Origin of the sequence: Streptomyces luteireticuli (assembly GCF_041519305.1) — a bacterium.
GTDB classification, from domain to species: Bacteria; Actinomycetota; Actinomycetes; order Streptomycetales; family Streptomycetaceae; genus Streptomyces; species Streptomyces luteireticuli.
The window spans coordinates 2288464-2346134 of the sequence record NZ_CP167927.1; the positions used below are offsets into that span (position 1 = coordinate 2288464).

A 57671-nucleotide genomic window follows, 5' to 3' on the forward strand; every position below is an offset into this window, starting at 1 on the left:
ACCGCGAAGCGGTAGTCCTCGACCGCGATGATCGCCTCGGGCGCGTTGACGACCTTGAAGTAGACGACCGCGTCCACGCGCACGGTGACGTTGTCGCGGGTTATGCCCTCCTGGGCCGGCACCGGCATGGTGACGATCTGCATGTTCACCTTGCGGAGCCGGTCGACACCCGGAATGATCATGGTGAATCCCGGCTGGCGCACCTCGGGACGCAGCCGTCCCAGTCGCAGCACCACACCGCGCTCGTACTGCTTGACCACCCGGGCCGCCGCCATCAGGTACATCGCACCGGCGGACGCCGCGGCCACGGCCGCCACCACGAGGTCTTCGACCATCACGGCCCCCTGTGTCCCACGACAGGTGATATGTCCACGGTATGCCTCCGCGGGCACGGGGTCGAGCCCTCTGCCGGGCCCTACGGGAGGGCGGCGCGTCCTAGAAGACGTTGACGCCGTACGCCTTGAGCGCCGGGACGACGGGCTGGAAGAAGGTCGTCCCGCCCGTACGGCAGTTGCCGCTGCCGCCGGAGGTCAGGCCGAGGGCCGTGGAACCGGAGAAAAGCGCTCCGCCGCTGTCACCGGGCTCGGCGCAGACGTTGGTCTGGATCAGTCCGCGGACGATCTGGCCGCTGCCGTAGTTGACCGTGGCGTTGAGGCCCGTGACCTTGCCGCCGTGCAGCCCGGTCGTCGAGCCGCTGCGCTGGACGCTCTGCCCGACGGAGGGCGTGCCCGCGGAGGTGATGCGCTGGGAGCCGCCGTTGTAGAGGTTGACGGCGCTGGGGTGGGGCAGCGAGCCGTTGGTGTACTGGACGATGCCGTAGTCGGAGCCGGGGAAGTTGGTGCCCGTGGTGGGGCCGATGGACGTGGTGTGGCCGGAGTTGGCGTAATAGGGCGGCTTGCCCTGGGTGCAGTGGCCGGCGGTCACGAAGTAGTAGGTGTTGCCCTTGCGGACGTTGAACCCTGCCGAGCAGCGCCAGTTGGGCGCGTAGATCGCGTCGCCGCCGGAGATCAGCGGGCGGAGGGTGCCGGAGGTGCGCTCGATGCGTATCGCATCCGCGTCGTTCCCCGCGGCGCGTCTGATCTTCTCGATGCCGGCGGCGCCGACGGTCCGGTCGGCGGTGACGACGAGGGTGTGGGTGGACTCGTCCACGACCCAGGCGGTGCCGGCGACGTCGGCGTTCTGCACGGCGGCGCCGGCCCGTTGCGCGGCGGCGTCCGCCGCCGGGGCGGCATCGGCGGCCGACCCGGTGCCGAGGGCGGCGGTGGCGGCGAGGAGGGTGGAGACGAGGGCGGCGAGGGAGGTGCGTCGCTTGATCCTCACGCGAGGTCCTCTCGGGTGGTGGTGGTGGGGGGAAGGGGTGGTGCGCGTTCCGTTTTGGGCGTGCTCCTGACAAAGGCTTGTCCGGTGTTCCGGGAGTATTCGGGGGTGGGTGACGGGGGCGCAAGGGGCGTTTTCGGACGGGGAGTTGGGGTGGCGGCGGGGGAGTCTCGGGGGGTGTTGTGCCCCGGTCCCGCCCTTTCACCGTTTCCTCCGGGGCTGCGCCCCGGGCCCGTAACGCGGCTGCGCCGCGTTGACCGGGGGCTTCGCCCCCTGACCCCCGCTTGGGGCTGCGCCCCTGGCCCCGAAGCGCCCTGCGGGCGCTGTCCTCAAACGCCGGACGGGCTGGAGTGCGCGCCCGGGCCGGATTTCAAGCGCGAGATTTCAGGCGCGGGCGCGCCGATCCAGCCCGTCCGGCGTTTGAGGACGAGCGGCGGAGCCGCGACAAGGGGGCCAGGGGCGGAGCCCCGGAAGCAGGGGCGCAGGGGCGGAGCCCCGCCCCACCGCGCGGCAGCGCGGTGCCGGGCCGAGGGGGCGGAGCCCCCGGAAGAAACGGTGAAAGGGCGGGCCAGGGGCAAACACCCCCTCACCGCGTCAACGCAAACCGCTCCCCCGCCTCCACCCCCACCGGCAACCCATTCCCCGCCGGCGGGAACGGACAGATGAAGTGGTCCGCGAACGCGCACGGCGGCAGCAGCGCCCGGTTGAAGTCCACCACCACCCTCCCCTCCCCGTCCGGCGCCGACGGATACAGAAAGCGGAACCGATAGCTCGACACCCCGCTCGTCGCGTCCGCGAAGACGACCCACAACGACCCGTCCCCCTCCGCCCCCGCCTGCAGCACATGCGACTCCCCGCCCAGCGTGAAGGAGAGTTCACCGGCGACGCTCAACCCCCGTTCCTTCCCGTCCGCGTTCTCGACGGCCACCGTCCGCGTCCCCCGGTCGTACGGGCGGAACCGCCCCTCCCGCACCCACCGCGCGTCGTAGCCGAAGGCGTCGATCCCGGCGAACGCCCGCCGCCCCGCCGAGCGGGGGTCGAAGTCGCGGACCGCCCAGAGCCCTTCGCGCCGCATGACGAGCAGCCGCCGGTCGCCGAGCGCGACCCGGGCCGTCGCGGGGGTGCCGTCCGCACCGAGGAGGGCCTGCCCGGCCAGGGGGCGGGGCTCGCCGTCCAGGCGGAGGCCGTCCTCCTCGGCGGCGGTGAGGAGGACGGCCCCGCCGGAGGGGGCGGGGGTCCAGTGCCCGGGGATCCCGGGCAGCCGTCCGTCGGGGTGGTCGGCCAGCCAGTGCGTGGCGGTGAGGGCGAGCGGGCCGTAGGGGGCGGAAACCTTCTCGTGGCGCCGCTCGCGCCACTCCTTCCACGCCTGCCGTGCGTCATCGGTGGTGCTCATGGCGGTCACCCTAGATCCCCGGGCGGTCACGGACGGTCCGACCCGGTGCGGTCCGGTGCGGTCCGTACGGAACGTGCCGCGTGCGGCCGGTCATGCGGTCGCCCCCTTCGCGGGTGCGCGGCGGTCGGCCGGGCGGGCCAGGTCCAGGTGCTCCCGGAGGGTGGCGCCCGGGTAGAAGCGGCGCAGCAGGCCGCGGTGCTGGAGGACGGCGGCGGTGCCGTCGGTCAGCCGGGGCAGGTCCCGGTCGGGGTCGTCGGGCCGGAGGTGGAAGCCGTCGGCGGCGCCGGTGGCGTACCAGTGGGCGACCTGGTCGGCGAGGGCGACGGCGTCCGCGGTGGTGTGCAGGGCGACGGGAACGGAGGCCAGGACGACGGGCCGGTGCCCGCCCGGGCCGTGGCCGTGGATGCGGACCGCCTCGCGCAGGTCGTCGGCCCGCGCCCGGAACACGGCCGGGTCGTGGGCGCGTTCGGCCCGCAGCAGGACGACGTCGGCGTGCCGGGCGGCGGTGTCGCGGGAGGCCGGTGCGGTGGCGTCGACGACGGTGACCGGGCGGCCCTGCGGGGACCGGTCGCGGATCCCGGCACCGTCGTCCTCCCGGCCGTCCCAGAGCCGGGCGACGGCCTCGGCGACGGCGTCCGCCTCGTGCCACGCCCCCTCGGCGGTGGAGATCGCCCAGCCGGCCCGGCCACGGCTCGCCCGGTCCAGGGCGGCGACGGCGCGGGAGACACGGAACGGCTCGGTACGCGTGGTGATGACGGTGGGCACGAGGCCGATGCGTTCGGTGGCGGGGGCGATACGGGAGAGCACGGCGAGGGCGCCGCCGTCGTCGAGGGTGCCGTCGCCGAGGGTGACGAAGTCGAATCTGCCGCGCTCGGCGAGACGGGCGGCGTGGACGTACGGCTCCTCCTCGTGGGTGCCGGGCCGGTCGAGGGCGACGGCCAGGTGGAGCGGTCGGATGGGTGCGGGCATGGGACCCCCGGGGGGCGAGTCGGGCGGTGGGGTGGGGCGGCATCGTCCCGGCATCGGCACGGCGGCCAGTCAACTCGGCGGCTCCGTCGGCCGCTTCAGGATCGGAGAGCACGACGGACGGAGGCATGCTCCGGGCTCCATGGATGCGGGATCGGACACGGGACTCCGCAATGCCTTCACGTCCGGACCGCGCCCCTCAGCACGGTCGGACGTCGAGGCTAAGCCGGGTTCACGGCACACTGTCAAGCCTGTCCGCAGTGTGGGAGGGGCGTCTCACCGCGTGCCGGACGGAAGTTGACGCCGTACCGGATGGCTGTTCCACTTGCCCCATGCATCTGAGGCAGCGGTTGGTCGCACGGGGCCACATCGACCTGTGCCGGGTCTGGTCGGCGTCCTGTCCGGGCTGACCCCGCCCGTCCTCCCGCGCACCTTCACTCCTGCCGCACCGCTCCCCTCAGCAGTCGCATCCGCAACCACAGTCGCCGTCGCAGCAGTTACTGCAACAGTTGCAGCAGTCACAACAGCCGTCACAGCCACTGCAATCACAGTCGCTACCGCAGTCGCACCTGTGACACCACCCCTGCTTGGGCTCCCCGCTCCACGGATCGTGGAAGGGATCACGACAGCACAACTGGCAGGTGCACAGGAGCCCCGTCCACACCGCACACCCCAGCAGCGGTCCGCGCCGCCTGCCCCGCCGCGGCGGGGTGGGCGGCGCGGGCGGCGGCATGACCGGCGGCGGCCCGAACGCGCCCTGCCTCCCATGGTCATGGCGCACGGCGCAGCCGCCGGTCGCGAAGGCGCGGTCGACGGCGCGCGGCAGTTCGTGAACGAGCAGCAGATGCGCCAGGCGCCCCTGGGCCCGGTCCGCGAACACGACGTCGTCCAGCGCCAGGCGCACCCCGTGCACCGCGTCGTCGCACAGCCGCCGGACCTCCGCGAGGTCCGCGCCCGTCGCGGCGACCGGGTTCCACGCGCCGGACGCCGCGTCGTCCGCCAGGTCCTCGACGGCGTCCAGCAGATGCGCGAGCCGTCCGAAGAGCCGGCCCGCCTCCTCCAAGGGCGCCCGGTTCTCCGGCCGTCCGGCCAGGACGGCGGTGTGGCCGAAGGCCGCGGCCGTCGCCGTCCCGGTCGGTTCGGTGAGCGCGGTCAGCGGGGTGCCGGGGCCGGCCAGGGCCTCCAGGCCCGGCTGCCGCTCCACGGCGTCGAGCAGCAGCGCGGTGTCGAAGCCCAGGTCCGCCCCGGTCCGGGCACCGGCCCGGTCCCAGACACCGGCCATCCTTCGGGCGGCGGCGGCCACCGGACGCCGGGCCAGCACGCCGTCGCCGTCGGCCACATGGTCGCGCAGCTTGGCGGAGGCGAGGACGAGCGAGACGGACGCGGCCAGCCGTGCGCCCTCCCCCGTCGCCACCGGCGCGGTGCGCATCCCGCGCAACGGACACGGACCGGCCGTGCGGCGGCCGTTCTTCTCGGCGCGGGAAGGCCTCTGCGCCTCGACAAGGACGGATATCACCAACCCATCATAGTTCGTTGCAATTCGCGCGAATTGTCCGTAATCCGCCCTCAACGCCAGGCAGAGACCGCACAGATGAGCCAGCCATTCCGTACGCATGCTCGTGGACAAGCGGTGCTGACATGGCCTGATGATTCCGAACAATTCCGCCCCCGTGTGGTGCCGAGCAACTGGCGCATCCTAGCCATAGGCTCGGTCCCGGCCGTCCGCGGCCGAGCGCGGGGGGCTCGCATCGGGCAACTGACGCACCGCCACCTGCTTTGCACCAGATGCGTCACGAAATCCTCGCTTGGCCCCTATCCGTTTGGCACACCATCCGCATCATGGACGACCATAGAGGGGCGGGCGGAACACACCGCGTGTGAGAGGAGGCGTCCATGGGTTCGGTGCGTAAGGCGAGTGCCTGGCTTGGCCTCGTCGACGACAGCGACGACGAGCGCTACTACGACGACGAGTACGCCGAGGGGCCCGAGCCCGGTGACTCCTGGGTGACCAACCCGAGGGTGCGCGTCGCCGACGAGGTCGCGCAGGAGCAGGGCACCCGTATCGCCACGGTCACCCCGGACGGTTTCCGGGACGCCCGCGGGATCGGTGAACTCTTCCGCGAGGGCGTCCCGGTGATCGTCAACCTCACCGCGATGGAGCCCAGCGACGCCAAGCGGGTCGTGGACTTCGCGGCCGGCCTCACCTTCGGGCTGCGCGGCTCGATCGAGCGCGTGGCCAACCGCGTCTTCCTCCTCACGCCCGCCGACTACAAGGTGGTCAGCGGGGAGGCGGGGCGGGTGAACGGGGGCTTCTTCAACCAGAGCTGACGGCTCCTCACGGAGTGCGCCGGGAAGCGCTCACCGGAACGCGTCGATACCGGTGAGCGCCTTCCCCAGCACCAACTGGTGCATCTCCACGGTGCCTTCGTAGGTGAGCACCGACTCCAGGTTCGTCGCATGCCGCATGACCGGGTACTCCAGCGAGATCCCGTTGGCGCCGAGGATCGTCCGGGCGGTGCGGCAGATCTCGATCGCCTCCCGCACGTTGTTGAGCTTGCCGAAGCTCACCTGTTCCGGCCTCAGCCGCCCCGCGTCCATCCGCCGCCCCAGATGGTGGGCGAGCAGGATGCCCTTGTGCAGTTCCACGGCCATGTCGGCCAGTTTGGCCTGGGTGAGCTGGAAGCCACCGATGGGCCGGCCGAACTGCTCGCGGGTGCGCGCGTAGTCGAGGGCCGCCTCGAAGCTGGCGCGGGCGGCGCCCATCGCGCCCCAGACGATCCCGTACCGGGCGTGGCTCAGACAGCCGAGCGGGCCGCGCAGCCCGATGGCCTCCGGCAGGACAGCGTCGGCGGGCAGCCGCACCTCGTCCATCACCAGTTCGCTGGTGACCGAGGCGCGCAGCGACCACTTGTGCTTGATCTCCGGGGCCGAGAAGCCGGGGCTGTCGGTGGGGACGACGAAGCCCCGGATGCCCTCGTCGGTGCCCGCCCAGACGACGGCGACGCCGGCCACGGACCCATTGGTGATCCACATCTTGCGGCCGGTGAGCAGCCAGTCGCCGCCGGCGTCGCGCTTGGCGTACGTCCGCATGCCGGCCGGGTCCGAGCCGTGGTCGGGCTCGGTCAGCGCGAAGCAGCCGATGGTCTCGCCCTTGGCCATGGACGGCAGCCAGCGCTGCTTCTGCTCCTCCGAACCGAAGCGGTGGATGGCGTACATGGCGAGGGAACCCTGCACGGAGACCAGCGACCTGATGCCGGAGTCGGCGGCCTCCAACTCCAGGCAGGCCAGGCCGTACTGGACGGCGGTGGCGCCCGCGCAGCCGTATCCGTCGAGCGACATGCCGAGCGCGCCCAGGGCGCCGAGCTCGCGCGCGAGCTCCCGGATCCCCGGCAGCTCGCCGCGCTCGTACCAGTCGGCGACGTACGGCAGGACGCGGTCGGCCGCCCACTGGCGGACGGTGTCGCGGATGGCGCGGTCCTCGGGGCCGAGGAGCTCGTCGAGGGAGAGGGGGTCGTGGGGGTCGAACGGGGCGGGCGCCATGGGGGTTCCTCCGGGGAGCGGGGCTCGGCTCGGGGTGCACCCCGACGTTACGGCTCGGTAACCGTGACCGTCCAGGGGCCGGGGATCTTGCCCCTCAATCCATCGACCGAGGCAGCCGCAACGCCGCCCCCGCCCCTACCACCAGCAACCCCGCACTCACCACCAGCGTCACCTGCAACCCATGCACAAACGCATCCCGCGCCGCCACCCGCAACGCCTCCCCCGCCGGCCCCCCGAGCCGCTCCGCCACCTCGTACGCCTCGCCCAGCGAGTGCCCGGCCGCGGCCGACGCCGCGCTCGGCACGCCGGGCGTGCCGGTGACCCCGGGCGCGTAGGCGGCGTTCATGACGCTGCCCAGCAGGGCGATGCCGATGCCCGCCCCGAGCTGGTAGGACGTCTCACCGATCGCCGCCGCACCGCCCGCCTCCCGCTCGGGTGCCTCGCTGAGCATCGACTCGTACGCCCCGAAGAGCGTGGTCTCCAGCCCGAGGCCGAGGAGGACGAAGCCGCAGAAGAGCGTGACCGGCCGGTCCTCCCGGCCCATCACCGTCAGGGAGAGGACCGCGAGGGCCGTGAGCGCGAAGCCCGAGCAGACCATGGCGCGCGGCCCGAAGCGGGCGAGGACGCGGGAGCCCATGAGGCCCGCGGCCATCGCGGCGAGGGTGAGCGGCAGCAGCCGCAGCCCGGTCTGCAGCGGGCTCAGCCCCAGCACGAGCTGGAGGTACTGCGCGGCGACCAGCTCCAGCCCGACGAGCGCGAGCATCGCCAGCACGATGCACCCGACGGAGACCCCGAAGGCGGGCCGGGCGAACAGCGCGAGGTCGACGAGCGGATGCGCGCGCCGCCGCTGCCGCCGGACGAACAGGACGAGCAGGACGATCCCGAGCGCGGTCGGCACCAGGGTGAGCAGGGACAGCGGCTCGGCCCCGCCGATCCGCTTGACCCCCAGCACCACGCCGAACAGCCCGAACGCGGCCATGAGCGCGCCGAGCACGTCCCACGGCCCGTCCTTGTCGCCGGTCGACTCGGGCAGCAGCCAGCGGCCGACGGGCAGGCTGACGGCCATCAGCGGGAGGTTGATGAGGAAGACCGAGCCCCACCAGAAGTGTTCGAGGAGGAGCCCGCCGAGCAGCGGCCCGGCCGCCGCGCCGACCGCGGCCACCGCGCTCCAGAGGCCGATGGCCAGGGCCCGTTCCCGCCGGTCGGGGAAGACCTGCCGGAGGATGGAGAGCGTCGCGGGCATGATCATCGCGCCGCCGGCGCCGAGCAGGGCCCTGGCCGCGATCAGCACCTCCGGCTCCGTGGCGAGCGAGGCGAGCAGCGAGGCGAGCCCGAAGAGCCCGTAGCCGAGGAGCAGCACGCGCCGCCGGCCCACCCGGTCGCCGAGCGTCCCGAAGAGGATCAGCAGGGAGGCGCAGACGAGCGGGTAGACGTCCACGATCCACAGCAGCTGGATCGCGGAGGGCCGCAGGTCCTCGGTGACGGCCGGGACGGCCACGTGCAGGACGGTGGCGTCGACGGCGACGAGGAGCAGGCTGGTGCAGAGGACGACGAGCACCGTCCAGCGGTTCGCCTCCGCGGGCCGCGGCGGCACGGACCGCCGTCGCTGCCGGGGAAGACCGACGGAACGGCCGGGGCGGGCGGTCGCCGTTCCTGACATTCCCACCTCCGGGTCGGGCCCCGGCCGAACGGTGCCGGGGGACGAGTGAGACGCCAGGTTACGCGAATCCCGGCAGGTCACAGCCCGGCAGGTCACAGCCGTCGGCACGGGCCGTTGGCGGCCGGGGTGGCGGATGTCGGACAATCGGCCGGTGACCGATCTCGCCTCCCCCTCCGGCATACGCACCGGCATACGCCCGGACCGGGCCGCCCCCGTACCCGGGGCGCTGCGGCACGCCGCCCCGGCCCTGCTGGCCTACGCGGCGGTGCGGGCGCTGGGGATCACGGTGCTCGCGCTGTGGGGTCTGGCGACGGGCAAGGACGCGCACCATCTGCTGGCGGGGCGCTGGGACTCGGTCTGGTACGCACGGATAGCGGAGGACGGCTACGGCTACACGCTGACGCTGGGAGGCGGCAAGGTCCACTCCGACCTCGCCTTCTTCCCGTTGCTGCCCTGGCTGGAGCGGTCGCTGTCGTCCGTGCTGCCGCTGTCGGCGGCCGATGCCGGGCTGCTGGTGAGCGCGGTCTCCTCGCTGTTCGCGGCGGCGGGGATCTTCGCGATCGGCGACCGGCTGCACGGCCGGCGGGCCGGGGTGGCGCTGGTGGTGCTGTGGGCGGCCCTGCCGGTGGGCGTGGTCCAGTCGATGGCGTACTCGGAGTCGCTGTTCACGGCGCTGGCGGCGTGGTCCCTGTACGCGGTGCTGACCGGCCGCTGGCCGGCGGCGGGCGTCCTGGCGGCACTGGCCGGGCTGACCCGCCCGGTGGGGGCGGCCGTGGTGGCGGCCGTATGGATATCGGCGGCGGCGGTCCTGCTGCGCCGCCGGCCGGAGCGCGGTGCGCGGCGGCGGATGCTGCTGGGCGCGGCGCTGGCCCCGCTGGGCTGGCTGGCATACGTGGTGTGGGTCGGGGTGCGGACCGGGAGCCCGGCCGGATATCTGGACGTCCAGGGCGGCTGGGGCAACGGCTTCGACGGCGGGCTGGCGTTCGGGGCGTTCGTGGGGAAGCTGCTGGCGGGACCGGCGTTCCCGGCGGGGCTGGCGCTGCTGGTGGGAGTGGCGCTGGTGGTGTGGCTGTATGTGCGGGGGGCGCGGCGGGGGCAGCCGCTGCCGCTGCTCGTCTACTCGGGGACGGTGCTGCTGCTGGCCCTGACGGCGAAGGGCTACTTCGGCTCGAAACCGCGGTTGATGCTGCCGGCCTTCCCGCTGCTGCTGCCGCTCGCCATGGCGCTGGCGCGGCTGCGCACGTCACGGGCGGTGCTGGTGGCGAGTGCGGTGGCGCTGGGGGCGGCCGGTTACGGAGCGTTCTGGCTGAACGGCTCCGGCCCACCATGATCATTTTCTCCGGGCGCCCCGGCCCGCCCTCCCCCGGGCGGCGGGAAACACTCCGGAGCACCCCGCCCAATCCCCGATAAACATCCTCGCAAAAAAGCGGAAAAGAGCGCGCCGACGGCTCGACTGCCGCCCGGCAGGCCGCCCTTTAGGTGTTTCTTATTTACCCGGTCCCACCTTACGGGCCCGCCGGATCAAACGCGCCGAAAGTCGTGTTTGAGACGCATTCCACATCACATCGTCATCACAAATCGGCGCGATCGGCCGGACCCTCCCATCACGCAATGTAACGTCGATTGAGTGCGTACCAACGACGAGCTCGTTCCCGCCGAGGAGCGCCCGAGCGACCCCCCGCGACCACGGATGACCCGGACCCGCATGGGGATCTTCGTGGCAACCTCCGTGGTCTACGCGGCAATCGTGGTCGGTGTGCTGACCACGTCCTGGCCGGTGCGTTTCGACTGGCAGGTCATGCTCTTCCGGCCGTACAAGCAGTGGCCCGGGATCCACACCTTCCTCGACTACTTCGTCGTGCTGGGCCAGCGCGGCCCGACGGCCGTCGCGGTCGCCGCCTGGCTGGGCTGGTGCGCGTACAGGCGGCGGACGCTGCGGCCCCTGCTGGTGCTGGGCACCTCGCTGCTGCTCCTCAACGCCACCGTGGGCGCCGCGAAGATAGGGATGGGCCGGCTCGGGCCGCACTACGCGACCGAGATCGGCTCCAACGAGATGTTCGCCGGGGGCGACATATTCCCCTCCGGCCACACCGCCAACGCGGTGGTCACCTGGGGCGTCCTCGCCTATCTGGCCACCACCCCGCGGGCCCGCCGGATCGCCTCGGTGATCGCGGCGATGCTGGCGCTGGGCGTCGGCATGACGACGGTCTACCTCGGTACGCACTGGATGAGCGACGTCACGCTGGGCTGGACCGCCGGTCTGCTGGTGCTGCTGGCCCTGCCCTGGTTCGAGCCGCTGATGGACCGGGCCGAGTCCTGGCTGCTGGCCGCCTGGGCCCGGCTGCGCGAGCGGCGCGCCCTGGCACCGGCGGTGGCGACGGCCCCGATCGGGCTGTGGGGCCCGCGCGCCCCGGCCGACGACGCCTCCCCGGCCCGCGAACCGGTGGGCGCCGCCTCACGGACCGGACGGACGGACGCGAGCCGGACCCGCTCCGCGGCCCGGCCGCACACGCCCCGCTCGGAGCGGACGCCGGTCACCCCCGGCGGCAGCCGCCGCCCGCCGCAGCGCACCGCGCCGCCGGTCCCGGCGACGGGCCGCGGACGCGCCATCGGCTGAGCACCGCGGAAAGGGCCGCCCCCGTCGGGGGCGGCCCTTTCCGCATGCCGGGCGTCAGCCCTTCCAGCAGCGCCGCACGACGCCGTCCGCCACCTCGAGGTTCAGCCGCCCGGCCACATACTCCAGGGTGATCACCGTGTCCGGCGGCAGCGCGCGGACGGTCGTCCAGCCCCGGGCACGCGCCCGGGCGGCCGCGCCCTCGGCGTCGAGGCCCACGTACTCCCCGGGGTCGTCGTCGGGGTCCGCCGGCAGGCCGGGCAGGTTCGGCAGAGGCACCATGGCAGCCACCGTAGACCCTGGGAAGCGCCTCCGGCAGCCTGCCGCGGACCGCGCACCGGCCGCCTCCGGCCCACCATGGGTCACACTTCTGTCACAGAAATCCATGGCCGCGTTTACGGGAGGGCGCATCACTCCCACGGGTCTTTTTTCGCCCCCGCTATACGGCCCCATGAACTCCGTTTGGGAATGCGCCCGGCCGGCTGTCCCGCTCCCGAAAACCCTTCGGTATTTCCATCGGAATTCGATGCCGGGGCTGCCTCGTCCCCTCGCCGGAAAGAATGCCGTGAACCCTCCGGATGTTCCCCGCAGGCTGCGGAATATTTAATTCCGGAAGGCGGCGGACAGGGCCGGGCGCCCGGGCCGGCCCCGGCGGACGGGGGCACGGACGCGGCCGGTCCGCCGAGCGGGCCCGGAGAAGTCCGGTGCGGTCCGGTGCGGTCCGGCAGCGCCCCGAAGGGGCGCGGGGCTGTTGCGACGTGCGGCTCCGCCGCGTGGGCGCGACCGGCCACGACGCACTCGCGGATGACGTGCCCGACCTCCGGCGGAGCGCCTAGCGGACGGGCGGCCGCTCGTCGACGCGGATCGCCAGGTCGTTGTCGGCGGTGTAGTACGGGCCGGCCTGGGCGGGCGCGTACGGGGCGTCCACCGGCTGGGCCGGGTAGACGAAGACCTGGCCCTTCTCCGCCACGTCGTCCAGCAGCCGGGCCACCCGGGCCGCGGCCGAACCGTCCGCGGGACGCAGCCACAGGTCCCAGGCGTCCGGGCCGCCCTCCCAGGACTCGCACAGCTCCGCCAGGGCGAAGGAGAAGGAGAAGTCGGGGCCGCTCGCGGTGACCGGCGCCGTACGGACCAGCTCGGTGTCGCGGCGGCAGCGCGCCTCGGCGACAGCACCGGCGAGCCACTCCTCCGGGTTCTCCACCCGGTGCAACGTGCCGGCCACGGTGATGCCCTTGGCGTCGATCCCCAGGTCGCCGGCCTCGGCGTGCGGGGCCCGCTGCCAGGTGCGCAGCGAGAGGTTGCCGTGCTTGGTGGCGTAGGGGATGCGCACCGCGAGCGGCGAGGTGCTGGGGCCGGGCCGCCGGTCCACCAGGGAGCGCAGGTCGGCCAGGCCCGGCAGCAGCCGCACCGGATCCGCCTCCCCGACGCCCAGGTGGACGTCCCAGCGGCCCTCCGGCAGCGGGACGGTGCTGGGCAGGACGGCGCGCAGCCGGCCGTCGCCGTTGGGGGTGAGCGGCAGGCGGACCTCATCGTCGGGATTCTCGACAACGTTGCCGCCCCTGCGGAGCAGCACCAGCGCCGCCGACCAGTGGCCGGAGACGTCGGCCCCCTCGGGGGCGTCGAGGTCGAAGGTGAGTCCGCCCGCGGAATCCGCGATGCAGTCGGCGCGCGGCGGGGCAGACACGATGGTGAACTCCTCGGGAACGGTGGAGCCCGCGTCGGCGGGCCCGGCGGGGATCGGGGAAGAGGTCATGCGGCACGCACCCGGCGCAGCGCGGACCGGCCGGCGTCCTTCGTCCTCAGGGCACCGCTGAGCAGGGCCCCGCGGGTGCGGTGCAGGGAACCGCGCAGGGCGCCGCGGCCGGTGAGGTCGTCGAAGAGCCGCTCGTAGCGCCCGGCGATCTCGGCGGGGTCGAAGCGGGCCGAACTCTCCAGCGCCGCCCGGCCCATGCGCCGGCGCAGCTCGTCGTCCTCGATCAGCTTCAGCAGGCCCGCGGCGATGGCGTCGGTCTTGCCGACCGGCACGAGCAGGCCGTCGGTGCCGTCGTGGATGATCTCGCGGGGGCCGTGCGGACAGTCCGTGGAGACCACGGGCAGGCCGCAGCGCATCGCCTCGACGATCGTCATGCCGAACGACTCCAGGCTGGAGGTGACGGCGCCGATCGAGCCCTTGACCCACTCCGCCTCCAGCGGATTGGCGGGGCCCATGAGGAAGACGTGGTTGTAGAGGCCGAGCTTGTCGACGAGGGCGCGCAGCTTGGCCTTCTCGGTGCCGGCGCCGTAGATCCGCAGCCGCCAGTCCGGGCGCCGCTCCACGACCTTGGCGAAGGCCTTGACGAGCACGTCGTAGCGCTTGGCGGGGGCGAGCCGGCCGGCGGCGATCACCCACTTCCCGGAGGAGTCGGCGGGGGCGAGGGCCGGCGCGGGCACGCTGTTGGGCACGGCCTCGATGCGCACCCCGGGCAGCCGCATCACCTTGCGGTAGGTGCGCGCGTCCGCCTCGGTCACGGTGGTGACGGCGTCGAGCCGGGGGTAGTGGGTGCGCAGCGCCAGCTTCAGGGGGGCGGAGTGGGTGCTGAGGGTGAGGTGCTCCTGGCCGACCCGGGTGACGCCGCGCCGGGCCTGCTGGGCGATGTGCACATTGAGTCCGGGCCGGGTGCCCACGACCACGTCGCACTCCAGGCTCCGCAGGTGGTCGGCGATGCGCCGGTCGGTGAGCGCGCTGTACTGCTTGTAGCGGCCCTCGGCTGCGGGGAAGACGGTGGCGGGGCGCTCGTACTCCGGGTCGTCGCCCTCGTAGCCCGGGCTGCCCTTGCGCAGATCCACCAGGTGCCTCAGCCGCACCTTGGCGGACGGGGCGAGGACGGGCTCGTCCCGATGCCGGAAGACGGAGACGACCTCCACGTCGTGGTGCTCGGCGAGGGTGCTCGCCAAGTTGTACGTGGTGCGGATGGTGCCGCCGATGCCGTAGGCATTGTGAATCAGGAATGAGATGTGCATTCGTCCCCACAGCCGGTGTGCGTGCCCGGTGGCGCGCCTCCTGAAGATTAGACCGTACTGACGATCAGGAGGTTGGCCCCGGTCCTCGACTCGATCACGGAACGATGAGCATTCCATGACGTCCGGGCGGCGGGTTCCCGCCAGGTTCGGGATGCCGCGAAGCGCCGCCGCGCGAGGGCGTGACCCCGGCCCCGGGTCCTCCGTTGTCTTCGTTACGAGCCGGGAACCGCCCGGCGCCACCGCCCACGCACCGGAAGTACGAGGAGCCCCCGTGCCTCGCATGCTCGACGTCAGCGAAGAAGTACGCGCCGAGATCGGCGACGAAGAAGCGGACCGCCTGCTCGGGGGCGACAACGCCCCGGGAACCTACGACTGCACCTCGTGCCGCACCCCCGGCAACAGCGAGCGGGAGCGCACCAGCACCGTGCTGTTCGTCGGCGAGGAGACGGCGGTGCTCGCCTTCGCGCATGCCTCCTGCATCCCCTCGCAGGTGGTCCCGGTCTCCGAGGAGCAGCTCCAGGGCGCGGTGCGGTCCATCACCGGCGGCGACGGGCAGCAGCCGCAGCCCGATTCCGACCTCCCGCTCCAGGCGGAGCTGGGCGTCACCAGCGGGCTGCTGCTGGTGGGCGGCGAGGTGCAGCCCTCGCTGGTCGTCGAGCCGCTGGTGCCGATCGCCCGCCCGGGCACGACCGGCCCGGTGGACGTCTTCCTGGAGCTCCTCTCCGAGCAGGGCTTCTCCACCATCACCGCGCTCGACCAGGTGCCCGAGAGGCTCCCGGGCTGGTCGGTGCTGCTGGTGATGGGCAAGCTGCACGCGGTACTCCAGCCCAACGCCAACGGGGGCGCGCCGGTGGCCTGGTGGCAGGCGCACCAGCCGATGCAGGTGGCCGACGAGTGGCGGTCGGCCGTCAACAAGTCGGGGCGGGTGCTGGTCTTCGCCGCCCCCGTCGGCACGATCGGCCAGCAGCCGCGCGAGGACCTGCTGCGGGAGGCGATGGACCGGGCGGCGGCCGCGGGGAAGCTGGTGGGCGCGGCGATGCCGCTCGCGGGCACATGATCGAGGGCGTGCGCCCCGGGGTGAACCGGCGCACCCCTGTTTCCCCCTGCCCCGGGGAAGGATTCGCGGGCCGGGCCGCATCCGATGGCCCCCGGGGTCGTTGGCTGGGATGTGTACTCTTACGAACCCGCTTCCCGGACCTCGTACCAGAACTACATCCCCGGCATGCGCCCACCCCGCGACGCCGCCCAGAGCCGCCCCGCCTCGGTGACCCCGATCTTCGACGCCCTCTGCTCCGAGTACCGCCGCTCCTTCCGCACGCTGCCCGGCGACCGGGCGGGCGAGGAGGAGCTGGGCTTCAAGGGATTCGGCCTCCCGCAGCAGGGCGCGGGCCAGGGCCAGGGGTACTACGGCCAGCTCACCGGGCACGCGCCGTACCCGGGGCACACGGGCTGGTCGGGGAACTGGGACACGTACCAGTCGCACGGGCGGCAGCGCGGGCAATTGCCCGCGCTGCCGCCCGGCTCGCGTGACGGGCGGATGCGCGGCTTCTAGCCGCGCGCCCGCCCGCCGCTCTCACTGCTTCACTTCTTACGGCTGCGCTTCTCCCGGCTGCGACCTCCCGGGGGCAACCCCCGTACCCCCGGCCGCACCCGGACCGCCCGCCGTCTACTTCTTACGGCTGCGCTTCTCCCGCACCCGCACCGAGATGTGGATCGGCGTCCCCTCGAAACCGAACTCCTCGCGCAGCCGCCGCTCGACGAAGCGGCGGTAACCGGCCTCCAGGAAGCCGGAGGCGAAGAGGACGAACCGCGGCGGCTTGGTGCCCGCCTGGGTGCCGAAGAGGATGCGCGGCTGCTTGCCGCCCCGGATGGGGTGCGGGTGGGCCGCGACGAGCTCACCGAGGAAGGCGTTGAGCCGGCCGGTGGGCACGCGGGTCTCCCAGCCGGCGAGGGCGGTCTCGATCGCCGGGACGAGCTTCTCCATGTGCCGGCCCGTCCGCGCGGACACGTTCACCCGCGGCGCCCAGGCGATCTGGCCGAGCTCGGTCTCGAGCTCGCGCTCCAGGTAGAAGCGGCGCTCCTCGTCGAGGGTGTCCCACTTGTTGATCGCGAGCACCAGCGCGCGGCCGGCCTCGACGGCCATGGTGATGATCCGCTGGTCCTGGACGCTGATGGACTCGGCGGCGTCGATGAGGATGACGGCCACCTCGGCCTTCTCGACGGCGGCGGCGGTGCGCAGCGAGGCGTAGTAGTCGGCGCCCTCCTGGAGGTGGACGCGGCGGCGGATGCCGGCGGTGTCCACGAACTTCCAGGTCTTGCCGCCCAGTTCGATCAGCTCGTCGACCGGGTCCCGGGTGGTGCCGGCCAGCTCGTTGACGACCACGCGCTCCTCGCCCGCGAGCCGGTTGAGCAGCGAGGACTTGCCGACGTTCGGGCGGCCGACGAGGGCGATGCGGCGGGGGCCGCCGATGGCGTTCCCGAAGGTCTGGGCCGGGGCGTCGGGCAGCGCCTCCAGGACCGCGTCCAGCATGTCGCCGGTGCCGCGGCCGTGCAGGGCGGAGACCGGGTGGGGCTCGCCCAGGCCCAGCGACCAGAGCATGGCGGCGTCGGCCTCGGCGGAGGGGCCGTCCACCTTGTTGGCGCACAGGACGACGGGCTTGCCGGCCCGGCGCAGCAGCTTGACGACGGCCTCGTCGGTGTCGGTGGCGCCGACGGAGGAGTCCACGACGAAGACGACCGCGTCGGCGGCCTCGATGGCGAACTCGGCCTGGGCGGCGACGGAGGCGTCGATGCCGAGGACGTCCTGCTCCCAGCCGCCGGTGTCGACGACCTTGAAGCGGCGGCCGGCCCACTCGGCCTCGTAGGTGACGCGGTCCCGGGTGACGCCCGGCTTGTCCTCGACGACCGCCTCGCGGCGGCCGATGATGCGGTTCACCAGGGTGGACTTGCCGACGTTCGGGCGGCCGACGACGGCGAGCACCGGCAGCGGGCCGTGGCCGGCCGCGGCGATCTCGCTCTCGACCTCGTCGGCGTCGAAGCCCTCCAGCGCCGCGAGCTCCATGAACTCCGCGTACTCGGCGTCGCCAAGCGCACCGTGCTCGTCGCCGGTGGGGATCTGGTCGTTCATGGAGTCCGTTCCTCGTTCGTATGGTCGGCGGACCAGGCGGTCCGCTACTCAGTGTCGTTCAGCGCCCGGTGAGGCGCTTGGCTTCCGCCAGGTGCGCGCCCAGCCGCCGCTGGATGCGCACGGTCGCCTCGTCCAGCGCCGCGCGCGTGCGCCGCCCGCTGCCGTCCCCGGCGTCGAAGGGGTCGCCGAAGACGACGTCGACCCGGCCGCGCAGCGGGGGCAGGGAAGGGACGAGGCGTCCCTTGCGCTCGGTGCTGCCCAGCACGGCGACGGGGACGACGGGCGCCCCCGAGCGCAGGGCGAAGTAGGCCAGGCCCGCCCGCAGCGAGGCGAAGTCGCCCTCGCCCCGGGTGCCCTCGGGGAAGATCCCCAGGACGCCGCCCTGCTCCAGGACCTCCAGCGCGCCGGTGACCGCGGCGCGGTCGGCGCCCTTGCGGTCCACCTCCAGCTGGCCGATGCCGCGCAGGAAGGGGCCGAGCGGGCCGGTGAACGCCTCCTTCTTGATCAGGAAGTGCACGGGCCGGGGCGCGGTGCCCATCAGCATCGGGCCGTCGATGTTGTGGGAGTGGTTGACGGCCAGGATGGCCGGCCCCGCGGCGGGCACCCGCCAGGCGCCCAGCACGCGGGGCTTCCACAGCCCGTGCATCAGGCCGATGCCGATCCGTCTGCCGACGGCCGCACCGGAGGCGGAGGCGGTCACGCGGAGCGCTTCTCTGTGCCTTCGGTCGCGCTCCGCCTCGACTCCGCTCCGGCCGAGTGCTCCGCCCTCGTTCCTCGGTCAGAGCCCTCAACCTGCGCTGCGTCTCGGCTGCGCCGCTCCTCCACCAGGGTCACCACGCACTCGATGACCTGCTCCAGGGTGAGCTCGGTGGTGTCCACCTCGACCGCGTCCGCGGCCTTGGCCAGCGGGGAGGTCTTGCGGCCGGAGTCGGCGGCGTCGCGCTTGACCAGGGCGGCCTGCGTGGCGGCCAGGTCGGCGGCGTCCTTGCCCTTGAGCTCGCCGTTGCGGCGGGCCGCGCGGGCCTCGGCGGAGGCGGTCAGGAAGATCTTGAGGTCGGCGTCCGGCAGGACGGTCGTGCCGATGTCCCGGCCCTCGACGACGATGCCGTGCGGGGCCGCGGCGGCGATCGAGCGCTGGAGCTCGGTCAGCCGGGTGCGGATCTCGGGGACGGCGCTGACGGCGCTGACCGCGGAGGTGACCTCCTGGGTGCGGATCGGGCCCGCGGCGTCGGCGCCGTCGACCGTGATCGTGGGCGCCGACGGGTCCGTACCGGAGACGATCTCGGGCTTGCCGGCCGCGGCGGCGACGGCCGCGGCGTCGTCGACGTCGATGCCGTTGCTCAGCATCCACCAGGTGATCGCCCGGTACTGCGCGCCCGTGTCCAGGTAGCGCAGTCCGAGCTTGGCGGCCACGGCCTTGGACGTGCTGGACTTGCCCGTGCCGGAGGGGCCGTCGATGCCGACGATGACTGCTGCCGGCGCGGTCCTGGCGGCGGTTTCCACGGTGTCGGACACCTTCCTCGTGCACGTTTGTCGAAATAGCCCTACGTATTCAGGCTCCCCCAAGGTTACTGGCTCGCCGGAGCGGATCGCGCCGCCGCGATCCGCACCGCCGCAGCGCCCGGCCCTTACTGCCGCAGCGCCCAGCCCCGGTCGCGCAGGGTCGCGGTGAGCGCCGCGACGGCCTGCGGCTCGACCATCAGCTGGATCAGGCCGCTCTGCTGGCCGGTCGCGTGTTCGATGCGGACGTCCTCGATGTTGACGCCCGCGCGGTCGGCGTCCGCGAAGATCCGGGCCAGCTCGCCCGGCTGGTCGCCGATGAGGACGGTGACCGTCTCGTACGCCGCGGGGGCCGCGCCGTGCTTGCCGGGGACGCGGGCGCGGCCCGCGTTGCCGCGGCGCAGCACCGTCTCCAGGCCGGTGATCGCCTCCCCGGCGGGTTCGGCACCGTCCAGGGCGCGCAGGGACCGCACGGTGGCGGCGAGATCGGCGGCGAGGCCGTCGAGGACGTCGGCGACCGGGCCGGGGTTGGCGGACAGGATGTCGAGCCACATCCGCGGGTCGGACGCGGCGATCCGGGTCACGTCGCGGATGCCCTGGCCGCACAGGCGCACGGCCGTCTCGTCGGCCTCCTCCAGCCGGGCGGCGACCATGCTGGAGACCAGCTGCGGGGTGTGCGAGACGAGGGCGACGGCCCGGTCGTGGGCGTCGGCGTCCATCACCACGGGCACCGCCCGGCACAGGGCGACCAGTTCGAGGGCGAGGTTGAGGACCTCGGTGTCGGTGTCCCGGGTCGGGGTCAGCACCCAGGGGCGCCCCTCGAACAGGTCGGCGGAGGCCGCCAGGGGTCCGGAGCGCTCCCGTCCGGCCATCGGGTGGGTGCCCAGGTAGCCGGAGAGGTCGCAGCCGAGGGCCTCCAGCTCGCGGCGGGGCCCGCCCTTGACGCTGGCCACGTCGAGGTAGGCGCGGCCGCGCCCGGCGCCGATCGCCTCCGCGAGGGTGGCCGCGACATGGGCCGGCGGCACGGCGACGATCACCAGGTCGCAGCGGCCCTCGGGCTCCTTGTCGGTGCCGGCGCCGCGCGCGGCGGCGGTCCGGGCCTGCGCGGGGTCGTGGTCGCTGAGGTGCACCTGCACACCGCGGCCCGCGAGCGCGAGGGCTGCGGAGGTGCCGATCAGGCCGGTGCCGATGACGAGGGCGGTTCTCACGGAGGCGATGGTCCTTGCGGTCTCGACCTGGGCGGGGGACGGGTGCTGCGCGTCCCACCCTAGCCAGGCCCGAGTCGGGTACAACCGAGGGCATGATCTTTCACGTGGTGCCCCTCGACGACTGGCTGTCCGTCCCCGACCGCCCGTACGCCCCCGCCTCCCTCAACGACGAGGGCTTCGTGCACTGCTCCCCCGACGAGGAGACGACGCTCGCCGTGGCCTCCGCCTTCTACCGGGACACCCGGGGGCCGCTGATGGCACTGCTGATCGACGAGCACCGGCTCGGCGTCCTCGTCCGCTGGGAGGCCGCCGACCCCGAGCCCCCGCCCGGCGTGGCCCCGGGCGTCCTCTTCCCGCACGTCTTCGGCCGCATCAACCGCGACGCGGTCGAGGGGATGATGGAGATCCAGCGGGACGAGGAGGGGCGGGCGACGGGCCTGGCGGTCTGGTCGTAGCCCGGGCGAGAATGCGGGCCATGCACGCCCTGGTGACCGACCACACGATCTACTCCTGCGTCATGGGCTCGCGCGCCTTCGGGCTGGCCACCGAGGCGAGCGACACCGACCGGCGCGGGGTGTACGCGGCGCCGACCCGGCTCTTCTGGGGCTTCGCCAAGCCGCCGACGCATGTGGAGGGCCCGGCGGAGGAGCAGTTCTCCTGGGAGCTGGAGCGCTTCTGCGAGCTGGCGCTGCGGGCCAACCCCGGGATCCTGGAGGTCCTCCACTCCCCGCTCGTCGAGCACGCGGACGCCACGGGCCGTGAACTGGTGTCGCTGCGCGGGGCGTTCCTCTCCCTGCGGGCGCACCAGTCCTTCGCCGGGTACGCGGACGCCCAGCGCGCCAGGTCCGACGCGGCCGTACGCCGACACGGGGCGCCCAACTGGAAGCATGTGATGCACCTGCTCCGCCTCCTGGGCAGCGCCCGCGACCTGCTGCGCACCGGCACCCTCACGGTCGACGTCGGCGACCGGCGGGAGCGACTGCTCGCCGTCCGCCGCGGCGAGGTGCCGTGGCCGGAGGCGGAGCGCTGGATGACCGCCCTGCGCGAGGAGGCGGACGCGGCGGTGGCGCGCTCCCCGCTCCCGGCGGAGCCGGACCGGGCGCGCGTGGAGGACTTCCTGATACGGGTGCGCCGGGCGTCGGCACTGGCGGGGTGAGGGGGCCGGTACCCGTGGCCCGCGCGCGGCGGCTACGCCACGCGCGCCCGGACGACCAGCTCGTGCAGGGCGTCGTACACGCCCGCTCCGGTCTCCTCCGGCAGCCGGGAGGCCGCCTGCGCCGCGTCCAGCTCCCCGTGCAGCGCCTCGACGTCCGCCCGCAGCCGCTCCGCGTCGACGAGCCCGTCGAGCGCCCCGTGCTCCGCCACCGCCTTCGCCGCGATCAGCTCGGGTACGTAGCCGGGCGCGGGCACCAGGTCGAGCAGGGTCGGCAGATGGGCCTCGACCTCGCCGCTGCGCATCAGATGGATGCCGGTGAGCAGCACCCGCAGGGTGTAGAGCAGCGGCTTGAGCTCGGGCCGGCCGCCGAACAGCCGCCACTGGGTGCTCGCGAATCCCCGGTAGTGGTGCGCGTGATGGCGGGTGACCACGCCGGGGGCCAGGGCCGCCAGCTCGGCATGGGTGTCCGAGGTGCCGACGACGAGCGGCGACAGCAGCTGCTCCAGCACATAGCCGTTGCGGCGGAGCATGAGCCGGGCGAACTTGCGCAGATCGTGTGTGACGAGGTCCATCTCGATCCCGTCGCGGTCCCCCATGACCGAGCGGGTCTCGTCGCCCTCGCGGAGGCCGATCAGATCGGCCACGGGGAGCAGGTGGGCGCCGCGCAGGTCCACGTCGGAGTCGGCCGACGGGAAGCCGTAGAGGTGGGCTCCGGAGACGGTGGCGAAGACCAGGGGGTGCCCCTGTTCGGCCAGCACGGGCGACAGGTCGGCGGTCGGCAGGCCGGCGGCCCGCAGCCGGGCCGCCCGTACATCGTCGGTCTCGCTCATCGGCCAAGGATCCCAGGTGCCCCGCGACGGCGGAGCACCCGGGTCCACGGGGCCTCCTAGAGCTCGACCTCGCGCATCAGCATGCCGACCTCGGTGTTGGTGAGGCGGCGGAGCCAGCCCGACTTCTGGTCGCCGAGGGCGATCGGGCCGAACGAGGTGCGGACGAGCTTCTCGACCGGGAAGCCGGCCTCGGCCAGCATGCGCCGCACGATGTGCTTGCGGCCCTCGTGCAGGGTGACCTCGACCAGGTAGTTCTTGCCGGTCTGCTGCACCACGCGGAAGTTGTCGGCGCGGGCGTAGCCGTCCTCCAGCTGGATGCCGCTCTTGAGCTGCTTGCCGATGTCGCGGGGCAGCGGGCCGGTGATGGCGGCCAGATAGGTCTTCTGGACGCCGTAGCGCGGGTGCGTGAGGCGGTGGGCCAGCTCGCCGTGGTTGGTGAGCAGGATGATGCCCTCGGTCTCCGTGTCGAGGCGGCCGACGTGGAAGAGCCGGGTCTCGCGGTTGGTGACGTAGTCCCCGAGGCACTGGCGGCCGTCCGGGTCCTCCATCGTGGAGACGACACCGGCCGGCTTGTTGAGGGCGAAGAACAGGTACGACTGGGTGGCGACGGTCAGACCGTCCACCTTGATCTCGTCCTTCTCCGGGTCGACCCGGAGGCCCTGCTCGGTGACGATCCGGCCGTTGACCTCGACGCGGGCCTGCTCGATCAGCTCCTCGCAGGCGCGGCGGGAACCCATGCCGGCCCGGGCCAGCACCTTCTGCAGACGCTCGCCCTCCTGCTCGGCGCCGGGGAAGGTCTTGGGGGTCTTCACCTGCGGCTTGTTGTGCCGCTCCCGGTTGCGCTCCTCGATCTTGGCATCGAGCTCGCGCGGGCGGGCGGGGGCGTAGCCGTGGCCGCGGGCGGGCCCGCTGCTGCGCCCGCCGGAACCGGCCGTGGAGCTCCTGCGGGGGCCGCCCTTGGCGCCGCCGCGGGCCGCCGCGCCGCGGCTGCCGGTGGGTCCGCCGGTACGGCCGCTGGTGGGACCGCTGCGGGTGCGCTCGGCGTCGGGGCCCACGTCGTAGCGGCGCTCCTCGGGGCGCGGACGGCGCGGACGCTCCTGCTGCCGGTCGTCGCGGCGGTCGTCGTAACGCCCGCCCTCGGAGCGGCCACCGTAGCCACCGCCGGAACGGCCGCCCTCGGAACGGCCGCCGTAGCCGCCGCCACCGGAGCGACCACCCTCGGAACGGCCGCCGCCGTAGCCGCCGCCACCGGAGCGGGAGCCGCCGTAGCTCCCGCCGCCGGAACGGCCGCCGCTCTCGGGGCGTCCACCGCCGGAACGGCCGCCACCCGCGCGCCCGCCCCCGGACGACGGACGGGGAGACCCTGCCCGCCCGCTCCGGTCGTCCCGGTTGTCGCTACCGCTGTTCCTGCCGCTGCTTCGCATCAAAGTTCCGTCTTGTCGTCCGCTTCGGTGTCCGGGGCATCCGGGTCGAATGACGGGACCCCTTCCTGGGAGTCGCCCTCGACCGCGTCCGCCTCCGGGAGGAACGGTGCGAGCTCGGGAAGCTCGTCCAGGCCGCGCAGGCCCATCCGCTCCAGGAAATAGTTCGTCGTCCTGTACAGGATCGCACCTGTTTCGGGTTCCGTCCCCGTCTCCTCCACGAGACCCCGCTGGAGGAGGGTGCGCATGACGCCGTCGCAGTTCACCCCGCGAACCGCGGAGACCCGCGAACGGCTGACCGGCTGACGGTACGCGACGACGGCCAGGGTCTCCAACGCGGCCTGCGTCAGCCGGGCCTGCTGGCCGTCCAGCACGAAGGCCTCGACGGCGTCCGCGTACGCGGGACGGGTGAAGAAGCGCCAGCCGCCGCCGACGGCGCGCAGCTCGAAGCCGCGGCCCTGGGCGGTGTACTCGTCGGCCAGCGCCTGCAGGGCGTCGGCGATCTCCCGGCGCGGGCGCTCCAGCACCTTGGCGAGGTGCTCCTCGGCGACGGGCTCGTCGATGACCATGAGGACGGCCTCCAGCGCGGGGCCCAGCGGGAGCGTTTCCGTCATTGCTGCTCTTCCTCCTGATCGAACTCGTCCGTCACCTGCGGCGCCGTGTCCTCCCCGCCCGTCCAGCGGACCCTCAGGTCCCCCAGCGCCGCCTCCTGCTCCAGCTGGACCGCCCGCTCGCGGTAGAGCTCCAGCAGGGCCAGGAAGCGGGCCACGACCGTGAGGGTGTCCGCGGCGTCGGCCGTCAGCTCCGCGAAACTCGCGGCGCCGGTCGCGCGCAGCCGGGCCACGACGAGCTCCGCCTGCTCCCGGACGCTCACCAACGGGGCGTGGATGTGGTCGATGTACACCTGCGGCGCGGGCCTGGGCTGCATCGCCTTCACGGCCAGCTCGGCGAGCCGCTCGGGGCCGATGCCGAGGACGACCTCGGGCAGCAGCTCCGCGTGGTGCGGCTCCAGGCCGACGGTACGGGGGTAGCGGCGGCCCTCCGTCGCCATCCGCTCGCCGAACATCGCCGCGATGCTCTTGTACGCCCGGTACTGCAGCAGGCGCGCGAAGAGCAGGTCCCGGGCCTCCAGCAGGGCGAGGTCGGCCTCGTCCTCCACCTCGGCGGCGGGCAGCAGCCGGGCCGCCTTGAGGTCGAGCAGCGTCGAGGCGACGACGAGGAACTCGGTCGTCTGGTCGAGGTCGAAGTCCGGCCCCATGGCCCGCAGATGGGCCATGAACTCGTCGGTGACCTGCGAGAGGGCGACCTCGGTGACGTCCAGCTTGTGCTTGGCGATCAGCTGGAGCAGCAGGTCGAAGGGCCCCTCGAAGTTGTCGAGGTGAAGGGTGAAACGGCCGTCGCCACCGCCCGGACCTCCGGCCGGAGGCTCTTCCCCCGCCCCGCCCTTTCCCGAACCCGGGGACTCCGCCCCCGGCCCCCCGGGCTCCGGCACAACGCCCCCGGATTCCGGCACAACGCCCCCGGATTCCGGCACAACGCCCCCGGATTCCGGCACAACGCCCCCGGATTCCGGCACAACGCCCCCCTCGCGGCCGGGCCGCTCGGGGGTCCGGGGGGTCTGCCCCCCGGTTTCGGGAAGGGGCGGGGCGGGGGAAACCTCCTGGTCCGCGCCCGCGCCCTGGGACCGGCCGCCGCCCGGCCCCCGGCCCAGCACACGGCGGACCCCGGCACGAACAGTGGCGGCAGCGGCGGACTCGGGCATGCGAAGAGGGTCCAAGCGAAGAGATAAAGGCGGTCCAGCGGCCCGCAGGCCGGCTCGGCGGACTACGGCCGCCGCGGGCAGGCTATCGGCGAACCCGCTCAGCGGCCCCGCAGGCGCCGCACGAGGATGCTCGCGTCGCCGCGCGCCTCCAGGTCGGCGAGGACGACGGCCACGGCCTCCCGCACGATCCGGCCGCGGTCCACCGCGAGCCCGTGCTCGCCGCGCAGCACCAGGCGCGCGTGCTCCAGGTCCATCAGCTCCTCGGCGGAGACATAGACCGTGATCTTCTCGTCGTGGCGTTCCCGGCCGCTGGGCCGGCGGTTGGCGGCGCGGCTGCGGCGGCGGGCCGGGGCGGCGGGGTCGACGGTCCGGGAGGAGGAGGCCGCTGCGGACCGTCCCGCGGCACGCTCCCGTTCGCCGACCGGGGGGACGGACGCGCGGCGCTCCGGGCGCTCGGAACGCTCCCCGTCCTGCTCCCGGTCCGCTCCGGCCGGCGCCTCCGACGGCGCTCCGGGCCCGGAGCCGTCACCGGACGCCGGGGACGCGGCGCCGTCGGGCTCGGCGGCGGCCGGGCCGGGCACCCGCGCGGCGGCGGCGCTCCCGTCGGCCTTGGCCTGTCTGCGGGGGGCCGAGGACTGGAGCCCCACCCCTCCGGTGGTGCGGAACAGCTCGTCGGCGCCGGGCAGACTCACTCGGCGTGACACCGGGCGAGCACCTCCCTGGCGAGTTGGCGGTAGGCGGCGGCGCCGACGGAGTTGGACGCGTACGTGGTGATGGGCTCCCCCGCGACGGTGGTCTCGGGGAAGCGGACCGTACGGCCGATGACCGTGTGGTACACGTGGTCGTCGAACGCCTCGACCACGCGCGCGAGCACCTCGCGGCTGTGGACGGTGCGCGAGTCGTACATGGTGGCGAGGATGCCGTCGAGCTCCAGCTCGGGGTTGAGCCGCTCCTGGACCTTCTCGATGGTCTCGGTGAGCAGGGCGACCCCGCGCAGCGCGAAGAACTCGCACTCCAGCGGGACGATGACCTTGTGAGCCGCCGTCAGGGCGTTCACCGTGAGCAGGCCCAGCGAGGGCTGACAGTCGATCACGATGTAGTCGTAGTCGGCCATCAGCGGCTTGAGCGCGCGCTGCAGCGTGGACTCGCGGGCCACCTCGCTGACGAGCTGGACCTCGGCCGCGGAGAGGTCGATGTTGCTGGGGAGCAGGTCCATGTTGGGGACCGCGGTCTTCAGCAGCACCTCGTCGGCCGACATGCCCCGCTCCATCAGCAGGTTGTAGACCGTCAGATCCAGTTCCATCGGGTTGACGCCCAGTCCGACGGAGAGCGCGCCCTGCGGGTCGAAGTCGACGAGCAGCACCCGGCGGCCGTACTCGGCCAGCGCGGCACCCAGGTTGATGGTCGAGGTGGTCTTGCCGACCCCGCCCTTCTGGTTGCACATCGCGATGATCTTGGCGGGGCCGTGGTCGGTCAACGGGCCCGGGATCGGGAAGTACGGCAGCGGACGGCCGGTGGGGCCGATGCGCTCGCGGCGCTGGCGGGCGGCGTCCGGGGCGAGGGTGGCCGCGTACTCGGGGTCGGGCTCGTACTCCGCGTCGGGGTCGTAGAAGTGCCCGTCGGGCACCTCCTCGTAGTCGGCGAGACGGGCGGGGTCACCGCCGCGGTCGCCGGCCCTGGCGTTCATGTGTTGACCGTCCATGCTCTGGTGGGCTGTCGTCATGCTCTGGATGTCCTGCTGGCTTGCGAAGGTGTGGACAGCGACGGAGCCGACAGCGTGGAGTCCCACGGGACTCTGGGCCTGCGCAGGCATTCCTGGTTGACCACCCCCGGGAGCAAATGTCGACTCATTCACAAGTCGTCCTACCTCCTTGGTGACCAGGAAACATCTAGATAGGTCAGCGTGGCACCATGCCGACGGTTGGCGACTCTATGGCGTGTCGGCGGTCCGCAGCAACACAATCCGCCGGAGACGGCACGATGTGTCGGCAATCGAACACCCTTCTGTCAAGGGTGTTCAGCGCGTCACCCGCACATTTTCCCGGTGGGGATGAGCTCGGAAAATCATGCGGAAAACACCCCGGCAGGGCCTTGCGAGCAAGACCCTGCCGGTTGTGCATTCCCGTTGTGGGCGCGCCCACGCCTCAGCCGAGGAGCGTGCTCAGTTCGACGGACGGAAGGCCGTGCGCCTCGGCCACCGGACCGTAAACGACCTGTCCCTCATGGACGTTGAGCCCCTTGGCGAGCGCGGCGTCCCGGCTCAGCGCCTCCTGCCAGCCGCGGTTGGCCAGCTCCACGATGTAGGGCAGCGTGGCGTTGGTCAGCGCGTAGGTGGAGGTGTTCGGCACCGCGCCCGGCATGTTGGCGACGCAGTAGAAGACGGAGTCGTGGACGGTGAAGGTCGGCTCCGCGTGGGTGGTGGGCTTCGAGTCCTCGAAGCAGCCGCCCTGGTCGATCGCAATGTCGACAAGTACACTTCCGGGCTTCATCTTGGCGACGAGCTCGTTGGTGACCAGCTTGGGGGCCTTGGCGCCCGGGATGAGGACGGCGCCGATGACCAGGTCGGCCTCGGTGACGGCCTTCTCCAGCTCGTAGGCGTTGGAGACGATCGTCTGCACCTTGGTGCCGAAGACCTTGTCCGCCTCGCGCAGCTTGTTGATGTCCTTGTCGAGCAGGGTGACGTGGAAGCCCATGCCCACGGCGATCTGCGCGGCGTTCCAGCCGGAGACGCCGGCGCCGATGACGACGGCCCGGCCCGCGTGGGTGCCCGGGACGCCGCCCGGCAGCACGCCGCGGCCGCCGGCCGAACGCATCAGGTGGTAGGCGCCGACCTGCGGGGCCAGCCGGCCCGCGACCTCGGACATCGGGGCCAGCAGCGGCAGACCGCGGTTGGCCAGCTCGACGGTCTCGTACGCGATGGCGGTGGTGCCGGACTGCAGCAGGGCGTCCGTGCACTCGCGGGAGGCGGCCAGGTGCAGGTAGGTGAAGAGGGTCTGGCCCTTGCGAAGGCGGTGGTACTCCTCCGCGATCGGCTCCTTGACCTTCAGCAGCAGGTCGGCGGTGGCCCAGACCTCGTCGGCCGTGTCCAGGATGGCCGCACCGGCCGCCACGTACTCGGCGTCCGTGATGGAGGAGCCGAGACCGGCGCCCTTCTCCAGGACGACCTGGTGGCCGTGGCGCACCAGCTCGTGGACACCGGCGGGGGTGATGGCCACGCGGAACTCGTTGTTCTTGACCTCGCGGGGGATGCCGACCTTCACGTCGATCACGGTCCTTGAATCAGAGGTTTTCAGGCTAATCCGGATGTGCGGGGACACACCAGAGCAGACCGCGTCGATCGCGGCGCAACCAGTCTAATGAAGGAGGTCGAGCTGTCTAGCCTTACAAAGCAACAATCTTTGCGGATCCTGCCACCGAATTCGTAGGTTGCCCCTGGATGTACCCCAACGTACCGACGCTAAGCGCGCACCGTCACATCCATGACCTCGACCGCCTGCCGGTGCGCCTCCGCCCCCGCCGGGTCCCCCAGCCTCTCCAGGGCCTCCGCCAGCCGCAGCCGGACCGCGGCCTCCAGCCGCCCGTCGCCGGACCGCCGGGCGCACTCGACCGCCTCGGCCCCCGTGCGCAGCGCCTCCTGCGGCCGCCCCAGCCGCTCCTGGGCGTCCGCCGCCCCGCTCAGCGCCCGGGCGTGCCCGGACAGGTCCTGCAGACGGCGGCAGGCGGCGGCCGCGGCCCGCCAGTTGCGCAGGGACTCGCCCCACTCCCCGGCGTAGCCGTGCACCTCGCCCAGCCGCCCGTACAGCCGCGCCTCGTCGGCCAGTTCCCCGCGGGTCAGCCGCAGCTCCAGGCCCCGCCGGTACCAGTCGGCGGACCGCTCCCAGTCCCCCAGCTCCTGGTAGGCGGAGGCGATCGACTCCAGCGACCTGCTCGTCGCGTACGGATCCCCGGCCTCGCGCGCCGACCCGAGCGCCTCCCGGTAGCGGCCCAGCGCCATCCGGGTGCGTCCGGCCCGGGCGTCCAGGTCGCCCAGGTTGAGCAGGGCCGCCGACTGCTCCAGCGGCATCGAGCGGCGGCTCGCCACGTCCAGCACCAGCCGGTGCAGCCCGTACTGCTCGGGCCCGGCCTCCTCCGGGGGCAGGTGGGCGCCGAGCGCCCGGGTGAGCGCGGAGACCAGGCGGCGGGCGAGGGTGTCGAGCCCGCCGTCCTCCACCGCCAGCCGGGCGGCCGCCAGCAGCGCGGGCAGCCGGGAGCGCAGCCACTCCTCCGCGACCCGCGCCGACGGGAACCGCAGCGGGCGCGGGAGTTCGGCGACGCGTCTGCGGACGGACGGGTCGTCGAGCCCGGCGGCGGCCCGGCACGAGTGCAGCTGCCGTACGACCCGCTCCAGCATCCGGGCCCGCGCCAGCTCCACCTCGGCGGGCCGGTCCGTGGTCTCCAGCAGGGCCCGCAGCAGCGGGGCGAGCGCGCCCGGCACCTGGTACTGCGGCGGCAGGGCGCCGGGCGCGCCCGGGACGCCGTCCACCGGAACGGTGCGCAGCAGGCCGCGGGCGACGAAGTCCTCCAGCGCGGCCTGGGCCGCGGCGACCGAACAGCCCGCCAGCGCCGAGGCGGTGTGCGCGTCGGCCGGTCCGGCCGGGGCGAGCGCCAGCAGGCGCAGTATCCGGGCATTGAGCGGGGGCAGCGCCCCGTAGGCCAGGTGGAGGGCGCGGGCCAGCGGACGGCCGGTGCCCTCCTGCCCCTCGGGGACGGGCAGTTCGCGCAGCCGCCGGGCCGCGTCGGCCACCGACATCTTGGGATGGGCCGCCAGCCAGCCGCCCACCAGGACGAGCGCCGCGGGCTGCCCGGCGCACTCCTCGACGACGGCGCTCGCGGCCGTCGGGTCGACGGTGATGCGGGTGGGGCCCGCGTACCACTCCAGGAGGTCGACGGCCGGCGCCGTCTCCAGCCCGCCCAGGGTGCACGGCCGGACGTCGGGCACCCCGGTGAGCGGGCCGCGGGCGACGGCGACGACCAGGCACTCCGGTTCGTCGGGCAGCAGCGGCTCCACGTGCTCCGCGCCCGGGGCGTCGTCCAGCAGCATCAGCACCCGACGGCCCGTCAGGGCGCCGCGCAGCGCGGCGGCCAGCTCGTCCTCGTCCGCCCCCGCGGGGGCCGCGGCCGTGGCGCCGAGCTCGGCGAGGAGGGCGCGGGCGGTGCGGTCGAGGGGGACGGGGGTGCCGTCGGCGTCCGTGAGGCGGGAGCGGAGTACTCCGTCCGGGTAGTCCCGCTCCAGCCGGCGGGCCAGCTCCTCGGCGAGCGCGGTGCGGCCGGAACCGGGGCGTCCGGCGACGAGCAGGACGCGGCAGCGGGGGCGTTTGCGCCCGGAGAGGGTGTCGAGTCCGGTCCGGGCGATGTCGGCCCGGAGTTCCTTGAGTTCCCGGTCCCGCCCGGTGAACGGGGCGCCCGCGCCGGTGGGCGCTCGGCCGGTGACGGCCGCTCCCGACCGGCGCGGGCGCACGCCGGTCGCCACGGCCATTTCGTCGGTCTCCACGGGCCGAGCGTAGTTCACCGGCGCGGTGGGGCGGGCGAGCCGCGTCGCGGCTCTTCGTACCATCACCTATTCGGTTTGTGTGCGGGGTGTGGGGGTGACGGTGGGGGTGTTGTGCCCCGGTCCCGCCCTTTCACCGTTTCCTCCGGGGCTGCGCCCCGGACCCGACACCGCGCTGCCGCGCGGTGGGCGGGGCTCCGCCCCTGCGCCCCTGCTTCCGGGGCTCCGCCCCTGGCCCCCGTTTGTCGCGGCTCCGCCGCTCGTCCTCAAGCGCCGGACGGGCTGAATTCAGCCCGTCCGGCGCTTGAGGACAGCGCCCGCAGGGCGCTTCAGGGGTCCAGGGGGCGCAGCCCCCGGTCAACGCGGCGCAGCCGCGTTACGGGCCCGGGGCTCGCCCCGGAAGAAACGGTGAAAGGGCGGGCCAGGGGCAAAACCCCCTACACCTCAAACGGCCGCGCCGGCCACGCCGCATCCGCCGCCCGCAGCGCCCCCACACCCTCCCCCGCCCGCGCCGCCACCAACGCCAGCACCCCCACCGTCAGGCAGGTGTTGTGCAGCTCCCCGGCCAGCACCCCCCGCACCAACTCGTCCAGCGGCACCCGCGCCAGCTCCATGTCCGCCTCCTCCTCGGAGACCTCGAAGCGCTCGCCCTCCACGTCCGAGAGCTCGCGGGCCAGGAAGATGCGGAGCGCCTCGTCGCAGCCGCCGGGCGAGGTGAAGACGTCCGTCAGCACCCGCCAGTCCTCGGCCTTGACGTGCGCCTCCTCGTAGAGCTCGCGCTGCGCCGCGTGCAGCGGGTTCTCGCCGGGGATGTCCAGCAGGCCGGCCGGGATCTCCCAGAGCCGGTGCCGCACGGGGTGGCGGTACTGGTTGATCACCAGCACCCGGTCCTGCTCGTCGAGGGCGAGGACGGCCACCGAGCCGGGGTGCACCTGGTAGTCGCGCTTGACCGTGGACCCGTCGGGCATGACCACCACGTCCGTGCGCGCACTGGTCTTGTTGCCGACGAACGGGGTCTCGCTGGCGGTGACCTGCCACGTCTCGGCGGTGTCCTTGATGCTGATGCCCATATACGTCACGTCCTCCAGGAATGCGAAAACCGGGGCGAGCCCCCCTCGCGAGGAGGAGGCGCTCACCCCGGTCAACCGTATAAGACCGCTGGGATCAGCCCTGCTGGCGCTTGACGGCCGCCTTCACCAGACCCGCGAAGAGCGGGTGCGGGCGGGTCGGCCGGGAGCGCAGCTCCGGGTGGGCCTGGGTGGCCACGAGGTAGGGGTGCACCTCGCGCGGGTACTCGACGTACTCGACCAGCTTGTTGTCCGGGGAGGTGCCGGAGAAGACGATGCCCGCCTTCTTCTCCAGCTCGGCGCGGTACGCGTTGTTGACCTCGTACCGGTGACGGTGGCGCTCCTCGACGTACGGCTCGTCGCCGTAGACCTCGCGGACGATGGAGCCCTCGGCGAGCTTGGCCGGGTACATGCCCAGGCGCATCGTTCCGCCCATGTCGCCCTCGCCGGCGACGATGTCCATCTGCTCGGCCATGGTGGAGATCACCGGGTGCGCGGTGGCCGGCTCGAACTCGGTGGAGTTGGCGTCCGCGATGCCGGCCAGGTTGCGGGCGGCCTCGATGACCACGCACTGCAGACCCAGGCAGAGGCCCAGCAGCGGGATCTTGTTCTCGCGGGCGTAGGTGATCGCGCCGACCTTGCCGTTGACGCCGCGGTCGCCGAAGCCACCGGGGACGCAGATCGCGTCAACGTCGGACAGCTGCTTCTTGGCACCGGCAGGAGTGACGCAGTCGTCCGACGTCACCCACTTGATCTTCACCCGGGCGCGGTTGGCGAAGCCACCCGCACGGATGGCCTCGGTGACCGAGAGGTAGGCGTCCGGCAGGTCGATGTACTTGCCGACCAGCGCGACGGTGACCTCGTGGTCCGGCTGGTGGACGCGCTCCAGCAGGTCGTCCCACTGCGCCCAGTCCACGTCGCGGAAGGGCAGGTCCAGCTTGCGGACGACATAGGCGTCCAGGCCCTCGGTGTGCAGCACCTTGGGGATGTCGTAGATCGACGGGGCGTCGATCGCGGCGACCACCGCGTCCTCGTCCACGTCGCACATCAGCGAGATCTTGCGCTTGATGGCGGTCGGGACCTCGCGGTCGGCGCGCAGCACGATCGCGTCGGGCTGGATGCCGATGTTGCGCAGGGCGGCGACGGAGTGCTGGGTCGGCTTGGTCTTCAGCTCGCCGGAGGGGCCGATGTAGGGCAGCAGCGAGATGTGCACGACGAAGACGTTGTCGCGGCCGACCTCGTGGCGGACCTGGCGGACGGTCTCCAGGAACGGCAGCGACTCGATGTCGCCGACGGTGCCGCCGACCTCGGTGATGACGACGTCGACGTCCTCGGTCGCCATGCGCCGGATGCGGTGCTTGATCTCGTTGGTGATGTGCGGGATGACCTGCACGGTGTCGCCCAGGTACTCGCCGCGCCGCTCCTTGGCGATCACGGAGGAGTACACCTGGCCGGTGGTGACGTTGGCGCTGCCGTCGAGGTCGACGTCGAGGAAGCGCTCGTAGTGGCCGATGTCCAGGTCGGTCTCGGCGCCGTCGTTGGTGACGAACACCTCGCCGTGCTGGAACGGGTTCATCGTGCCCGGGTCGACGTTCAGGTACGGGTCGAGCTTCTGCATCGTCACCCGCAGACCCCGGGCCTTGAGCAGCGCGCCCAGGCTGGAGGCGGTCAGCCCCTTGCCGAGCGAGGAGGCGACACCCCCGGTGACGAAGAGGTGCTTGGTCGTCGTGGGCTTAGCGGCAATGGCCAAAGGGGGTCTCCCGTGGTCGCGAGGTGAGGTGCGTACCGGCGCCCATCCGGCGTCTTTGCGGGGGTGCCGTCGCTGCGGTCGAGGGGTCTTGCGCCCACCGGTCCACGGGGTACCAGGGTATCAGCGCCCCGGGGCGGTCGCCTCCGGTGACGCGACGCGACGGCCGTACGGACCCTGCGTCACAGGCCACCCATTCGGCACAGGATTCCCCGGCCAACCGTCGCGCATCCCCCAACTCGGCGTCGTATCCTGCTCGGACACATTGCAGCGAGCCGGCCGGCACGGCACCATCCCGCCCTCCTCCAGCCACCTCCCCCAGCCACCACCGGGGGCACTTCTTCCCACCAGAGGGGCGGGACCCCCCTTTCCGGAACCACAGGCTCGCCCACAGATCGACAAGATCTACAGATCGCTTCGCTTGACCGTCAGAGGCCCCGGGTACGGGGTCACGATGCCGTTCGACTGGAGATGACGTGGCCGGGCGTATCGAGGATTACGCACTCATCGGCGACATGCAGACCGCCGCGCTGGTCTGCCGGGACGGCACGGCCGATTGGCTGTGCCTACCGCGGTTCGATTCCCATGCGGCGTTCGCCGGGCTGCTGGGCACGGAGGAACACGGCTACTGGCGGATCGGCCCCGCGCACCCCTCGGGGGCCGCACCGCCGCGCGCCGACCGCCGCCGCTACCGGGGGGACTCCCTGGTCCTGGAGTCCGAGTGGGACACCGCCCGCGGCACCGTCCGCATCATCGACTTCATGCCGCCGCGCGACGGCGCCCCCCAGCTGATCCGGATCGTCGAGGGCGTCAGCGGCCGGGTGCCGATGCGCTCCGCGCTGCGGATGCGCTTCTCCTACGGGCGCGTCGTGCCCTGGGTGCACAAGGTGGGCGACCGCACGGTGGCCGTCGCCGGGCCCGACTCGGTGTGGCTGGACACCACCGCCGAGACCTTCGGCAAGGACCTGACGACCTACTCGGACTTCACCGTCTCCCCCGGTGAGCGCGTGGCGTTCACCATCAGCTGGCAGCCCTCGCACAGCGGGCCGCCGGCCCTGCCCGACCCGGACGGGTCGCTGGAGGCCACCGAGGAGTTCTGGCGGGGGTGGGTCGAGCACTGTACGTACCACGGCCCGTACCGGGACGCGGTCGTCCGCTCCCTGATCACGCTCAAGGCCCTGACCTACGCGCCCACCGGCGGCATCGTCGCCGCGCCGACCACCTCGCTGCCCGAGGACATCGGCGGCTCGCGGAACTGGGACTACCGCTTCACCTGGCTGCGGGACGCCGCGATCACCCTCTCGTCGCTGCTGCGCACCGGCTACCGCGAGGAGGCCCGCGCCTGGCGCGAGTGGCTGCTGCGGGCCGTCGCCGGCGACCCCGAGAACCTCCAGATCATGTACGGCATCGCGGGCGAGCGCGAACTCAGCGAGGCGGAGCTGTCCTGGCTGCCGGGGTACGAGAACTCCCGGCCGGTCCGGGTCGGCAACGGCGCGGCGGGCCAGCTCCAGCTGGACGTCTACGGCGAGATGATCGAGGCCCTGCACCTGGCGCACATGACGGGCCTGGCCCGCAACGACTACGCCTCGCTCCTCCAGCTCCGTCTGATCAGCTACCTCGAGGACCACTGGAACGAGCCGGACGAGGGGATCTGGGAGGTCCGCGGCCCGCGCCGGCACTTCGTCCACTCCAAGGTGATGGCCTGGGTGGCGGTGGACCGCACCATCAAGCTCATCGAATCGGGTGACGTGGACGGCCCGTTGGAGCGCTGGCGGGAGCTGCGCGACGACATTCACCGCGACGTCTGCGAGAAGGGCTACGACAAGGAGCGCAACACCTTCACCCAGTCCTACGGCTCCAAGGAGCTGGACGCCTCGCTGCTGCTCATCCCGCAGATGGGCTTCCTGCCGCCGGACGACAAGCGCGTCATCGGCACCATCGAGGCGATCCAGCGCGAGCTGTCCACCCCCGACGGCTTCGTCCTGCGCTATCCGACGGCCGGCGACGAGGCGGGCGTGGACGGTCTGGAGGGCGACGAAGGGGCCTTCCTGGCCTGCTCGTTCTGGCTCGCGGACGATCTGGCGATGATCGGCCGGGTGGACGAGGCGCGCCAGCTGTTCGAGAAGCTGCTGGCGCTCCGGAACGACCTGGGGCTGCTCGCGGAGGAGTGGGACTCGCGCCTCAAGCGGCAGGTGGGCAACTTCCCGCAGGCCTTCAGCCACGTCCCGCTGATCGACACGGCGCTGCGGCTGACGGCGTCGAGCGCCTTCGGGGGCTGACGCCTTCAAGGCCGGGGAAAGGTGAACCTGCGGTGTCCCGTAGGTTCACCCCATGGAACCCCACGGCACCGTCACCGTCGCCCGCGCGCTCGAACTCCCCGCCCTGCGGCGGGGACTGCCCGAGGTGATGGCCGCCACCGACGGGCTCGACCGCCCCGTGCGCTGGGTGCACGCGGGCGAGGCCCCGCACATCGCCGCCCTCCTCAAGGGCGGCGAGCTGCTGCTCACCACCGGCCTGGGCCTGGGCGACCGCCCCGCCGAGCAGCGCGCGTTCGTCCGCGGGCTGGCCGAACGGGACATCGCCGCCCTGGTGGTGGAGCTCGGCGCGCGCTTCCGCACGCTGCCCGCGGCGGTCGTGGACACCGCGCGCTCGTACGGCCTGCCGCTGGTGCAGTTGCACCGGGAGGTGCCGTTCGTCGCGGTGACCGAGGAGATCCACACCGAGCTGGTCAACGAGCACTACGCGGTGCTGCGGCGCGCGGAGGAGCTCCATGACCGGTGCACCCGGGCGCTGTTGGACGGCGGCGGGGTGCCCGAGGTGCTGCGGCTGCTCGCCGGCTTCGCCGGCAACCCCGTCTTCCTGGAGTCCCTTTCCGACGGGCGGCTCCTCTACGCGGCCGGGCCGCTCCAGGTATGGGAGGCACTGCGCGGGGCCCTTCCCGAGGGCCGGCTGGACGTCCCGATACCCGGGCGGGGCCCGGGTGCCCCGCGCGCCCGGCTGGTCCTCCTCCCGGTCGACGGGCCGTTGGCGCCCGTGCACCGGATCGCCGCCGACCGCACGGCCGCGCTGCTGGCCGTCGTCCTCCTCCAGGCCCGCCAGGAGGAGGAGCTCGCCGCCCGGGGACGCGGCGACTTCCTCACCGACCTCGCCGAGGACCGCCTCGACCCGGCCGACGCCCCCGCCCTGGCCCGCGTCCTGGGCTTCCGCCCCGGCCCCGGGCCGCTGCTGCCCGTGGCGCTGAAACTGCCCTGCCAGGAAGGCGGTTGGGCGGCTCTCACCTGCGCGGTCCAGGAGGAGCTGACGGCGGTGGGGGTGCCGGTGCTGCTGGGCGTACGGCTCCCGGAGGGGCGCGTGCCGCTACTGGCCGCCCTGCGCTCAGCGGCGGACCGGCCCGCGGTCGCCGACCGCCTGGCGGCGGCGCTGCACGCCGGGGCGCGCCGGGTGCGGGCCCGGCGCGCCCCGGTGGTCGTCGTGGGCACCCCGACGGACTGGGCGTCGGCCGGAGCGGGCCTGCGCCACGCCGCCGAGGCGGCGGAGGCGGCCGCCGGCCTCCCGGACCGCCCCTGGTACGACGTGCGGGCGCTGGACGTCGATCTGCTGCTGTGGCGCCTGCGGGCCGGGGCCGACCTGCCCGCCTTCGTGGACCGGGCCCTCGGCCCGCTCCTCGCCCATGACGCCTCCGCGCGGGCGGAGTTGCTCCCCACGCTGGACGCGTATCTGCGCCACGCGGGCCGCAAGGCGGAGACGGCGCGGGCGCTGCACGTCAACCGTCAGACGTTGTACGACCGGCTGGCGCGGGTCGGCTCGCTCCTGGGCGTGGATCTGGACGATCCGGATACGCGGTTGGCGCTGGGGTTGGCGTTGCGGGCGCGGCGGGCTATCAGCCCGTCCGGCGCTTGAGGACTTCGCCCGAAGGGCGAATGGGGGTCCGGGGGTCTCCCCCGGAAGAAACGGTGAAAGGGCGGGACCGGGGCAACCCTCCCCCGAGACATAGGCGCGCTCAGCGCCACCCACTCAACTCGTCGTACACGCTCAGCACATGAGCCACCGCATCATCCTCCGACGGCCACTCCCCCAGCCGCACCCGCCCCGCCGCCACCAACCGCTCCCGCCGCGGCGGATCCGCCAGCAGCCCGGTCACGGCCAGCGCCAGCGCCCCCGCGTCCCCGTACGGCACCAACTCCGCCGCGTCGCCCACCAGATCGGGCACTCCGCCCACCGACGTCGCCACCAGCGGCACCCCGGCCTGGAAGGCCTCCTGGGCCAGCAGGGAGCGCGCCTCCCAGCGGCTGGGCAGGATCGCGACGTCCGCGGCGCCCAGCAGCTGCGGGACGTCGTCGCGCCGGCCGACGAGCCGGACGGGCAGGTGCTCGTCCTCGATCCGCCGTTGCAGGGCGCCCCGCTCGGGGCCCTCCCCGGCGACGAGGAGCAGCGGCTCGGGGTCCAGGTCGCGCCAGGACCGCGCGGCGTCCAGCAGCGGCCCGTACCCCTGCTCCGCCTCCAGCCGCCCGACGGCGAGGAGCAACGGGCGCCCCATCACGCCCAGTTCGGCGAGGAGCTTGTCCCGGGGGAGGTCGTCGTCCGGGTCCATCGGTACCGCCCGCGGCGCCGGCAGGGCCACCGCCGTCAGCCGCGCGTCCCGCGCGCCGCGCAGCCGCGCCTGGTCCACCAGGTCGGGGGAGGGCGCGAGCACGACCGCGGCGCCGCGCGCGGCCCGTCGTTCCATCAGCCGGACGACATGGGCCCGGGCGCCCGCCGCGCACACCCGCCGGTGCCAGGTGACCACCAGCGGCGTTCCGCGCCCGCGCAGCGCGAGGGCGGCGAGGACACCCCAGCGCAGCCCGTGCGCGTGGACCACGTCCGCGTCCGCGCTGGCCGCGCGGATCCCGGCGACCACGAGCGCGTCCGTCCCGGCCGGCAGCGCCTCGAACGACGCGCCCGCGCCGGTGAATCCGTACCGCGCCTCCGCGCACCCGGCCGCGCAGACCGTCACCCGCAGGCCGCGCGCGACCAGCCCGCCCGCCAGCGACCGCACATGGGCCCCGCTGCCCCCGCTCCCGCCGCCCAGGATCTGGACGGCGTGCAGGGGCGGCCGCCCGTGGGACGTGCCGGATGTACTGCTCACGCGGGAGGGACTCCTGAGTCGGCTGAGGCGAGGCTGAACGGCAACGGCGCGGTGCCGAGCCCAGGATGCCAGCCGCCACCGACATCCACGCACCACCGCTCCGCGCGCGGCCCGCCCTGTCCCGCCCGCACATCTGTGGATTCACCCGGTTTGGGGATGACGAGCCCGTAAAGGTCCCTTACGTCACCGCCCCGAGCGGGCCGCCTCCAGCAGCTCCTCGGCGTGGGCGCGGGCCAGTTGGGAGTCCTCCTGCCCCGCCAGCATCCGGGAGAGCTCGCGCACCCGGTCCTCGCCCTCCATGGCCTTGACCCCGCTGCGGGTCACCGAGCCCTCGTGGGTCTTCTCCACGACGAGGTGCCGGTCGGCGAACGCGGCCACCTGCGGCAGATGCGTGACGACCACGACCTGTGCGCTCCGCGCCAGCCGGGCCAGCCGGCGGCCCACCTCGACGGCGGCCCGCCCGCCGACGCCCGCGTCGACCTCGTCAAAGAGATACGTCGGCACCGGGTCGGAGCCCGCGAACACCACCTCCACGGCCAGCATGACGCGCGAGAGCTCACCGCCCGAGGCACCCTTGGCGATCGGCCGCGGCTGGGCCCCGGGATGCGGGGTGAGCAGCAGCTCGACGTCGTCGGCACCGTGCGGCCCGAAGGTGACGGCGCGCCCGCCGACCTCGACGCCCGACGCCTCGTCGTCCGTCGCGTTCTGCCGGATCGCGAAGGACACCCGCGCGTGCGGCATCGCCAGCTCCGCCAGCTCGGCCGTGACCGCCCCGGCGAACCGCCCGGCCGCCTCGGCGCGGGCGTCGCTCAGTTCCTGTGCCAGCGCGCCGAGTTCGGCGCGCAGCGCGTCCCGCTCGGCGGTGAGCTCCGCGATCCGGTCGTCGTCGCCCTCCAGCTCGCCGAGGCGCTCGGCGCTCCGCTCGGCCCAGGCGAGCACGCCCGCGACGTCCTCGCCGTACTTGCGCGTCAGATGCCCCAGCGCCGCGCGCCGCTCCTCGACGGCGGCCAGCCGGCGCGGGTCGGCGTCCAGGTTGCCGGCGTACCCGGCGAGTTCGCCGGCCACGTCGGCGATCAGGATGCCGATCTCACCGATCCGGTCGGCGAGGGCGGCGAGGGCCGGGTCGTGGGAGCGCACGGCCTCCAGCACCCGGTGCGCCCCGGCGACCAGGGCGGAGGCCTCCACGCCCTCGGGGTCCTCGGGGTCGCCGGCCAGCGCCGCGTGGGCGGCGGTGGCGGCGGAGGCGAGGGCCTCGGCGTGGCCCAGCCGCTCGGCCTCGGCGGCCAGTTCGGCGTCCTCGCCGGGCAGCGGCTCGGTGGCGGCGACCTCGTCGAGGCCGAAGCGCAGCAGGTCCGCCTCCTGGGCGCGCTCGCGGGCGCGGGCGGTCAGCTCCTCCAGTTCCGCGGCGACGGCCTTGATCCGCCGGTAGGCGTCGGCGTATTTGGCGAGCGGCGCGGCCACCGCCTCGCCCGCGTACCGGTCGAGGGCCTCGCGCTGCCGCGCCGGGCGCAGCAGCCCTTGCTGGTCGGTCTGGCCGTGCACCGCGACGAGATCGTCGGCGAGCTCGGCCAGCAGCCCGACGGGCACGCTCCGGCCGCCGAGGTGGGCCCGGGAGCGGCCCTCGGCGGAGAGGGTGCGGCTGACGAGCAGCGTGCCGTCGTCGAGCTCGGCGCCCGCCTCCTCGGCCCGCACGGCCGCGGGCGACCGGCGGTCGACGGCGATCCGCCCCTCGACCACCGCCGCCTTGGCACCGACCCGCACCAGCGCGGGGTCGGCCCGGCCGCCGAGCAGCAGCCCGAGGCTGGTGACGACCATGGTCTTGCCGGCGCCGGTCTCGCCCGTCACCGCGGTGAAACCGGGTGACAGCTCGACCACCGCATCATCGATGACACCCAAGGACCGGATCCGCATCTCCTCCAACACGGATACGACCATACGAGGTTCCGGGGCCCCCTCGCGACGGCCTCCCCCCGTCCCGGCCCCCTGGGGAGAACCCCACCACCGGTCCGGGTGACCTCCCCATGGTGCCCGCGCACCCCCTCCCACCAGCCTGGACACATGACCGTACGTACCCGCCGCACCGCCGTGGCCCTGCTGGCTGCGATCCTCACCTTGACCACGGCCGCCTGCGCGGACGTGGCGGCGTCCCCGCCGCCCCGCCTCGACGGCGTGTGGCGCTCGGACGGCTACGGGACGGTCGTCTCGATCACGGACGGCGGACGGCGGCTGCGCACCTGGGAGACCACCGCCGTCAGCTGTCTGCCCGGGGCACCGGAGGTGAAGGGGGACGGCTCCGGCCGCTTCACCGACGGGGAGGGCTCGGGGCTGACGGTCTCCCGCGACGGCACGGGCCGGCTGCGGCTGGCCTTCGACGAGAGCGTCGGCCACCGCGTCCTGCGCCGGGCGGCGCTGCCCGCCCGGTGTGCGGAACCGCGGACGACGGACCCGCGCCGGGTCTTCGACGTCTTCTGGCAGACGTACGCCGAGAACTACCCCTTCTTCGCCGCCCACGGCGTGGACTGGCGGGCGGTCCGCGACCGCTACCGCCCCCGCGTCACCGCGCACACGAGCGACGACGAGCTGTTCGCGATCCTCCGGAAGATGATCGAGCCGCTGCACGACGGGCACACGAGCATCACGGACGGAGCGGACCGCAACTACGGCGGGCACCGCGCCGACACGGTCATGCCCACCCGGGAGTCCATCGCCCGCACCGACAAGGCGGTCGCCGAAGCCGTCGGAGTGCCCCTGCGCAGCTGGGCGCAGGGCGCGGTCTCCTACGCGGACCTGCCCGACGGCCTCGGATACCTGCGGATCACCCGCCTCACCCGCTTCGCCGCGAAGGGCGGCCCCGCGGCGGACGCGGCCGAGCTGGACCGCGCCCTGGACGCGGTCCTCACCCCCGCCCGCGTCCGCTCCCTGCGCGGCCTGGTCCTCGACCTCCGCTTCAACGGCGGCGGTTCGGACCGGCTGGGCATCCGCGTCGCGGAACGGCTCACGGACCGGCCGTATGTCGCCTACCTCAAGCACGCGCGCTCCGACCCCCGGAACCCCCGGCGTTTCACCCCCGAGGTCCCTGTACGCGTGAACCCGCACGACGGCCCGGTCTACACCGGCCCGCTGGCGGTCCTGACCGGCCGGCTGACGATCAGCGCGGGCGAGACGACCACGCAGGCGCTGATGGGCCGCTCCCCCGCGCCGACGCGGATCGGCGAGAACACACAGGGCTCGTTCTCGGACGTCCTGGAGCGCTCCCTGCCGAACGGCTGGCGGTTCGGCCTGCCGAACGAAGAGTTCATGACCGCGGATCCGCAGCGGCGGACGTACGACGTGACGGGCATCCCGCCGGCTGTCCGGACACCGGTCTTCACGGAGGAGGAGTTCGCGGCCCACAAGGACTCGGCACTGACACGGGCGCGTCAGCTGCTGGCTGCGGGTCGCGGGTGACGCCCCCGCAGGGGCGCCTAGTGCGGCGCCCCCCGCCACCCCGCCACCGGCAACGCGAACTTCGCGACCAACCGGTCCGTGAAGGACGCGTGATGCAGCCGCGCCAGCCGAACCGGCACCGCCCCCCGCCGCACCTCCACCCGCGCTCCCGCCGGCAGTTCCACGCTCCGGCGCCCGTCGCACCACAGCACCCCGTTCGGCGTCTGCGGCTGCACCTCCACGGCCAGCACCGAGTCCGGCGCCGTCACCAGCGGCTTGGCGAAGAGCGCATGGGCGCTGATGGGCACCATCAGCAGCGCCTCGACCTCGGGCCACACCACGGGCCCGCCCGCCGAGAAGGCGTACGCCGTCGACCCGGTCGGCGTCGCGCAGACCACGCCGTCGCCGCCGAAGCGCGAGACGGGCCGCCCGTCCACCTCGGTGACGACCTCGATCACCCGCTCCCGCGCCGCCTTCTCCACCGACGCCTCGTTGAGCGCCCAGTCCGTGTGCACGACGTGCCCGTCCGTACGGACGAGGACGTCGAGGGTCATGCGCTCCTCGACCTCGTACTCCCGGGTCACCACCCGGTCGACGACCTTGTCGAGGTCGTCGCGCTCCGCCTCCGCGAGGAAGCCGACGCGGCCGAGGTTGACCCCGAGCATCGGCACCCCGGAGACCCGGGCGAACTCCGCGCCGCGCAGCAGCGTCCCGTCGCCCCCGAGGACGACGAGCAGTTCACAGCCCTCCAGCACGTCCGGGTGGTCCGGGCCGGCCTCCACCCGTTCGACGGAGGACGGCAGCGGCAGGTCTGCGGCCTCCTCGGCCAGCACCCGGACGCCGATGCCGCAGCGCAGCAGCCCTTGGACGACGAGTTCGGCACTGCGGATGGCCGCCGGGCGCCCGGTGTGCGCGAGCAGGAAGACGGTACGTCTCTGTGTCGCTTCTGTAGTGGTCAACGAGGCCCCTCCGCCACTGCACGGTCAACGTCCGCCGGGTCCAGTTCGGGCGCACCGGCGCGCAGCCACAGAAAGTACTCGACGTTGCCCGAAGGACCGGGCAGCGGGCTGGCGGTGACACCGAGGACGCCGAGTCCCAGTGCGGCCGCGCGGCGGGCGACCTCCTTCACGGCCTCGGCGCGCAGCTCGGGGCTGCGCACCACGCCGCCGCTGCCGAGCCGTTCCTTGCCGACCTCGAACTGCGGCTTGACCATCATCACCAGGTCGGCACCGGGCGCGGTGCACGCCACCAAGGCAGGCAACACGAGGCCGAGCGGGATGAAGGACAGATCGCCGACGACGAGGTCGACCGGCTTCCCGTCGATCTGCTCCAACGTCAACTCGCGGACATTGGTCCGGTCCTTGACGGTGACCCGCTCGTCGCTCTGCAGCGACCAGGCGAGCTGCCCGTAGCCCACGTCGACGGCGACGACGTGGGCGGCCCCGGCGCGCAGCAGCACGTCGGTGAAGCCACCGGTCGAGGCCCCGGCGTCGAGCGCCCGCCGGCCCTCGACCTTCAGCCCCTGCGGGACGAACGCGGCGAGCGCGCCGGCCAGCTTGTGCCCGCCGCGGGAGACGTAGTCCGGGTCGCTGTCGTCCTGGACGACGACGAGCGCGGCGCTGGTCTCCACCTGGGTGGCGGCCTTGCTGGCCGTCGCGCCGCCGACGGTCACCCGGCCCGCGGCGATCAGCTGGCTCGCGTGCTCGCGGGAACGGGCCAGCTTCCGGCGCACCAGCTCAGCGTCGAGTCGTCGGCGGGTCACGGCCACGTGCGGTTCAGCTCCTGTTGTCGAGTGCGGCGAGGACGTCCTTCAGCCCCCGGTGTACATCCTCGTACACCGCGAGGTGACCGTCGGCGTCGAGGTGGTCGGCGTCCGCGAGCCGTTCGAGATGGGCGTCCACCTCGGGGTGCCCCGTGGGGGTCCGGTCGATGATGTCGGTCATGCTCCCGACGCTACCCCGGAACGGGTGTTTCGCCGGTGTTCGCCCCCGACCGGTGTACCGTCCAGTGCGATGGCGACGATCGAGGAGTGCCGCGCGGCGCTCGACAGACTGGCGGAGAACCTCGCGGGAGCGGACGAGGGCCTGCGGAACGCGGCAATGCCGGACCGCTCCCTGAGCTGTCATGTGACGGACCTGGACGTGACCTTCGTGGGCCACCTGCGGGAGGGTCACATCAGGGAGGTCCGCACGGTCCCCGGGGTGCCGGAGCGGCGGGCGGAGATCGCGCTGGAGATGACGGGGGACGACCTGGTGGCCCTGGTGGACGGCCGGCTGAACTTCGCCCGGGCGTGGGCGAGCGGGCGGGTGCGCCTGAAGGCGGGCGTGCGGGATGTGCTGCGTCTGCGGGCGATTCTGTAGCGGTTGCGGCTCGGGCGCCGGACGGGCTGATCATTCAGCCCGTCCGGGGAGCTCGAGGACTGGGGGTGCCCCCTCCGGGGGAGCCCGGAGGGCGCTTCGGGCTCCAGGGGCGCAGCCCCGGTCAGGGGCCCAGCGGGCACAACCCGAGCGGGGCCCAGGGAGCGGAGCCCGAGCGAGGACCAGCGGCACAGCCCGAGCCGGACCCAGCAGGCACAACCCGAGCGGGGCCCAGGGGGCGGAGCCCGAGCGAGGACCAGCGGCACAGCCCGAGCCGGACCCAGCGGGCACAGCCCGAGCGGGGGCCAGGGGGCGAAGCCCCCGGTGGGGCGCAGGGGCGAAGCCCCGCCACCCGCGCGGCAGCGCGGTCCCGGCCCCCGCGCGCGGCCCGCGCGCCGGCGGGGTCGCGCAGGGGCGAAGCCCCTGCGGAAGAGGGTTGGGGCGGGCCAGGGGCACCTACACCGGAACAGCCGCCGCCCGCACCTTCCGCGCCGCCGGCACCACCAACGGCGTCCCCGTCTGCGGATCATCGATGATCTCGCACCGCAGCCCGAACACCCGCTCCACCAACTCCGAGGTCACCACCTCCCCCGGCGCCCCCTCCGCCACCACCTTCCCGTCCCGCATCGCGATCAGATGCGTCGCGTACCGGGCCGCGTGGTTCAGGTCGTGGAGCACGGCCACCAACGTCCGCCCCTGCTCCTCATGCAGCTCCGCGCACAGATCGAGCACCTCGATCTGGTGCTGGATGTCCAGATAGGTAGTCGGCTCGTCCAGCAGCAGCAGCGGCGTCCGCTGGGCGAGGGCCATCGCGATCCACACCCGCTGCCGCTGCCCGCCCGACAGCTCGTCGACGTACCGCTCGGCGAGCGCCGCGACCCCCGTCGACTCCATGGACTCCTGCACGACCTGCTCGTCCTCCGGGGACCACTGCCGCAGCAGCCCCTGGTGCGGGTAGCGGCCGCGGGCGACGAGGTCGGCGACAGTGATCCCGTCCGGCGCCACGGACGACTGCGGCAGCAGCCCGAGCATGCGGGCCACCTTCTTCGCCGGGTACGACCCGATCGCCTGCCCGTCGAGCAGCACGGACCCGGCCTCCGGCTTGAGCATCCGCGACAGCGCCCGCAGCAGCGTGGACTTGCCGCAGGCATTGGGGCCGACGATGACGGTGAAGGAGTTGTCGGGTATCTCGACCGAGAGGTCCTCCGCGATGACCCGCCGGTCGTAGGCGAGGGTGACGGAGTCGGCCTTCAAGCGGCTCATGCTGGAGTCTCCTTAGTCGTAACCGTCGTAGTAGTCATAGCCGTCATAGCCGTCACAATCGGCACAGCCGTCACAACCGCCCGCCCTTCCGCTCCGCGTAGAGCAGCCACAGCAGATAGCAGCCGCCGAGCATCCCGGTGAGCACACCGACCGGCAGCTGGTCCGCGCCGAAGAGCCGCTGCGCGCCCCAGTCCGCGGTGACCAGCAGCGCCGCCCCCGTACAGGCGGAGGCCACCAGACAGGGGCCGGGCGACCGGGTCAGCCGCCGGGCGATCTGCGGCGCGGAGAGCGCGACGAAGGCGATCGGGCCGGCGGCCGACGTCGCGGCCGCGGCGAGCAGCACCGCGCAGGTCAGCGCGGTCAGCCGGGTCCGCTCGACACGCACGCCGAGCGCGTGCGCCGCGTCCTCGCCCATCTCCAGCATCCGCAGCCCGCGGCCCTGGCCGAGGAGGACGGGGACGAGGACGGCGCAGACGCACAGCAGCGGCCACACCTGGCTCCAGTCGCGGCCGTTGAGGGAGCCGACCATCCAGAGCGTGGCGCGCGCCGCGTCGGTGAGGTCGGCCTTGGTGAGCAGGTAGCCGATGACCGAGACGAGGATCGCGGACATGGCGATGCCGACGAGGACGAACCGCTGGCCGTGCACGCCCTTCTGCCACGCCAGCAGATAGATCGCGGCGCCGGAGAGCAGCCCGCCCGCCAGCGCCCCGGCCGCGACGGCCGTCTGGTCGCCCTGGAAGAGGACGATGACCAGCAGCGCCCCGACCGTCGAGCCCTGCCCGAGGCCGAGCACGTCCGGGCTGCCCAGCGGGTTGCGGGAGACGGACTGGAAGACGGCGCCGGACAGCGCGAGGGAGGCGCCGACGAGCAGGGCGACCAGCACCCGGGGCAGGCGCAGTTCGTTGACGATGAATTCCTGGGCCGCGGTGCCGCCGCCGGTCAGCGTCCGCGTCACCTCGGCGGGCGAGAGCGGGTAGTCGCCGGTGCCGATGAGCACGACGGAGACGGCGAGCGCGACGGCCACCAGCAGCAGGACGACGAGCACGGCCCGGGCCTCGACCCGTACGGACAGCCCTCGGGTACGCAGCACACTCACAGCTGGGCCATCCTTCGGCGCCGGATGAGGTGGATGAACATCGGCCCGCCGACCAGCGCCGTGACGACACCGACCTGGAGCTCGGAGGGCCGGGCCACGACGCGGCCGAGGATGTCCGTGGCGAGCAGCAGGACGGGGGCGAGGACCGCCGCGTACGGCAGGACCCAGCGCAGGTCGGGGCCGGTGAACGACCGGACGGCGTGCGGCACCATCAGGCCGACGAAGATGACGGGCCCGCAGGCCGCGGTCGCCGCCCCGCAGAGCAGGGTGACGGCGGCCAGGCCCAGGACCCGGGTGGCCGTCAGCCGGGTGCCCAGCGCCCGCGCCTGGTCGTCGCCGAGGGCCATCGCGTTGAGCGGCCGGGCGAGCGCCAGGGCGAGCACGAGGCCGACGCCGATGAAGGGCGCCACCTGTCCGACCACCGTCGCGTTCGCGGAGGCCAGGGAGCCGACCGTCCAGAACCGCATCCGGTCCAGCGCGGCGGAGTCGGTGAGTTCGACGGCGTACACATAGCCGTTGAGGACGGCGGTGACGGCGGTGCCCGCCAGGGCGAGGCGCACGGGCGTGGCGCCCCGGCTGCCGCCGAGCGCGTGGACGACCACCGACACCACGGCCGCGCCGAGGAACGCGAACCACACGTACCCGGTGAGCGAGGTGACGCCGAGGAAGCCGATGCCCGAGACGACGGCGGCCGCGGCACCGGCGCTGATGCCGAACAGGCCGGGGTCGGCGAGGGGATTGCGGGTGAGGGCCTGCATCACGGTTCCCGCGAGCCCGAGCGCCGCGCCGGCCAGCAGCCCGAGGAGGGTGCGGGGGACGCGGACGTCGCGGACGACGACGTCCGTCTCGGTGCCGGAGTAGTGGAACAGGCCGTGCCAGACCTGGTCCAGGGGCACCTGCTTGGCGCCGACGGCGAACGAGCCCGCCACGACGAGCAGCAGGAGTACGGCGGAGACGAACAGTCCCACGACGCGCCGGGCGTTCCGGCGGGGCACGGCCTCGGGGGCGGTGCCCGGCGGGGCTTGGGGGGTAGCTACGGCCAACACTTGGGTTAGGTTAGCCTACCCTCATCGCACCGTCCCCCACGGAGAGAAGCACCACCCCATGAGCACCCCCCGCACCACAGTACTGTCCCGCCGCGGCCTCCTGGCGGCGGGTGGCGCCCTCGGCCTCGGCGCCTTCATCACCGCCTGCGGGGGCGGCTCCTCCAAGTCATCCGGGAATGCGGGGAGTTCGGGATCCGGTGGTGGCTCCTGGACCTTCAAGGACGACCGCGGCACCGCCGTGAAGACCGGCCGCACCCCCAAGCGCATCATCGCCTTCACCGGCACCGCCGCCGCCCTGCACGACTTCGGCATCGAATGCGTCGGCGTCTTCGGCCCGACGAAGCTCAAGGACGGCAAGCCCGACCCGCAGGCCGGCGGCATCGACGTCGACAAGGTGACGATCCTCGGCAACACCTGGGGCGAGTTCGCCGTCGAGAAGTACGCGGCGCTCGACCCGGAACTCCTCATCACCGAGATGTTCGACCCCGGCGCGCTCTGGTACGTCCCCGACGACAGCAAGGACAAGATCCTCCGCCTGGCCCCCAGCGTCGCCCTGACCTCCGCCCGCGTCCCCCTGCTCAAGCCCATCGAGCGCCACGCCGAACTGGCCGCCTCGCTCGGCGCGGACCTCAAGGCGAAGAAGGTCGTCGAGGCCAAGGCCCGCTTCGAGAAGGCCGCCGAGACGCTCCGCAAAACCGCCAAGTCCCGCCGCATCAAGGTCATGGCCGCCTCCGGCAGCGCCGACCTCTTCTACGTCTCCAACCCGACCGTCAACGCCGACCTGATGTACTTCCGCGAGCTCGGCGTCGACTTCGTCGTCCCGCAGAAGCTCGACAAGGGCGGCTACTTCGAGAGCCTCAGCTGGGAGAACGCCAACAAGTACGAGGCCGACCTGATCATCCTGGACAGCCGCACCTCCGCCCTCCAGCCCAAGGACCTGGCCGCCAAGCCCACCTGGGCCAAGCTCCCCGCCGTCGAGGCCGGCCAGGTCAGCCCCTGGCTCAGCGAGCCGCGCTTCTCCTACGCCGGCAGCGCCCCGCTGCTGGAGAACCTGACCGCCGCACTCGAAAAGGCGAAGAAGCTCTGATGGCCACCCCCACGTACCGCTTCTTCGACGTCCGCGTCGTCCGCACCGAGCAGGTCGGCCCCGCCCTGATCCGCGTCACCGTCACCGGCGACCGCCTGGGCGGGATGGTCACCGGCGGCCGCGACCAGCGCTTCAAGCTCTTCCTGCCGCAGCCCGGCCAGGAAGCGCCGGTGCTGCCGCACACCCTCGACGAGGGCTGGTACGCCGAGTGGCGCGCCCAGGACCCGGCCGTACGCGCCGTCATGCGCACCTACACCGTGCGCGAACTGCGCCGCGATCCCGACGAGTTGGACATCGACTTCGTCCAGCACGGCTCGGGCCACGGGGCCGGCCCGGCCTCGCACTGGTCCCGCACCGCCCGCCCCGGCGACCGCGCCGCGCTCCTCGCCCCCGTGACCGAGGACAACGGCGGCGTCGACTACCAGCCCCCCGCGGGCACCGACTGGACCCTGATCACCGGCGACGAATCGGCCCTCCCTGCCGTGGCCGGCATCCTCGCCTGGCTGCCGCCCGGCATGCCGGCCAAGGTCTGGCTGGAGGTCCCCCACCCCGACGACATCGCTCCCCTCCCCACCGCCGCCGACGCGGACGTCACCTGGCTGATCCGCGGCCAGGACCCCACGGTCGTGGACGCCGTCCGCGACGCGACGCTCCCGCCGGGCACGCCGTACGCCTGGATAGCCGGCGAAGCCGGCACCGTCCGCACCCTCCGCCGCCACCTGGTCAACGACCGCACCATCGACCGCGGCCGCATCACCTTCACCGGCTACTGGCGCAAGGGCAAGACGGAGGAGGAACTGCTGGCGGAGCTGGGCTGAAATCCAGCCTGTCTGGGGGTTGCCCCCTCCGGGGAGTTTGAGGACAAACGCAGCGAAGCTGCGTTGCGGGGGGCCGGGGCTCGCCCCGGAAGAAACGGTGAAAGGGCGGGACCGGGGCAAAATCCCCCCAGCCCCGCCCCCACCGCGGGGCACCCGCCTACCACCCCAACCGAGCCAACACCTTCCCCCCGTCCACCCCACAACTCCCGTCCCCACCCTCGGCCCACGCCGCCCCGCACAGCGCCCGGAGCCCGTCGACAGCAGCCCCGTCCCCGTCCAGGACGAACTCCCCGTCGACGACGGACGCCGTCCACCCCCCGCACCGGAACTCACCCCCGGACACGGAAACTTCCGGCTGCCCCTCCAGCAACCCCCGCAAATCCTCCGCGACATACGTCGCCCGGTGCTCCGGCCGGGCCGCCAGCACCTGCGCGGCAGTGGTCACCCCCGTCAGCACCAGCAACGAGTCGACACCCCCCGCGTACGCCCCCTCGATGTCCGTGTCGAGCCGGTCGCCCACGACCAACGGCCGTTCCGCGCCCGTCCGCAACACCGTCTCCCGGTGCATGGGAGGCTGCGGCTTGCCCGCCACCCGCGGCTCCCGCCCCGTCGCGATCTTCACGACCTCGACCGCCGACCCGTTCCCCGGCGCGATCCCCCGCCCGGTCGGAATCGTCAGATCCGTGTTGGAGGCGAACCACGGCAGCCCCCGCGCCACCGCGTACGACGCCTCCATCAGCCGCGACCACGGCATCTCCGGCCCGCCGTACCCCTGCGCCACCGCCACCGGATCGTCGTCCACCGACTCCACCGGCACCAGCCCGCGCTCCCGCAGCGCGACCCGCAGCCCCTCGGTCCCGATCAGCAGCACCCGCGAACCGGCCGGCAGCTCGTCCGCTATCAACCGGGCCACCGCCTGCGCCGAGTTGATCACGTCCTCCGGCGAGGCCGGGATGCCCAGCTCGGTCAGGTGCCCGGCCACGGTCTCCGGCGTCCGGGCCGCATTGTTCGTCACATACGCGAGGTGCATCCCACCCGCACGCGCCCGCTCCAGCGACTCCACCGCGTGCGGTATCGCCGCCCCGCCGGCGTACACCACGCCGTCGAGGTCGAGCAGCGCCGTGTCGTAGACCACGCTCAGCGGCTGCTCACAGCCCTCGGGCCGGGTCCGTACGTCCGTCCGCGCGCTCTGGTTCATCAAGGGTTCGCTCCTCGTGCCGTTCATCTGCCGTTCATCCTGTGCTGTTCGTCTCTGTTTTGGATCATTGCTCATCCGGCCACGGGCCATAACAATTTCCGAATGAGCACTCCGGACCACGCGGATCACGCAGGGCAAGGTCTCCGACTCGCCCCCTTCCGAGGGCTGCGCTATGTCCCCGAACGGGTGGGCAGCCTCGCGGCGGTGACCTCGCCACCGTACGACGTCGTCGTCCGGCCCGACGGACTGCGCCACCTCGAGACCGCGGACCCGCACAACATCGTCCGGCTCATCCTCCCCCAGGCGGCCACCGCCGCCGACCGGCACCGCCAGGCCGCCGACACCCTGCGCCGCTGGCAGGAGGAGGGCATCCTCGCCCCGGACCCGGAACCGGCGCTCTACGTCTACGAGCAGCGCGGCGACGGCATCATCCAGCGCGGCCTGATCGGCGCGCTGCGCCTGACGCCCCCGGAGGAGGGCGTCGTCCTCCCCCACGAGGACGTGATGCCGCACATCGTCGAGGACCGCGCGGCCCTGATGCGGGACACCGCCGCCAACCTGGAGCCGCTGCTCTTCTCCTACCGCGGCGACGGGACGACCACCGGCGCCGCCGCCGTCATCGAGCGCGTCATCCGCACCACGCCCCTGCTCTCCACGACCACCGAGGACGGCTTCGCCCATCGACTGTGGTCCGTGACCGACCCCGACGACCTGGCCCGGATCGCCGGCGACCTCTCCCGGCAGCGCGCCCTGATCGCCGACGGCCACCACCGCTGGGCCACCTACCAGCGGCTCCGCGCCGAGCAACCCGGGCCCGGCCCCTGGGACTTCGGCCTCGTCCTGCTCGTGGACACCGCCCGCTACCCGCTGCGGGTCCGCGCCATCCACCGCCTGCTCCACAAGCTGCCCCCCGCCGACGCCCTGGCCGCCCTCGCCGGCTCCTTCCGCGTCCGCACCCTGGACGTGGAGCTGCCCGCCGCGCTCGACGCCCTCGCGGAGGCCTCGGAGGCCGACGAACACGGCAACGCCTATCTGCTCGCCGGCGACGGCCGCTTCCACCTCGTGAACCGGCCGGACCCGGAACTGCTGGCCCGCACGGTCCCGGCCGACCGCCCGCGCGCCTGGCGCGAGCTGGACGCGACCGTCCTCCACTCCACGCTGCTGGAGCACGTGTGGCGGGTCCAGGACGACCCGGAGCACATCGGCTACATCCACGAGACGGCCGCCGCCGTCGCCCAGGCCGAACGCCACGGCGGCACCGCCGTCCTGATGCACCCCGTCCACGAGGACGTGGTGCGGGAGCTCGCCGAACAGGGCGTGACCATGCCGCGCAAGTCCACATCCTTCGGCCCGAAGCCGGCGACCGGCCTGGTCCTGCGCAGCCTCACCCTGAACTGAAAGCAAGAGGGCGGAACCCCGCGGGGTTCCGCCCTCTTCGATCACTTCCGCTCGCCGCCGTCGGCGCCGGTGTCGGTGCCCTCGGCCTTGCTCTCCTCGACCGTCTCGACCTTCTGGGCCTTCTCGACCTCTTCGGTCTCCTCGGCCTCCTCGGCCTCCTCGGTCACGGTGTCCTCCGTGTCCTTGGCATCCTCGACCTCTTCGATCTCGGACAGGACATCGGTGAACTCGACACCGTCCATCTCCGCGAGCCGGTCGGAAGCGTTCGTCATCCCGCCCTGGTCGGCCTCCAGGGCCTTGGCGAACCACTCGCGCGCCTCAGCTTCACGGCCGACCTCGAGCAGCGCGTCGGCGTACGCGTAGCGCAGGCGCGCGGTCCACGGCTGGACGGAGTTCGACGCCAGCTCGGGGCTCTGCAGCGTCACGACGGCCGCCTCGGCCTGCCCCATGTCCTTGCGGGCCCCGGCCGCCACCAGGCGCATCTCCACCTGACCGGCCTTGTCGAGCTTCTGCACCTCGGGCTCGCCGGCCATGGCCAGCGCCCGCTCGGGGCGGCCCATGCCGCGCTCGCAGTCCGCCATGACGGGCCACAGCTCGACCGAGCCGGTCATCCGCCGGGCAGCCCGGAACTCGGCCAGCGCCTCGGAGTACTTGCCGGTCGCGTACGACGCGAAACCGGCCGCCTCACGGACGGCGGCGACGCGCGAGGCGAGACGGAGGGCGATGCGGGAGTACGCGTACGCCTGCTCCGGGTCCTCGTCCAGCAGGTTGGCGACCATGACGAGGTTGCGGGCGACGTCCTCGGCAAGGGTCTTCGGCAGGCTCATCAGCTCCTGCTTGACGTCCTTGTCGATCTCCTCACCGGTCACGTCGTCCGGGATGGGCAGACGCTTCACGGGCTCGCGGTCACCACGGTCCCGGTCGCGGTCCCGGTCGTCACGCCGGCCATAGCCGCGGGAGCGATCGTCGCGCCCACGGTAGCCGCCGCCCTGACGGTCCCGGTCGTCACGCCGACCGTAGCCCCCACCGGCGGGACGGCCACCGCGGTCGTCGCGCCGGAAGGACGGACGGTCGTCACGACGCTCATCGCGGCGGAAGCCGCCACGGTCGTCATCGCGGCGGGGGCCGCGGTCGTCGCGACGCTCGTCGCGGCGGAACGACGGACGGTCGTCACGACGCTCATCACGGCGGAAGCCGCCACGGTCGTCATCGCGACGCGGGCCGCGGTCATCACGACGGTCATCGCGCCGGAACGAGGGACGGTCGTCGCGGCGGAAGCCACCGCGGTCGTCGTCACGGCGGGGGCCGCGGTCATCACGCCGGTCGTCACGCCGGAACGAGGGACGGTCGTCGCGGCGGAAGCCACCGCGGTCGTCGTCACGACGCGGACCGCGGTCGTCGCGACGCTCGTCGCGCCGGAACGACGGACGGTCGTCACGACGCTCATCACGGCGGAAGCCACCACGGTCGTCGTCGCGGCGCGGGCCGCGGTCATCGCGACGGTCGTCACGCCGGAAGGACGGGCGGTCGTCGCGGCGGAAGCCACCGCGGTCGTCGTCACGACGCGGACCGCGGTCGTCGCGACGCTCGTCGCGCCGGAACGACGGACGGTCGTCACGACGCTCATCACGGCGGAAGCCACCACGGTCGTCGTCACGGCGCGGGCCGCGGTCATCACGCCGGTCGTCACGCCGGAACGAGGGACGGTCGTCGCGGCGGAAGCCACCACGGTCGTCGTCACGACGCGGACCACGATCATCACGACGCTCGTCACGACGGAACGACGGACGGTCATCACGACGCTCATCGCGACGGAAACCGCCACGGTCATCATCGCGACGCGGGCCGCGGTCGTCACGACGGAAGCCGCCACGGTCGTCATCGCGCCGGCCGTAGCCACCGCCACCGGGACGGCCGCCACGGTCATCGCGACCGCCGCGGAACCCGCCGCGGTCGTTGTCACGGCGGAAGCCGCCCCGCGGACCGCCGTGGCGGTCGCCGCCCGATCGGCCGTCGGGAGAGTTGGTGGACATCGACGTGACTCCTGTCTTGAGGTACCGCAGCCATTCTCGCGCAGTCACCCGGAGGCTGCGCTTCGACAAAAACACTGCGTTTCAAATCAATAAAAACAAAAGGACCCTTGGTCCCAACGTGAACGCTGGGACCAAGGGTCCTTGAAATATTGTTCGGCGGCGTCCTACTCTCCCACACGGTCCCCCATGCAGTACCATCGGCGCTGAAAGGCTTAGCTTCCGGGTTCGGAATGTAACCGGGCGTTTCCCTAACGCTATGACCACCGAAACCCTATCGGTTTCGAGCGAACAAGCACACTCTTCAATTAAGTGGTTCTGCTCAAACCGGCAACTGTTCGTTGCCTCAGAACTTACACAGTGGACGCGAGCAACTGAGGACAAGCCCTCGGCCTATTAGTACCAGTCAACTCCACCGGTTACCCGGCTTCCATATCTGGCCTATCAACCCAGTCGTCTACTGGGAGCCTTACCCCATCAAGTGGGTGGGAGTCCTCATCTCGAAGCAGGCTTCCCGCTTAGATGCTTTCAGCGGTTATCCCTCCCGAACGTAGCCAACCAGCCATGCCCTTGGCAGAACAACTGGCACACCAGAGGTTCGTCCGTCCCGGTCCTCTCGTACTAGGGACAGCCCTTCTCAAGACTCCTACGCGCACAGCGGATAGGGACCGAACTGTCTCACGACGTTCTAAACCCAGCTCGCGTACCGCTTTAATGGGCGAACAGCCCAACCCTTGGGACCGACTCCAGCCCCAGGATGCGACGAGCCGACATCGAGGTGCCAAACCATCCCGTCGATATGGACTCTTGGGGAAGATCAGCCTGTTATCCCCGGGGTACCTTTTATCCGTTGAGCGACGGCGCTTCCACAAGCCACCGCCGGATCACTAGTCCCGACTTTCGTCCCTGCTCGACCCGTCGGTCTCACAGTCAAGCTCCCTTGTGCACTTACACTCAACACCTGATTGCCAACCAGGCTGAGGGAACCTTTGGGCGCCTCCGTTACCCTTTAGGAGGCAACCGCCCCAGTTAAACTACCCACCAGACACTGTCCCTGATCCGGATCACGGACCCAGGTTAGACATCCAGCACGACCAGAGTGGTATTTCAACGACGACTCCACACACACTGGCGTGCATGCTTCACAGTCTCCCACCTATCCTACACAAGCCGAACCGAACACCAATATCAAGCTATAGTAAAGGTCCCGGGGTCTTTCCGTCCTGCTGCGCGAAACGAGCATCTTTACTCGTAGTGCAATTTCACCGGGCCTATGGTTGAGACAGTCGAGAAGTCGTTACGCCATTCGTGCAGGTCGGAACTTACCCGACAAGGAATTTCGCTACCTTAGGATGGTTATAGTTACCACCGCCGTTTACTGGCGCTTAAGTTCTCAGCTTCGCCCCACCGAAATGGAGCTAACCGGTCCCCTTAACGTTCCAGCACCGGGCAGGCGTCAGTCCGTATACATCGCCTTACGGCTTCGCACGGACCTGTGTTTTTAGTAAACAGTCGCTTCTCGCTGGTCTCTGCGGCCACACCCAGCTCAGAGTGCAAGACTCATCACCGGACATGGCCCCCCTTCTCCCGAAGTTACGGGGGCATTTTGCCGAGTTCCTTAACCATAGTTCACCCGAACGCCTCGGTATTCTCTACCTGACCACCTGAGTCGGTTTAGGGTACGGGCCGCCATGAAACTCGCTAGAGGCTTTTCTCGACAGCATAGGATCATCCACTTCACCACAATCGGCTCGGCATCAGGTCTCAGCCTTAACGTGTGACGGATTTGCCTACCACACGGCCTACACCCTTACCCCGGGACAACCACCGCCCGGGCTGGACTACCTTCCTGCGTCACCCCATCGCTTACCTACTACAAGTCTGGTCCGTCGGCTCCACCACTTCCCTTCACCCGAAGGATCCAGGACGGCTTCACGGACTTAGCATCGCCTGATTCGATATTGGGCGTTTCAAAGCGGGTACCGGAATATCAACCGGTTGTCCATCGACTACGCCTGTCGGCCTCGCCTTAGGTCCCGACTTACCCTGGGCAGATCAGCTTGACCCAGGAACCCTTAGTCAATCGGCGCACACGTTTCCCACGTGTGTATCGCTACTCATGCCTGCATTCTCACTCGTGAACCGTCCACAACTCGCTTCCGCGGCTGCTTCACCCGGCACACGACGCTCCCCTACCCATCCACACACCCGTTAGGGCTGTTGTATGAATGACACGACTTCGGCGGTACGCTTGAGCCCCGCTACATTGTCGGCGCGGAATCACTTGACCAGTGAGCTATTACGCACTCTTTCAAGGGTGGCTGCTTCTAAGCCAACCTCCTGGTTGTCTCTGCGACTCCACATCCTTTCCCACTTAGCGTACGCTTAGGGGCCTTAGTCGATGCTCTGGGCTGTTTCCCTCTCGACCATGGAGCTTATCCCCCACAGTCTCACTGCCGCGCTCTCACTTACCGGCATTCGGAGTTTGGCTAAGGTCAGTAACCCGGTAGGGCCCATCGCCTATCCAGTGCTCTACCTCCGGCAAGAAACACACGACGCTGCACCTAAATGCATTTCGGGGAGAACCAGCTATCACGGAGTTTGATTGGCCTTTCACCCCTAACCACAGGTCATCCCCCAGGTTTTCAACCCTGGTGGGTTCGGTCCTCCACGAAGTCTTACCTCCGCTTCAACCTGCCCATGGCTAGATCACTCCGCTTCGGGTCTTGGGCGCGCTACTGGGTCGCCCTATTCGGACTCGCTTTCGCTACGGCTTCCCCACACGGGTTAACCTCGCAACACACCGCAAACTCGCAGGCTCATTCTTCAAAAGGCACGCAGTCACGACACCGAGTGCAAGCACTCGATGCGACGCTCCCACGGCTTGTAGGCACACGGTTTCAGGTACTATTTCACTCCGCTCCCGCGGTACTTTTCACCATTCCCTCACGGTACTATCCGCTATCGGTCACCAGGGAATATTTAGGCTTAA

At 72.6% G+C, this 57671-nt stretch carries 49 protein-coding genes and 2 rRNA genes (2 of these 51 only partly in view); 14 read left to right on the forward strand and 37 right to left on the reverse strand.

Annotated elements, in window-relative coordinates; genetic code table 11:
* The 5 genes from AB8735_RS09525 to AB8735_RS09545 form a co-directional block, all read right to left on the reverse strand.
* Positions 1-335 carry the 5' portion of a slipin family protein gene (locus tag AB8735_RS09525; protein WP_344023936.1) on the reverse strand. The gene continues 466 nt to the left of window position 1, outside the view, so 335 of the gene's 801 nt are visible here — the first part of the coding sequence; the start codon lies at positions 333-335; the stop codon falls past the left edge of the window.
* A gap of 100 nt (positions 336-435) precedes the next feature.
* The gene (locus AB8735_RS09530) at positions 436-1320 is read right to left on the reverse strand and encodes a S1 family peptidase (protein WP_372406634.1); all 885 of its coding nucleotides are present in this window, start codon (positions 1318-1320) and stop codon (positions 436-438) included.
* 583 nt (positions 1321-1903) lie between these two features.
* Positions 1904-2710, reverse strand: a complete 807-nt coding sequence (locus AB8735_RS09535) for a DUF1684 domain-containing protein (RefSeq protein WP_372406636.1) — start codon at positions 2708-2710, stop codon at positions 1904-1906.
* Between the two features lie 90 nt (positions 2711-2800).
* On the reverse strand, positions 2801-3679 hold the full coding sequence (locus tag AB8735_RS09540) for an LLM class flavin-dependent oxidoreductase (protein ID WP_372406637.1): 879 nt from the start codon (positions 3677-3679) through the stop codon (positions 2801-2803).
* Positions 3680-4133: 454 nt separating this feature from the next.
* A complete protein-coding gene (locus AB8735_RS09545) occupies positions 4134-5336 on the reverse strand; it encodes a DUF5685 family protein (protein WP_372406639.1) in 1203 nt (400 codons plus the stop codon).
* 233 nt (positions 5337-5569) lie between these two features.
* Between AB8735_RS09545 and AB8735_RS09550 the strand changes: the two genes are divergently transcribed.
* Positions 5570-6004: a cell division protein SepF gene (locus AB8735_RS09550; RefSeq protein ID WP_344023859.1), complete on the forward strand. Its 435-nt coding sequence runs from the start codon at positions 5570-5572 to the stop codon at positions 6002-6004.
* A gap of 30 nt (positions 6005-6034) precedes the next feature.
* Here AB8735_RS09550 and AB8735_RS09555 read toward each other — a convergent pair whose 3' ends face one another.
* Complete coding sequence (locus tag AB8735_RS09555) at positions 6035-7216, reverse strand: acyl-CoA dehydrogenase family protein (protein ID WP_372406640.1); 1182 nt, start codon at positions 7214-7216, stop codon at positions 6035-6037.
* Positions 7217-7310: 94 nt separating this feature from the next.
* Complete coding sequence (locus AB8735_RS09560; protein ID WP_344023856.1) at positions 7311-8876, reverse strand: MFS transporter; 1566 nt, start codon at positions 8874-8876, stop codon at positions 7311-7313.
* A gap of 151 nt (positions 8877-9027) precedes the next feature.
* Here AB8735_RS09560 and AB8735_RS09565 point away from each other — a divergent pair, with 151 nt between their 5' ends.
* Both AB8735_RS09565 and AB8735_RS09570 read left to right on the forward strand, forming a co-directional pair.
* Positions 9028-10206 (forward strand): hypothetical protein, encoded by a 1179-nt coding sequence (locus AB8735_RS09565; RefSeq protein ID WP_372406641.1) that lies wholly within the window; start codon positions 9028-9030, stop codon positions 10204-10206.
* A 297-nt stretch (positions 10207-10503) separates the two neighbouring features.
* A complete protein-coding gene (locus tag AB8735_RS09570) occupies positions 10504-11493 on the forward strand; it encodes a phosphatase PAP2 family protein (protein WP_372406643.1) in 990 nt (329 codons plus the stop codon).
* 54 nt (positions 11494-11547) lie between these two features.
* On the opposite strand, the gene AB8735_RS09575 is transcribed toward AB8735_RS09570, so the two are convergent.
* The 3 genes from AB8735_RS09575 to AB8735_RS09585 all read right to left on the reverse strand — a co-directional run bounded on the left by AB8735_RS09575 (position 11548) and on the right by AB8735_RS09585 (position 14490).
* On the reverse strand, positions 11548-11772 hold the full coding sequence (locus AB8735_RS09575) for an I78 family peptidase inhibitor (protein ID WP_344023849.1): 225 nt from the start codon (positions 11770-11772) through the stop codon (positions 11548-11550).
* 550 nt (positions 11773-12322) lie between these two features.
* On the reverse strand, positions 12323-13243 hold the full coding sequence (locus tag AB8735_RS09580) for a hypothetical protein (protein ID WP_372406644.1): 921 nt from the start codon (positions 13241-13243) through the stop codon (positions 12323-12325).
* The gene (locus AB8735_RS09585) at positions 13240-14490 is read right to left on the reverse strand and encodes a glycosyltransferase family 4 protein (RefSeq protein WP_372406645.1); all 1251 of its coding nucleotides are present in this window, start codon (positions 14488-14490) and stop codon (positions 13240-13242) included. Before AB8735_RS09585 ends, AB8735_RS09580 begins: the two co-directional genes overlap by 4 nt.
* Positions 14491-14761: 271 nt before the next feature.
* Between AB8735_RS09585 and AB8735_RS09590 the strand changes: the two genes are divergently transcribed.
* Together AB8735_RS09590 and AB8735_RS09595 are read left to right on the forward strand one after the other, a co-directional pair.
* Positions 14762-15547, forward strand: coding sequence for a hypothetical protein (locus AB8735_RS09590; protein ID WP_344023843.1), 786 nt, complete (start codon positions 14762-14764; stop codon positions 15545-15547).
* 165 nt (positions 15548-15712) lie between these two features.
* Positions 15713-16042 (forward strand): hypothetical protein, encoded by a 330-nt coding sequence (locus AB8735_RS09595; RefSeq protein WP_344023841.1) that lies wholly within the window; start codon positions 15713-15715, stop codon positions 16040-16042.
* A gap of 114 nt (positions 16043-16156) precedes the next feature.
* On the opposite strand, the gene der is transcribed toward AB8735_RS09595, so the two are convergent.
* The 4 genes from der to AB8735_RS09615 all read right to left on the reverse strand — a co-directional run bounded on the left by der (position 16157) and on the right by AB8735_RS09615 (position 20334).
* On the reverse strand, positions 16157-17617 hold the full coding sequence (gene der, locus AB8735_RS09600) for a ribosome biogenesis GTPase Der (protein WP_372406646.1): 1461 nt from the start codon (positions 17615-17617) through the stop codon (positions 16157-16159).
* Positions 17618-17675: 58 nt separating this feature from the next.
* Positions 17676-18263 (reverse strand): lysophospholipid acyltransferase family protein, encoded by a 588-nt coding sequence (locus AB8735_RS09605; RefSeq protein WP_344023934.1) that lies wholly within the window; start codon positions 18261-18263, stop codon positions 17676-17678.
* A gap of 50 nt (positions 18264-18313) precedes the next feature.
* The gene (gene cmk / locus AB8735_RS09610; protein WP_372406647.1) at positions 18314-19132 is read right to left on the reverse strand and encodes a (d)CMP kinase; all 819 of its coding nucleotides are present in this window, start codon (positions 19130-19132) and stop codon (positions 18314-18316) included.
* A 113-nt stretch (positions 19133-19245) separates the two neighbouring features.
* Positions 19246-20334: a prephenate dehydrogenase gene (locus AB8735_RS09615; protein ID WP_372411805.1), complete on the reverse strand. Its 1089-nt coding sequence runs from the start codon at positions 20332-20334 to the stop codon at positions 19246-19248.
* Positions 20335-20417: 83 nt separating this feature from the next.
* On the opposite strand from AB8735_RS09615, the gene AB8735_RS09620 reads away from it, so the two are divergent.
* Complete coding sequence (locus AB8735_RS09620; protein WP_344023834.1) at positions 20418-20780, forward strand: DUF952 domain-containing protein; 363 nt, start codon at positions 20418-20420, stop codon at positions 20778-20780.
* 20 nt (positions 20781-20800) lie between these two features.
* The gene (locus tag AB8735_RS09625) at positions 20801-21481 is read left to right on the forward strand and encodes a DNA polymerase beta superfamily protein (protein WP_372406649.1); all 681 of its coding nucleotides are present in this window, start codon (positions 20801-20803) and stop codon (positions 21479-21481) included.
* Between the two features lie 32 nt (positions 21482-21513).
* Here AB8735_RS09625 and AB8735_RS09630 read toward each other — a convergent pair whose 3' ends face one another.
* From AB8735_RS09630 to AB8735_RS09675, 10 genes are all read right to left on the reverse strand, one after another.
* A complete protein-coding gene (locus tag AB8735_RS09630; protein WP_344023830.1) occupies positions 21514-22311 on the reverse strand; it encodes a DNA polymerase beta superfamily protein in 798 nt (265 codons plus the stop codon).
* A gap of 56 nt (positions 22312-22367) precedes the next feature.
* Positions 22368-23735, reverse strand: a complete 1368-nt coding sequence (locus AB8735_RS09635; protein WP_372406650.1) for a pseudouridine synthase — start codon at positions 23733-23735, stop codon at positions 22368-22370.
* Positions 23735-24346, reverse strand: coding sequence for an SMC-Scp complex subunit ScpB (scpB, locus tag AB8735_RS09640; protein WP_344023826.1), 612 nt, complete (start codon positions 24344-24346; stop codon positions 23735-23737). Before scpB ends, AB8735_RS09635 begins: the two co-directional genes overlap by 1 nt.
* Positions 24343-25494: a ScpA family protein gene (locus AB8735_RS09645; RefSeq protein WP_372406651.1), complete on the reverse strand. Its 1152-nt coding sequence runs from the start codon at positions 25492-25494 to the stop codon at positions 24343-24345. The genes scpB and AB8735_RS09645 overlap by 4 nt, the downstream gene beginning before the upstream one ends.
* Before the next feature lie 98 nt (positions 25495-25592).
* Positions 25593-26186 (reverse strand): hypothetical protein, encoded by a 594-nt coding sequence (locus AB8735_RS09650; protein ID WP_372411806.1) that lies wholly within the window; start codon positions 26184-26186, stop codon positions 25593-25595.
* A complete protein-coding gene (locus tag AB8735_RS09655) occupies positions 26183-27307 on the reverse strand; it encodes a ParA family protein (protein ID WP_344023819.1) in 1125 nt (374 codons plus the stop codon). Before AB8735_RS09655 ends, AB8735_RS09650 begins: the two co-directional genes overlap by 4 nt.
* A 331-nt stretch (positions 27308-27638) precedes the next feature.
* Positions 27639-28754, reverse strand: a complete 1116-nt coding sequence (ald, locus tag AB8735_RS09660; RefSeq protein ID WP_344023930.1) for an alanine dehydrogenase — start codon at positions 28752-28754, stop codon at positions 27639-27641.
* A 197-nt stretch (positions 28755-28951) separates the two neighbouring features.
* Positions 28952-31009 (reverse strand): tetratricopeptide repeat protein, encoded by a 2058-nt coding sequence (locus AB8735_RS09665; protein WP_372411807.1) that lies wholly within the window; start codon positions 31007-31009, stop codon positions 28952-28954.
* A gap of 449 nt (positions 31010-31458) precedes the next feature.
* Positions 31459-32085: an NUDIX domain-containing protein gene (locus tag AB8735_RS09670; RefSeq protein WP_372411808.1), complete on the reverse strand. Its 627-nt coding sequence runs from the start codon at positions 32083-32085 to the stop codon at positions 31459-31461.
* A gap of 100 nt (positions 32086-32185) precedes the next feature.
* A complete protein-coding gene (locus AB8735_RS09675) occupies positions 32186-33838 on the reverse strand; it encodes a CTP synthase (RefSeq protein WP_372406653.1) in 1653 nt (550 codons plus the stop codon).
* A 473-nt stretch (positions 33839-34311) separates the two neighbouring features.
* On the opposite strand from AB8735_RS09675, the gene AB8735_RS09680 reads away from it, so the two are divergent.
* On the forward strand, positions 34312-36114 hold the full coding sequence (locus tag AB8735_RS09680) for a glycoside hydrolase family 15 protein (RefSeq protein ID WP_344023815.1): 1803 nt from the start codon (positions 34312-34314) through the stop codon (positions 36112-36114).
* Between the two features lie 52 nt (positions 36115-36166).
* Positions 36167-37735, forward strand: coding sequence for a PucR family transcriptional regulator (locus AB8735_RS09685; RefSeq protein WP_372406654.1), 1569 nt, complete (start codon positions 36167-36169; stop codon positions 37733-37735).
* 100 nt (positions 37736-37835) lie between these two features.
* Here the strand turns inward: AB8735_RS09685 and AB8735_RS09690 are convergent, their stop codons facing one another.
* Positions 37836-38960, reverse strand: a complete 1125-nt coding sequence (locus AB8735_RS09690; protein WP_372406656.1) for a glycosyltransferase family 4 protein — start codon at positions 38958-38960, stop codon at positions 37836-37838.
* A 183-nt stretch (positions 38961-39143) separates the two neighbouring features.
* Positions 39144-40895 carry a DNA repair protein RecN gene (gene recN / locus AB8735_RS09695; protein ID WP_372406657.1) on the reverse strand — a complete coding sequence of 584 codons (1752 nt, stop codon included), beginning with the start codon at positions 40893-40895 and terminating at the stop codon, positions 39144-39146.
* A 123-nt stretch (positions 40896-41018) separates the two neighbouring features.
* Between recN and AB8735_RS09700 the strand changes: the two genes are divergently transcribed.
* Positions 41019-42407 (forward strand): S41 family peptidase, encoded by a 1389-nt coding sequence (locus AB8735_RS09700; RefSeq protein WP_372406658.1) that lies wholly within the window; start codon positions 41019-41021, stop codon positions 42405-42407.
* A gap of 17 nt (positions 42408-42424) precedes the next feature.
* Here the strand turns inward: AB8735_RS09700 and AB8735_RS09705 are convergent, their stop codons facing one another.
* The 3 genes from AB8735_RS09705 to AB8735_RS09715 are packed head-to-tail and all read right to left on the reverse strand — an operon-like array spanning position 42425 to position 44329.
* Positions 42425-43345 (reverse strand): NAD kinase, encoded by a 921-nt coding sequence (locus AB8735_RS09705; protein WP_344023805.1) that lies wholly within the window; start codon positions 43343-43345, stop codon positions 42425-42427.
* Positions 43342-44148 (reverse strand): TlyA family RNA methyltransferase, encoded by an 807-nt coding sequence (locus AB8735_RS09710; protein ID WP_344023924.1) that lies wholly within the window; start codon positions 44146-44148, stop codon positions 43342-43344. Before AB8735_RS09710 ends, AB8735_RS09705 begins: the two co-directional genes overlap by 4 nt.
* A gap of 13 nt (positions 44149-44161) precedes the next feature.
* On the reverse strand, positions 44162-44329 hold the full coding sequence (locus tag AB8735_RS09715; RefSeq protein WP_344023944.1) for a hypothetical protein: 168 nt from the start codon (positions 44327-44329) through the stop codon (positions 44162-44164).
* A gap of 69 nt (positions 44330-44398) precedes the next feature.
* Here AB8735_RS09715 and AB8735_RS09720 point away from each other — a divergent pair, with 69 nt between their 5' ends.
* On the forward strand, positions 44399-44746 hold the full coding sequence (locus AB8735_RS09720; protein ID WP_344023803.1) for a sterol-binding protein: 348 nt from the start codon (positions 44399-44401) through the stop codon (positions 44744-44746).
* A gap of 453 nt (positions 44747-45199) precedes the next feature.
* On the opposite strand, the gene AB8735_RS09725 is transcribed toward AB8735_RS09720, so the two are convergent.
* The 3 genes from AB8735_RS09725 to AB8735_RS09735 all read right to left on the reverse strand — a co-directional run bounded on the left by AB8735_RS09725 (position 45200) and on the right by AB8735_RS09735 (position 48148).
* Positions 45200-46006, reverse strand: a complete 807-nt coding sequence (locus AB8735_RS09725) for an ABC transporter ATP-binding protein (RefSeq protein WP_344023801.1) — start codon at positions 46004-46006, stop codon at positions 45200-45202.
* Between the two features lie 70 nt (positions 46007-46076).
* Positions 46077-47102 carry an iron chelate uptake ABC transporter family permease subunit gene (locus tag AB8735_RS09730; RefSeq protein ID WP_344023799.1) on the reverse strand — a complete coding sequence of 342 codons (1026 nt, stop codon included), beginning with the start codon at positions 47100-47102 and terminating at the stop codon, positions 46077-46079.
* Complete coding sequence (locus AB8735_RS09735) at positions 47099-48148, reverse strand: FecCD family ABC transporter permease (protein ID WP_372406660.1); 1050 nt, start codon at positions 48146-48148, stop codon at positions 47099-47101. The genes AB8735_RS09730 and AB8735_RS09735 overlap by 4 nt, the downstream gene beginning before the upstream one ends.
* Positions 48149-48206: 58 nt before the next feature.
* On the opposite strand from AB8735_RS09735, the gene AB8735_RS09740 reads away from it, so the two are divergent.
* Positions 48207-49235 (forward strand): ABC transporter substrate-binding protein, encoded by a 1029-nt coding sequence (locus AB8735_RS09740; protein WP_372406661.1) that lies wholly within the window; start codon positions 48207-48209, stop codon positions 49233-49235.
* Positions 49235-50053, forward strand: coding sequence for a siderophore-interacting protein (locus AB8735_RS09745; RefSeq protein ID WP_372406663.1), 819 nt, complete (start codon positions 49235-49237; stop codon positions 50051-50053). Before AB8735_RS09740 ends, AB8735_RS09745 begins: the two co-directional genes overlap by 1 nt.
* 157 nt (positions 50054-50210) lie before the next feature.
* Here AB8735_RS09745 and AB8735_RS09750 read toward each other — a convergent pair whose 3' ends face one another.
* Complete coding sequence (locus AB8735_RS09750; protein ID WP_372406664.1) at positions 50211-51251, reverse strand: HAD-IIA family hydrolase; 1041 nt, start codon at positions 51249-51251, stop codon at positions 50211-50213.
* 102 nt (positions 51252-51353) lie between these two features.
* Here AB8735_RS09750 and AB8735_RS09755 point away from each other — a divergent pair, with 102 nt between their 5' ends.
* The gene (locus AB8735_RS09755; protein WP_372406666.1) at positions 51354-52649 is read left to right on the forward strand and encodes a DUF1015 family protein; all 1296 of its coding nucleotides are present in this window, start codon (positions 51354-51356) and stop codon (positions 52647-52649) included.
* Positions 52650-52690: 41 nt separating this feature from the next.
* Here the strand turns inward: AB8735_RS09755 and AB8735_RS09760 are convergent, their stop codons facing one another.
* From AB8735_RS09760 to AB8735_RS09775, 4 genes are all read right to left on the reverse strand, one after another.
* Positions 52691-53476 carry a hypothetical protein gene (locus AB8735_RS09760; protein WP_372411809.1) on the reverse strand — a complete coding sequence of 262 codons (786 nt, stop codon included), beginning with the start codon at positions 53474-53476 and terminating at the stop codon, positions 52691-52693.
* A gap of 65 nt (positions 53477-53541) precedes the next feature.
* Positions 53542-54612, reverse strand: a complete 1071-nt coding sequence (locus AB8735_RS09765; protein WP_372406668.1) for a hypothetical protein — start codon at positions 54610-54612, stop codon at positions 53542-53544.
* A gap of 221 nt (positions 54613-54833) precedes the next feature.
* Positions 54834-54950, reverse strand: a 5S ribosomal RNA gene (rrf, locus tag AB8735_RS09770).
* A gap of 105 nt (positions 54951-55055) precedes the next feature.
* Positions 55056-57671, reverse strand: a 23S ribosomal RNA gene (locus AB8735_RS09775); it runs 507 nt beyond the window's last position.

Coding starts and splice junctions, on each gene's coding strand:
- scpB (WP_344023826.1), bottom strand. CDS start 24,346: ATGACGGAAACGCTCCCGCTGGGCCCCGCGCTGGAGGCCGTCCTCATG.
- AB8735_RS09685 (WP_372406654.1), top strand. CDS start 36,167: ATGGAACCCCACGGCACCGTCACCGTCGCCCGCGCGCTCGAACTCCCC.
- AB8735_RS09575 (WP_344023849.1), bottom strand. CDS start 11,772: ATGGTGCCTCTGCCGAACCTGCCCGGCCTGCCGGCGGACCCCGACGAC.
- AB8735_RS09635 (WP_372406650.1), bottom strand. CDS start 23,735: ATGCGAAGCAGCGGCAGGAACAGCGGTAGCGACAACCGGGACGACCGG.
- AB8735_RS09655 (WP_344023819.1), bottom strand. CDS start 27,307: ATGCCTGCGCAGGCCCAGAGTCCCGTGGGACTCCACGCTGTCGGCTCC.
- AB8735_RS09595 (WP_344023841.1), top strand. CDS start 15,713: ATGCGCCCACCCCGCGACGCCGCCCAGAGCCGCCCCGCCTCGGTGACC.
- AB8735_RS09720 (WP_344023803.1), top strand. CDS start 44,399: ATGGCGACGATCGAGGAGTGCCGCGCGGCGCTCGACAGACTGGCGGAG.
- AB8735_RS09755 (WP_372406666.1), top strand. CDS start 51,354: ATGAGCACTCCGGACCACGCGGATCACGCAGGGCAAGGTCTCCGACTC.
- AB8735_RS09535 (WP_372406636.1), bottom strand. CDS start 2,710: ATGAGCACCACCGATGACGCACGGCAGGCGTGGAAGGAGTGGCGCGAG.
- AB8735_RS09740 (WP_372406661.1), top strand. CDS start 48,207: ATGAGCACCCCCCGCACCACAGTACTGTCCCGCCGCGGCCTCCTGGCG.
- AB8735_RS09715 (WP_344023944.1), bottom strand. CDS start 44,329: ATGACCGACATCATCGACCGGACCCCCACGGGGCACCCCGAGGTGGAC.
- AB8735_RS09665 (WP_372411807.1), bottom strand. CDS start 31,009: ATGGCCGTGGCGACCGGCGTGCGCCCGCGCCGGTCGGGAGCGGCCGTC.
- der (WP_372406646.1), bottom strand. CDS start 17,617: ATGAACGACCAGATCCCCACCGGCGACGAGCACGGTGCGCTTGGCGAC.
- AB8735_RS09585 (WP_372406645.1), bottom strand. CDS start 14,490: ATGCACATCTCATTCCTGATTCACAATGCCTACGGCATCGGCGGCACC.
- AB8735_RS09550 (WP_344023859.1), top strand. CDS start 5,570: ATGGGTTCGGTGCGTAAGGCGAGTGCCTGGCTTGGCCTCGTCGACGAC.
- AB8735_RS09700 (WP_372406658.1), top strand. CDS start 41,019: ATGACCGTACGTACCCGCCGCACCGCCGTGGCCCTGCTGGCTGCGATC.
- AB8735_RS09725 (WP_344023801.1), bottom strand. CDS start 46,006: ATGAGCCGCTTGAAGGCCGACTCCGTCACCCTCGCCTACGACCGGCGG.
- AB8735_RS09760 (WP_372411809.1), bottom strand. CDS start 53,476: ATGAGCCTGCCGAAGACCCTTGCCGAGGACGTCGCCCGCAACCTCGTC.
- AB8735_RS09605 (WP_344023934.1), bottom strand. CDS start 18,263: ATGCACGGGCTGTGGAAGCCCCGCGTGCTGGGCGCCTGGCGGGTGCCC.
- AB8735_RS09540 (WP_372406637.1), bottom strand. CDS start 3,679: ATGCCCGCACCCATCCGACCGCTCCACCTGGCCGTCGCCCTCGACCGG.
- AB8735_RS09745 (WP_372406663.1), top strand. CDS start 49,235: ATGGCCACCCCCACGTACCGCTTCTTCGACGTCCGCGTCGTCCGCACC.
- AB8735_RS09620 (WP_344023834.1), top strand. CDS start 20,418: ATGATCTTTCACGTGGTGCCCCTCGACGACTGGCTGTCCGTCCCCGAC.
- AB8735_RS09580 (WP_372406644.1), bottom strand. CDS start 13,243: ATGACCTCTTCCCCGATCCCCGCCGGGCCCGCCGACGCGGGCTCCACC.
- AB8735_RS09560 (WP_344023856.1), bottom strand. CDS start 8,876: ATGTCAGGAACGGCGACCGCCCGCCCCGGCCGTTCCGTCGGTCTTCCC.
- AB8735_RS09625 (WP_372406649.1), top strand. CDS start 20,801: ATGCACGCCCTGGTGACCGACCACACGATCTACTCCTGCGTCATGGGC.
- recN (WP_372406657.1), bottom strand. CDS start 40,895: ATGGTCGTATCCGTGTTGGAGGAGATGCGGATCCGGTCCTTGGGTGTC.
- AB8735_RS09645 (WP_372406651.1), bottom strand. CDS start 25,494: ATGCCCGAGTCCGCCGCTGCCGCCACTGTTCGTGCCGGGGTCCGCCGT.
- AB8735_RS09555 (WP_372406640.1), bottom strand. CDS start 7,216: ATGGCGCCCGCCCCGTTCGACCCCCACGACCCCCTCTCCCTCGACGAG.
- AB8735_RS09750 (WP_372406664.1), bottom strand. CDS start 51,251: ATGAACCAGAGCGCGCGGACGGACGTACGGACCCGGCCCGAGGGCTGT.
- AB8735_RS09630 (WP_344023830.1), bottom strand. CDS start 22,311: ATGAGCGAGACCGACGATGTACGGGCGGCCCGGCTGCGGGCCGCCGGC.